Annotated in this window: 57 protein-coding genes (1 of these 57 cut by a window edge); 22 read left to right on the top strand and 35 right to left on the bottom strand. The window is 69.7% G+C overall.

Annotation, left to right across the window (positions count from 1 at the left end):
* The 9 genes from OU416_RS32655 to OU416_RS32615 all read right to left on the bottom strand — a co-directional run.
* Positions 1–31, bottom strand: partial view of a HEAT repeat domain-containing protein gene (locus tag OU416_RS32655; protein ID WP_270930916.1) — the beginning only. 374 nt of this gene lie to the left of the window's left edge; the window shows 31 of its 405 coding nt (coding positions 1–31); it begins with the start codon at positions 29–31; its stop codon lies off the left edge, out of view.
* A 230-nt stretch (positions 32–261) separates the two neighbouring features.
* On the bottom strand, positions 262–738 hold the full coding sequence (locus tag OU416_RS32650; protein WP_270930915.1) for a hypothetical protein: 477 nt from the start codon (positions 736–738) through the stop codon (positions 262–264).
* Positions 739–743: 5 nt separating this feature from the next.
* Entirely contained in the window at positions 744–4592 is a 3849-nt protein-coding gene (locus OU416_RS32645; protein ID WP_270930914.1) for a DUF6531 domain-containing protein, read from the bottom strand.
* A gap of 10 nt (positions 4593–4602) precedes the next feature.
* A complete protein-coding gene (locus tag OU416_RS32640; protein WP_270930913.1) occupies positions 4603–5304 on the bottom strand; it encodes a WXG100 family type VII secretion target in 702 nt (233 codons plus the stop codon).
* Complete coding sequence (locus OU416_RS32635; RefSeq protein ID WP_270930987.1) at positions 5301–5618, bottom strand: type VII secretion target; 318 nt, start codon at positions 5616–5618, stop codon at positions 5301–5303. Before OU416_RS32635 ends, OU416_RS32640 begins: the two co-directional genes overlap by 4 nt.
* A gap of 2 nt (positions 5619–5620) precedes the next feature.
* Positions 5621–6070, bottom strand: a complete 450-nt coding sequence (locus OU416_RS32630; protein ID WP_270930912.1) for a YbaB/EbfC family nucleoid-associated protein — start codon at positions 6068–6070, stop codon at positions 5621–5623.
* Between the two features lie 132 nt (positions 6071–6202).
* Positions 6203–7234: a hypothetical protein gene (locus OU416_RS32625; protein ID WP_270930911.1), complete on the bottom strand. Its 1032-nt coding sequence runs from the start codon at positions 7232–7234 to the stop codon at positions 6203–6205.
* 45 nt (positions 7235–7279) lie between these two features.
* On the bottom strand, positions 7280–7477 hold the full coding sequence (locus OU416_RS32620; protein ID WP_270930910.1) for a DUF397 domain-containing protein: 198 nt from the start codon (positions 7475–7477) through the stop codon (positions 7280–7282).
* Positions 7474–8325, bottom strand: coding sequence for a helix-turn-helix domain-containing protein (locus OU416_RS32615; RefSeq protein ID WP_270930909.1), 852 nt, complete (start codon positions 8323–8325; stop codon positions 7474–7476). The genes OU416_RS32620 and OU416_RS32615 overlap by 4 nt, the downstream gene beginning before the upstream one ends.
* 123 nt (positions 8326–8448) lie before the next feature.
* Here OU416_RS32615 and OU416_RS32610 point away from each other — a divergent pair, with 123 nt between their 5' ends.
* Together OU416_RS32610 and OU416_RS32605 are read left to right on the top strand one after the other, a co-directional pair.
* Positions 8449–8658, top strand: a complete 210-nt coding sequence (locus OU416_RS32610; RefSeq protein ID WP_270930908.1) for a zinc finger protein — start codon at positions 8449–8451, stop codon at positions 8656–8658.
* A 50-nt stretch (positions 8659–8708) separates the two neighbouring features.
* Positions 8709–9002: a hypothetical protein gene (locus OU416_RS32605; RefSeq protein ID WP_270930907.1), complete on the top strand. Its 294-nt coding sequence runs from the start codon at positions 8709–8711 to the stop codon at positions 9000–9002.
* Positions 9003–9232: 230 nt separating this feature from the next.
* Here the strand turns inward: OU416_RS32605 and OU416_RS32600 are convergent, their stop codons facing one another.
* The 3 genes from OU416_RS32600 to OU416_RS32590 form a co-directional block, all read right to left on the bottom strand.
* On the bottom strand, positions 9233–10792 hold the full coding sequence (locus OU416_RS32600) for an SMI1/KNR4 family protein (RefSeq protein ID WP_270930906.1): 1560 nt from the start codon (positions 10790–10792) through the stop codon (positions 9233–9235).
* A 131-nt stretch (positions 10793–10923) separates the two neighbouring features.
* Positions 10924–12045, bottom strand: a complete 1122-nt coding sequence (locus OU416_RS32595) for a hypothetical protein (RefSeq protein WP_270930905.1) — start codon at positions 12043–12045, stop codon at positions 10924–10926.
* A 3-nt stretch (positions 12046–12048) separates the two neighbouring features.
* Positions 12049–12624: an NADAR family protein gene (locus OU416_RS32590; protein WP_270930904.1), complete on the bottom strand. Its 576-nt coding sequence runs from the start codon at positions 12622–12624 to the stop codon at positions 12049–12051.
* Positions 12625–12912: 288 nt separating this feature from the next.
* Here OU416_RS32590 and OU416_RS32585 point away from each other — a divergent pair, with 288 nt between their 5' ends.
* Genes OU416_RS32585 through OU416_RS32575 form a run of 3 tightly spaced genes read left to right on the top strand, consistent with a single transcriptional unit; the run spans position 12913 to position 15126 of the window.
* Positions 12913–13320, top strand: coding sequence for a helix-turn-helix domain-containing protein (locus OU416_RS32585; protein ID WP_270930903.1), 408 nt, complete (start codon positions 12913–12915; stop codon positions 13318–13320).
* Positions 13310–13936 (top strand): M48 family metalloprotease, encoded by a 627-nt coding sequence (locus tag OU416_RS32580; protein ID WP_270930902.1) that lies wholly within the window; start codon positions 13310–13312, stop codon positions 13934–13936. The genes OU416_RS32585 and OU416_RS32580 overlap by 11 nt, the downstream gene beginning before the upstream one ends.
* Positions 13933–15126 (top strand): MAB_1171c family putative transporter, encoded by a 1194-nt coding sequence (locus tag OU416_RS32575; protein WP_270930901.1) that lies wholly within the window; start codon positions 13933–13935, stop codon positions 15124–15126. The genes OU416_RS32580 and OU416_RS32575 overlap by 4 nt, the downstream gene beginning before the upstream one ends.
* A 4-nt stretch (positions 15127–15130) precedes the next feature.
* On the opposite strand, the gene OU416_RS32570 is transcribed toward OU416_RS32575, so the two are convergent.
* The 4 genes from OU416_RS32570 to OU416_RS32555 all read right to left on the bottom strand — a co-directional run bounded on the left by OU416_RS32570 (position 15131) and on the right by OU416_RS32555 (position 17488).
* On the bottom strand, positions 15131–15610 hold the full coding sequence (locus tag OU416_RS32570) for an SgcJ/EcaC family oxidoreductase (protein ID WP_270930900.1): 480 nt from the start codon (positions 15608–15610) through the stop codon (positions 15131–15133).
* Positions 15610–15879, bottom strand: coding sequence for a hypothetical protein (locus tag OU416_RS32565; RefSeq protein WP_270930899.1), 270 nt, complete (start codon positions 15877–15879; stop codon positions 15610–15612). Before OU416_RS32565 ends, OU416_RS32570 begins: the two co-directional genes overlap by 1 nt.
* Positions 15880–16109: 230 nt before the next feature.
* Entirely contained in the window at positions 16110–16718 is a 609-nt protein-coding gene (locus tag OU416_RS32560; RefSeq protein WP_270930898.1) for a phosphatase PAP2 family protein, read from the bottom strand.
* Between the two features lie 200 nt (positions 16719–16918).
* Positions 16919–17488 (bottom strand): TetR/AcrR family transcriptional regulator, encoded by a 570-nt coding sequence (locus OU416_RS32555; protein WP_270930897.1) that lies wholly within the window; start codon positions 17486–17488, stop codon positions 16919–16921.
* A gap of 88 nt (positions 17489–17576) precedes the next feature.
* Between OU416_RS32555 and OU416_RS32550 the strand changes: the two genes are divergently transcribed.
* Positions 17577–17975 (top strand): DUF4267 domain-containing protein, encoded by a 399-nt coding sequence (locus tag OU416_RS32550; protein WP_270930896.1) that lies wholly within the window; start codon positions 17577–17579, stop codon positions 17973–17975.
* Positions 17976–17981: 6 nt separating this feature from the next.
* Here the strand turns inward: OU416_RS32550 and OU416_RS32545 are convergent, their stop codons facing one another.
* The 7 genes from OU416_RS32545 to OU416_RS32515 form a co-directional block, all read right to left on the bottom strand.
* Positions 17982–18725: a MerR family transcriptional regulator gene (locus OU416_RS32545; RefSeq protein WP_093357977.1), complete on the bottom strand. Its 744-nt coding sequence runs from the start codon at positions 18723–18725 to the stop codon at positions 17982–17984.
* Between the two features lie 54 nt (positions 18726–18779).
* Positions 18780–19166 (bottom strand): YchJ family protein, encoded by a 387-nt coding sequence (locus tag OU416_RS32540; protein WP_270930895.1) that lies wholly within the window; start codon positions 19164–19166, stop codon positions 18780–18782.
* A 72-nt stretch (positions 19167–19238) separates the two neighbouring features.
* Positions 19239–20882: a DHA2 family efflux MFS transporter permease subunit gene (locus OU416_RS32535; RefSeq protein ID WP_270930894.1), complete on the bottom strand. Its 1644-nt coding sequence runs from the start codon at positions 20880–20882 to the stop codon at positions 19239–19241.
* A 217-nt stretch (positions 20883–21099) separates the two neighbouring features.
* Entirely contained in the window at positions 21100–23001 is a 1902-nt protein-coding gene (locus tag OU416_RS32530) for a primary-amine oxidase (protein ID WP_270930893.1), read from the bottom strand.
* Positions 23002–23033: 32 nt separating this feature from the next.
* On the bottom strand, positions 23034–24467 hold the full coding sequence (locus OU416_RS32525) for an aldehyde dehydrogenase family protein (RefSeq protein ID WP_270930986.1): 1434 nt from the start codon (positions 24465–24467) through the stop codon (positions 23034–23036).
* 230 nt (positions 24468–24697) lie between these two features.
* Positions 24698–25627: an AraC-like ligand-binding domain-containing protein gene (locus OU416_RS32520; protein WP_270930892.1), complete on the bottom strand. Its 930-nt coding sequence runs from the start codon at positions 25625–25627 to the stop codon at positions 24698–24700.
* A gap of 70 nt (positions 25628–25697) precedes the next feature.
* Positions 25698–26048 carry a winged helix-turn-helix transcriptional regulator gene (locus OU416_RS32515; RefSeq protein WP_270930891.1) on the bottom strand — a complete coding sequence of 117 codons (351 nt, stop codon included), beginning with the start codon at positions 26046–26048 and terminating at the stop codon, positions 25698–25700.
* A 104-nt stretch (positions 26049–26152) separates the two neighbouring features.
* Here OU416_RS32515 and OU416_RS32510 point away from each other — a divergent pair, with 104 nt between their 5' ends.
* The 3 genes from OU416_RS32510 (at position 26153) to OU416_RS32500 (ending at position 29427) form a co-directional block, all read left to right on the top strand.
* Complete coding sequence (locus OU416_RS32510; protein ID WP_270930890.1) at positions 26153–26839, top strand: SDR family NAD(P)-dependent oxidoreductase; 687 nt, start codon at positions 26153–26155, stop codon at positions 26837–26839.
* A gap of 330 nt (positions 26840–27169) precedes the next feature.
* Entirely contained in the window at positions 27170–28744 is a 1575-nt protein-coding gene (locus tag OU416_RS32505) for a sensor histidine kinase (RefSeq protein ID WP_270930985.1), read from the top strand.
* Entirely contained in the window at positions 28741–29427 is a 687-nt protein-coding gene (locus OU416_RS32500) for a response regulator (protein ID WP_270930889.1), read from the top strand. The genes OU416_RS32505 and OU416_RS32500 overlap by 4 nt, the downstream gene beginning before the upstream one ends.
* Before the next feature lie 425 nt (positions 29428–29852).
* Here the strand turns inward: OU416_RS32500 and OU416_RS32495 are convergent, their stop codons facing one another.
* Positions 29853–30482, bottom strand: a complete 630-nt coding sequence (locus tag OU416_RS32495) for a superoxide dismutase (RefSeq protein WP_270930888.1) — start codon at positions 30480–30482, stop codon at positions 29853–29855.
* 163 nt (positions 30483–30645) lie between these two features.
* Here OU416_RS32495 and OU416_RS32490 point away from each other — a divergent pair, with 163 nt between their 5' ends.
* Complete coding sequence (locus OU416_RS32490) at positions 30646–31428, top strand: SAM-dependent methyltransferase (protein WP_270930887.1); 783 nt, start codon at positions 30646–30648, stop codon at positions 31426–31428.
* 115 nt (positions 31429–31543) lie between these two features.
* On the top strand, positions 31544–32656 hold the full coding sequence (locus tag OU416_RS32485) for an acyltransferase family protein (RefSeq protein WP_270930984.1): 1113 nt from the start codon (positions 31544–31546) through the stop codon (positions 32654–32656).
* A gap of 215 nt (positions 32657–32871) precedes the next feature.
* Here OU416_RS32485 and OU416_RS32480 read toward each other — a convergent pair whose 3' ends face one another.
* From OU416_RS32480 to OU416_RS32470, 3 genes are all read right to left on the bottom strand, one after another.
* Complete coding sequence (locus OU416_RS32480; protein ID WP_270930886.1) at positions 32872–34242, bottom strand: S28 family serine protease; 1371 nt, start codon at positions 34240–34242, stop codon at positions 32872–32874.
* Between the two features lie 212 nt (positions 34243–34454).
* Positions 34455–35312 (bottom strand): coiled-coil domain-containing protein, encoded by an 858-nt coding sequence (locus OU416_RS32475; RefSeq protein ID WP_270930885.1) that lies wholly within the window; start codon positions 35310–35312, stop codon positions 34455–34457.
* 350 nt (positions 35313–35662) lie between these two features.
* A complete protein-coding gene (locus tag OU416_RS32470; RefSeq protein WP_270930884.1) occupies positions 35663–36232 on the bottom strand; it encodes a TetR/AcrR family transcriptional regulator in 570 nt (189 codons plus the stop codon).
* Positions 36233–36709: 477 nt separating this feature from the next.
* On the opposite strand from OU416_RS32470, the gene OU416_RS32465 reads away from it, so the two are divergent.
* The 3 genes from OU416_RS32465 to OU416_RS32455 all read left to right on the top strand — a co-directional run bounded on the left by OU416_RS32465 (position 36710) and on the right by OU416_RS32455 (position 41504).
* Positions 36710–38203: an aldehyde dehydrogenase family protein gene (locus tag OU416_RS32465; RefSeq protein ID WP_270930883.1), complete on the top strand. Its 1494-nt coding sequence runs from the start codon at positions 36710–36712 to the stop codon at positions 38201–38203.
* Between the two features lie 155 nt (positions 38204–38358).
* The gene (locus tag OU416_RS32460) at positions 38359–39888 is read left to right on the top strand and encodes an APC family permease (protein WP_270930882.1); all 1530 of its coding nucleotides are present in this window, start codon (positions 38359–38361) and stop codon (positions 39886–39888) included.
* Positions 39889–39956: 68 nt separating this feature from the next.
* Positions 39957–41504, top strand: a complete 1548-nt coding sequence (locus OU416_RS32455) for a GMC family oxidoreductase (protein ID WP_270930881.1) — start codon at positions 39957–39959, stop codon at positions 41502–41504.
* 234 nt (positions 41505–41738) lie between these two features.
* Here OU416_RS32455 and OU416_RS32450 read toward each other — a convergent pair whose 3' ends face one another.
* From OU416_RS32450 to OU416_RS32440, 3 genes are all read right to left on the bottom strand, one after another.
* Positions 41739–42113, bottom strand: a complete 375-nt coding sequence (locus OU416_RS32450) for a VOC family protein (RefSeq protein ID WP_270930880.1) — start codon at positions 42111–42113, stop codon at positions 41739–41741.
* A gap of 121 nt (positions 42114–42234) precedes the next feature.
* Positions 42235–42840, bottom strand: a complete 606-nt coding sequence (locus tag OU416_RS32445; protein ID WP_270930983.1) for a TetR/AcrR family transcriptional regulator — start codon at positions 42838–42840, stop codon at positions 42235–42237.
* A 245-nt stretch (positions 42841–43085) separates the two neighbouring features.
* Positions 43086–43649 (bottom strand): helix-turn-helix domain-containing protein, encoded by a 564-nt coding sequence (locus OU416_RS32440; protein WP_270930879.1) that lies wholly within the window; start codon positions 43647–43649, stop codon positions 43086–43088.
* Between the two features lie 51 nt (positions 43650–43700).
* On the opposite strand from OU416_RS32440, the gene OU416_RS32435 reads away from it, so the two are divergent.
* Positions 43701–44873: a benzoate/H(+) symporter BenE family transporter gene (locus OU416_RS32435; RefSeq protein ID WP_270930878.1), complete on the top strand. Its 1173-nt coding sequence runs from the start codon at positions 43701–43703 to the stop codon at positions 44871–44873.
* Here the strand turns inward: OU416_RS32435 and OU416_RS32430 are convergent, their stop codons facing one another.
* The 5 genes from OU416_RS32430 to OU416_RS32410 form a co-directional block, all read right to left on the bottom strand.
* Positions 44874–45317 (bottom strand): hypothetical protein, encoded by a 444-nt coding sequence (locus tag OU416_RS32430; protein ID WP_270930877.1) that lies wholly within the window; start codon positions 45315–45317, stop codon positions 44874–44876. It lies immediately after the preceding gene.
* Positions 45314–45796 (bottom strand): hypothetical protein, encoded by a 483-nt coding sequence (locus OU416_RS32425; protein WP_270930876.1) that lies wholly within the window; start codon positions 45794–45796, stop codon positions 45314–45316. Before OU416_RS32425 ends, OU416_RS32430 begins: the two co-directional genes overlap by 4 nt.
* Positions 45797–45831: 35 nt before the next feature.
* A complete protein-coding gene (locus OU416_RS32420) occupies positions 45832–46716 on the bottom strand; it encodes a WXG100 family type VII secretion target (protein WP_270930875.1) in 885 nt (294 codons plus the stop codon).
* Positions 46713–47057: a type VII secretion target gene (locus OU416_RS32415; RefSeq protein WP_270930874.1), complete on the bottom strand. Its 345-nt coding sequence runs from the start codon at positions 47055–47057 to the stop codon at positions 46713–46715. Before OU416_RS32415 ends, OU416_RS32420 begins: the two co-directional genes overlap by 4 nt.
* Before the next feature lie 170 nt (positions 47058–47227).
* Positions 47228–47863: a cyclase gene (locus OU416_RS32410; RefSeq protein WP_270930873.1), complete on the bottom strand. Its 636-nt coding sequence runs from the start codon at positions 47861–47863 to the stop codon at positions 47228–47230.
* 370 nt (positions 47864–48233) lie between these two features.
* Here OU416_RS32410 and OU416_RS32405 point away from each other — a divergent pair, with 370 nt between their 5' ends.
* The 7 genes from OU416_RS32405 to OU416_RS32375 all read left to right on the top strand — a co-directional run bounded on the left by OU416_RS32405 (position 48234) and on the right by OU416_RS32375 (position 55318).
* Positions 48234–49112, top strand: coding sequence for a TIGR03619 family F420-dependent LLM class oxidoreductase (locus OU416_RS32405; RefSeq protein ID WP_270930872.1), 879 nt, complete (start codon positions 48234–48236; stop codon positions 49110–49112).
* Positions 49113–49329: 217 nt separating this feature from the next.
* Positions 49330–50001: an HAD family hydrolase gene (locus OU416_RS32400; RefSeq protein WP_270930871.1), complete on the top strand. Its 672-nt coding sequence runs from the start codon at positions 49330–49332 to the stop codon at positions 49999–50001.
* Entirely contained in the window at positions 49998–51023 is a 1026-nt protein-coding gene (locus tag OU416_RS32395) for a phosphotransferase family protein (RefSeq protein ID WP_270930870.1), read from the top strand. Before OU416_RS32400 ends, OU416_RS32395 begins: the two co-directional genes overlap by 4 nt.
* Positions 51024–52235 carry an acyl-CoA dehydrogenase family protein gene (locus tag OU416_RS32390; RefSeq protein ID WP_270930869.1) on the top strand — a complete coding sequence of 404 codons (1212 nt, stop codon included), beginning with the start codon at positions 51024–51026 and terminating at the stop codon, positions 52233–52235.
* A 52-nt stretch (positions 52236–52287) separates the two neighbouring features.
* Positions 52288–53043 carry a 3-oxoacyl-ACP reductase FabG gene (fabG, locus tag OU416_RS32385; RefSeq protein WP_270930868.1) on the top strand — a complete coding sequence of 252 codons (756 nt, stop codon included), beginning with the start codon at positions 52288–52290 and terminating at the stop codon, positions 53041–53043.
* Positions 53040–54224 (top strand): acyl-CoA dehydrogenase family protein, encoded by a 1185-nt coding sequence (locus OU416_RS32380; protein WP_270930867.1) that lies wholly within the window; start codon positions 53040–53042, stop codon positions 54222–54224. Before fabG ends, OU416_RS32380 begins: the two co-directional genes overlap by 4 nt.
* Complete coding sequence (locus tag OU416_RS32375; RefSeq protein WP_270930866.1) at positions 54221–55318, top strand: acyl-CoA dehydrogenase family protein; 1098 nt, start codon at positions 54221–54223, stop codon at positions 55316–55318. Before OU416_RS32380 ends, OU416_RS32375 begins: the two co-directional genes overlap by 4 nt.
* Positions 55319–55327 lie beyond the last annotated feature (9 nt).

Genomic DNA, 55327 nt, shown 5'->3' with positions numbered 1-55327 from the left:
GGACAAATTCCGCTGCGCTTTGAATCGTCATTTCACCTTCATTTCATTCCAGGGAATGAACTTGATCCGACCAAGGGGTGCCTTGACCAGCACAGCCGGTCAAGGCGCCCCCTTGCGCATACGGCTCGTACGCAGGCCACAAGTCATCCTCCTGCACAGACCCGGAGGACGGTTAATCAGGCGTTCCCGCAGCACACGACACCCCGCCGCACCAACCAGAAGGTGCAGTCGCCCCGAACCAGGGTGTAGATCGGCGATGCTTCAGCCGGCGATCAGTTCCTTCTGCATGGCGATTGAAGCCAGACACTGCCGGTTGTTGAGCTCCTCGTCGAGCGTTCCTTCTTCGAGTTCTTCGTGGTCGACAACAGCTGCGTAGCAGTAGTTCAGCACGGTGTACAGGTGCTCGGCCTCCATGCCGGTCTCCGGGATGCCGAAGCAGTTGGCGACTGCGAGGACGAGTGGAGCGACTCCGGATTCCACTCCCTCGGACACGATGGCCGTCATCTCTTCCTCAGCACCGTCAGGCAGTGCCTGACCGGTGTAATTCCCCCCGACCGCGGAGCGAGCGATCCCGAGGCATCGCCGAAGCAGCTGGCCTGCCTGGCTGTCGGGGACGGGCGGGTCGAAGGAGGTCATCGTGCTATCGATGGCTTGCACCGCGACGGCGTAACGTTGCGCAGGCGCCAGTTGGCCGATCTGAGACCGCGCCGATGCCATTTCCCTGTCCCAAAGTTCCATGGTCATCAGTCTATCAGCGTGATATTCGGATACCCGGCGATCCTTCCGCGGCAGTCCTGCCGGGCAGGACCGCACGCAGGACGTGAGGAAGCGATACGTCCGGACGTGCCGTTGTTCAGCGTCAAGTCGCCCTTGTCGTGGGCGTTGAGCATGATCTGTTCAGCGTCGGTTTGATTCGGCCCGGTGTATTTCTTTCCATTCACCCGCTCATAGCCGAGGTTATCCGCAGTCTCTCGCACAGCCGGGGATGTTCCGTTTCGATTGACCGTGTAGACATAACGCCCGTCGAACTCCCCGGTGGCCACCGTCATTCCGTTGTAGGCAATTCTTCCACCAACTTCGGTTTGCCCCACCTTGACCGCTTCGTGGATCGCCCTGGCATCGGCGAGCATTTCCGCGTCGGACTTGGTCAGACCGAGCGGGTCCGCCCACGACAACGGGTTCTCGACGTAACCGTGCTGGTTGGGACCGGCGTCCAAGCCGAGCGGGTCCGGACTCGCGTACGTCGCTGTGGACGAGTCGTAGAACCTGGTGAAGTTGTAGTGCCAGCCAGTCTCGGCGTCGTAGTACTGGCCGGGGAATCGCAACGGGCAGTCAACCGACGCATCATCGGCCTGAACACTTCGTCCCCACAGATCCGTGGTGGGGTTCGCGGCGATCTGACCATCCTGGTCGATCACCTCGGAAGGAGTCCCGACCAGATCAGTGACGATAGCGTAGAAGGCAGCGTCGAAAGCCGCCTGATCATTCGGTCGGAACTGATCGGTTTGGGCTGCTGGGCGGAACGTCCCGGGTTCGTAGTCCCAGGTGCGCGTCTTCGTCGCGCCCGGCGCATCCGGACTCTTCGTGGCCTGCTCGGCCAGGCTGGTGCCGTCCCAGAAGAAGCGCGTTTCCTCGACCGGCGTTCCATCTTCACCGAGGCGCTGCTTGGCGATCCGACGTCCGAGCGGGTCGTAGCAGTAGTGCCACTTCGTGCCGTCGGGCGTGGTGACGTCGGTTAGCCGATCATCGGCGTTCCAGACGTAGCGCCAGGTCTTTTCCTGACCGGACAGAGTGCGACGAGTCTGGCGAACCACACGACCTTGACCGTCGTGCTCGTACACAGTTCGTCCGGCTCGCCGTACGAGGGTACCGGTGAACTCGCGTTCTCCGTCGATCTCGTCGTTCGACAGCGATCCGGTGATGTTCGACGAAGTCGGGTTTCCTGCGGCGTCATAAGCGTATTGCTCACGCCAATCCGAGGCCTGCACGACAGTGACGTGGCCAGCCCGGTCGAGGCTGTAGGTCCGCTCACCCCGGAGTTGGTCGTCGATACGCAACGGGTTGCCGTCAGAGCGGTACTCGTAAGCACGCCGCTGGATGACATGGCTTCCCTCGCGGGTCGTGACCAGCGGCGACGGAGGACGCGCGGCAGCCGTGATCGTCTGGCTGGCGAGTCGCCCAGCCACGTCCCAAGACTGGCTCAGCACCGCAGCCTGTCCTAGGAATCGTGTGATCTCCCGACCGGCGGCGTCGTAGGCGAAGCGCAGCGAACCAGCGTGGTTGGAGAGGGAGACGGGCTGCCCCGCGCCGTCGTAGTCCCAGCGCGAGACCAGCCCACTCGGTGTGGTGCGTGCGGTCCGTCGTCCGGCAGCGTCGAACTCGCTGATAACCGCATGCCCGTCGATGCTGTCGGTGATCGTCCGACCGACCGGGTCTCGAACGAGGTCGACTTGCGCTTCAGGCCCCGCGGCGTGCACGAGCCGTCCGGCCCGGTCGTAGGCCAAGGTGGTGATCTGGCCATCCACCGAACGCTCGATCACTCGACCGAACACGTCCCGCTGGTACTGCACGCGTTGACCTGCACCATTGACGCGTTCGACGAGATTGCCAGTGGCATCAGGACGGTAGGAGACGCGGCGCCCGTTGAAGTCGGTTTCAGCGGTCAAACGGTCTGCGGCATCGTATTCGTAGCGCCATTGGAGGCCTTGCGGATTGGTGACCGAGACCAAGCGCAGTTCGTCGTCATAGGCGAACTCGTAGCGCCTGCCATCACGCCCCGTGCGCGAGGTGGGAAGGTGGAAGTGCGTGTAGGTGAAGGTGGTCCAGTACCCGGCAAGGGATTGGTACGCGATGGCGTTGCCCGCCGCGTCGTAGCTCCAGCGCTCGCGCGCGCCGTCCGGCGCTTCCCTCCAAGTGGGCAGCCCCTCGATGGTCCAGCCGTACCGCGTCACGCTGCCCGTTGCATCGACTGCTTCGGTGATGCGGCCGAACACATCTCGTTCATATCGCAGGAATCCGCCTGCTGGGTCGTCCATGCGCTCAACCAGTCCGAGCGCGTCGGACTGCACTCGCGTGGCGTTCCCCAGCGCATCGGTGAAGCCTGCGAGCATGCCTCGCCGGTCGTAGGCATAGGTCGTTGTTGCACCGGTGGGGTCGGTGGTGCTGGTGATGTTGCCGCGCTCGTCGTAGGCATAGCGCCACTCGGCACCATCCGGGCCGACGACTCGGACTGGTTGGCGCCGATCGTTGTAGTCGGTCGTGGCGACAGCACCATCGGACAGCACGATGCGTACGACGTTGTCATGCTCGTCGAACTCGTAGCGAGTCGTGTTGCCCAGGGCGTCCGTTCTGGTGTGCACCCTGCCGAAGCGATCCTGCTCCGAGCTCGTGATGTGTCCCAGCGGGTCGACGGTCTTGACCACGTGCTGGTGCGCGTCGTAGTGGTACTCGGTGGCGTGGCCCAGGCTGTTGGTGACCGTCGTGACCCGACGCTCGGTGTCGTAGTGCAGGCTGGTGGACAGAAATCCGTCAGGCCCGGTTCCCCGGATGGCGCGGCCAGCATCGTCGTACTCATAGCAGTACCGCCCGCCCGAGCGGTCGACCCATGCGGTGATCCGCGAAGCGACGTCGTACTCGTAGCGATGGGGAACGCCCGAGGAATCGACGATTTCGGTCAGCCGACCACCCGGGTCGTAGCCGTACCGCAGCACGGTGATCCCGGGGCTGTCGGGATCACGCGTGAGCAGCCGAAGTCCTTCAACCCGGATGCCGGATTCGGTTTCGGCGGTGTCGACAGCGACGCGATACCCACCAGCGTGCCGAACTTCCACCGGAACACCGGACTCGTCGTGCAGGTAGGTGATCCGGTGACCGTTTCGGTTCGTCATCGCCGAAATCGGCCTGACCCGACTGGGTTGCCCGTTGGTAGCAGTGAAGTGCCGAGTCCAACCTGCCTGGGGATCCTCGATCCGAATCGCACCGTCGGTGTCCCAGGTCAAGGGCCATCGTGCGCCGTTTGCCGGATACAACTGCTGCCCGGGCCAGGTGGGCTTCGGATAGCGGAGAACTTGCGCGTCGTCCCCGAAGTACCGGATTCCGTCGTCGGACACCTCCACCCGCTGGTCCAGCGTCGACGACCAACCAGGACCGAAGAGCTGCCCACCGTCGTAGCGAGACGCGTAGGCGCGCCGCAGAACCAACGGCAGCAGTCCGGGAAGTGCTAGGTCTTCAGCTGAATCGAGCACCTGCCCGGAGACGACGTCGACGGGGTCGGTATCGCCCTTCTCGGTCTTCTCGTTGCCCTCGGATTTCTGTCCCGGGCCATCCTGGTCATGAGGGTCCTGGTCGCCGTCCTTCGTGTTCCGTGAAGGCGGGTCCGCCGGCGGGTCGCTCTTCGGGGGCGTGTTGCCCGCCGGGCTGGTGGAGCTGTCGCCGTTGGAGCCGGCTCGGCCTTGTTTGGCCAGGTCTTGGGTTGCGTCTTGGGCTTTGGAGACGCTGGAGCTGGCGTCTACCTTGCTGGTCTTCTGCGACGGGGGTGCATCGGAATCCGTTTTGGTGTTCTTTCCGTTGCCTCCCTTGGGCTTCGGTGTCACGGATTCCCCCTCATCCGCTCATGAGCTTGCTCAGGTTCGTCAGGCTTTCGATCAGGCTCGTGACGTAGGTGAAGATGCGGCCGACCCACTTGACCACCGCCGCCACGATCTGGGCCGCGATCACCGGGATCGTCACCACGAAGATCGCTTCGACCGCCCACACGATCACTCGGGCCACCAGGTCGGCGATCAGGTCTCGGACGATCTCGCGGGTCATCTCCACCAGGCCGCCCGCGCCTTCGGTGGCCGAGGCCATCGCCGCCGAGATCGCGGCCAGGCCGCCGACCGCTTCGACGTTGTTGGCCATCATCGACTGGTAGGCGTCGGCCGCTGCTCCCTGCCAGTCGGGCAGGTCGCTCTCCAGGCTCGACTTGAGGTCTTCGGCCATGGAGCCGAGTTCGGTGGCCATGTTGTTCCAGGTGGCGGCGTGGGATTTGACCACGTCCGGCATGCCGGTCAGCTCGTCGAGGATCTCGCGCAGCGGCTCGAAGTACTCCATCGCCCAGCCGATGCCGTTGGACAGCAGGGCGCTGAACGGGTCGAGCACGCTCGCCGCGACTTCGAGGCCGAGGCCGACTCCGGCCAGCGCGCCGGAGACCCAGTCCTCGCTCTGGATCGCGGTGTACAGGCCCTCGATGCCGTCGGCGAGGCCGGAGCCGGTCCACGCCTTGCGGGACGACTCGACCGGGGCGACCAGCGAATCGTCGCTCACGGCATCTCACCGCCCGAGGACTGGATCGCGTCCGCGTGCTCCTGGTCGATGCTCTCGTAGTCATCAGCCGTGGCGCGCAGCGATTCGGCCGCGAGCGAGAGGTTCTCCGCGACGAAGTCGACCAGTTCGTCCTGGCGGGTGTGCCTGCCTTCGAGGACTCCGGCGATCCAGCCGCAGAGCAGCCCGTAGGCCTGGTCGTCCTGCTGGATGTGCGAGCTGGCGGACTTCACCGCGTCGAAGCGGGCCTGGATCTCCTCGACCTTGCCCGCGTGCGCGCGGATCTGCTCGGCGCTGACAACGTAGCCGTCGCCCATGGTCACCACTTCTCCATGAACGACTGCGGCTCGGTGCCGTCGTCGACGTCGGGTTCCGGTGCGGGTTCGGCGGGTTCGTCGGTGCGCAGGTGGTTGCCGACCGATTCCGAGATCGCGCGGGCCGCCGCGGATTCGGTGCCGACCGTGTCGGCGATGATCTCCTGGGAGCGGTCGGCGAGCTGGTTCTTCGCCTGGGCCAGGGTTTCCATGATGGTCCGCGAGACCACGTCGGGCGCGGTGCGCTCCATCTTGCTGGTCAGCTTGATGTCGACCAGCGCGCCCGTGGAATCGATGGTGAGCTCGACCAGGCCCTTCGGGTCGGTCGTGGTGACCCGGACCTCCTGCAGCCGGTCGCTCATCGTCTTGGTGTCGGCGGCGAGCTTCTCGATCCGGTCCTTCCACGCCGCCAGCCGTTCGCGGGCACCGTCCGGATCGAGGATGTTCCCGTCCATGCGCTCCCCCCAGAATCACGTGCGGACACGAAGCCTCGAAGCGGCAGGGTAATCAGCCCGGCGCACGCGTGGGAGGGAACGCGATCAAATGGCCCGATCGGCGGCACGGCCACCACTCATCGCACCAGTGGTTCAGCGCGTCCGACCGATCGGCCCGGGCGGGGTGCAGCCGTGACGAGCCGCGGACTGCTGCGCGAAGCGCTGCAGATCGGCCAGTTCCGCGTCGTCGAGGGGTTCTTCGTTGAAGCTCCGGTCGGTTCCCTCGAGCACTGATGCCGTGAAGAGGCCGCGGTCGAGCGGACTCGGGCAGGTGGCTGACGTCCAGATGTAGTACCCGTTCGCACCCGACGGTTCGTCGAAGCCCAAGCTGCTCGCGTAGGCCTCCTCGAAGTGCCCGTACATCGCGGTGAGCTCCAGGCCGTCGACCAGCACGCACTTCTCGCCCGGCGCCGTTGCCGCATCGGTTTCCCGAACCGCTTCGGCCGACGACATCCCGGCGCACGTCCCGGACGCCTCAGCGGCGGGCACGGTCCGGTCGGTTCCTCCCGGAACCGCGAGCTCGACGTCCCCGCCGAACTGCGCATCGCACCCGGTCCGCTCGGCAGCGGACCGCGCTGTCTCGATGGCGGCGCGGACCAGGTTGGGGCGCATGCCGGGAATGCTCTCCCCCTCCGAGCGATCGACCGTCACCGCGATTCCGTTGCCTTCGTCCCTCTCCCAGTTCCGGCAGCCCACCAGCACCGATGCGACTCGATCGGAGTTCGCGACGAGGCCGGACCACCCAGCTTCCAGCGGAACCGGGAAGGAATCCAGGTTGCCGCGAAACGAGTAGAAGGAGATGGTCTGCATGCTCTCGTCCGGAGTCTCGATGCGAACGTGCGCGTTCCCGACCTTGCAGGTCACGTCCACGCTCTGCGAACCGATCTCCTCCTGGCCGTCATGCGCCAGCTCGAAGTCGGAGCCGATCAGGCTCAGCCTGCTCGCCCCGGACAGCTCGAGGATCGGATCGACGGGAAGCATCCCGTCACAAGCCTTCCCCACCATCGCGGCCGGGTACTGCTGCCAGAACCCGTACCCGCCGGCTCCCACCAGCAGCACGACCGCCGCGATGACGAACCACTTGCGGAACCGCCGCACCCTGCCTCCACCGCCCGAGTCACTCATTCGGAGCAGCGTAAACGATCTTGCCGTCGCAACCGGCAGGTTCGGTCAAACCTCGAAGCGGCCCGCCTTGACGGCGGTGACGAATAACCGCCACTGGTCAGCGGTCGTCGTGAAGTACCCGGCACCCCGGTCCTTCGAGTCCCGCACCGCCGCGCCGCAGGTGGTGGGCGCGACCTCGACGCAGGCGCTCACCTGCTGTGAGCGGGAAGACTTACGCCAGTTCGTGGGGCTCACCGTCGTCATGTGCTCGAGCCTTGCAGTTCTTCGATGACATCCGCAATGAGCTCAGCAGAACGCCCTGAGTCCATCGCAACTTCTCGAAGCGTCGCGACAGCACTCTGATATGCAGACACTTCCTTGCTGTAGAGGAACGCACCCGAAGCGAAGTGTTCCAGGTGAACGATGGGCTGGCTCTTCGGGAACTCGTACAGGATGAACGAGCCAGCATGCGCTGGGTGCCACCGATCAGCCACCGCAGGCAGCACGAGGATGGTGACGTTCGAGAACTCGCCCATCTTCAGCAACTGCCGCAGCTGATCCGCCATGACCGCTGCGCCGCCGATCCGCTGCCAGAGCGCCACCTCAGAGATGATGGCCGTAAACTCCGGAGCATCTGACCGCGAAAGCACATCGCGCCGTCCCACTCGCATGGCAACGCGAGCTTCGAGATCTGGCCCTGGCACTTCACCCATCATCGCTCGCGCGAAGTCAGCGGTCTGCAGCAATCCCGGAACAATCCCGGTTGCGACCTCGACGATGTTGGTCGCAGTTCGTTCGAACTCGATGATCGTCGTCAGCTCACGACGAAGTCCGGTCTTCCCGGTCTCCAACCAGTTCGGATGCTCGGCCCCTCGCGCCATGTCCACCAGCTCGGCGTACCGCTCACCGTTCACGCCCAGCGTTGCCAGAATCTGCGCCACGTCTTCCGGCTTCGGTAAACGCGTACCTGATTCGTAGCGCGACACCGACACGTGGCTGACGCCGATCTGATCAGCGAGTTCCTGCTGCGTCAACCCGGCGTGACGACGGCACTCGCGAAGTTCGGCGCCGAGTGCACGAGCCTTGGGCGTGTGTTCGGATTTTCCGACCATGAAAACAATGCTAGGCCTTTGACCTGCGGAAACAACCCCCTATCGGGTAATTGATCGATCGATTCACCACCGGCAAACTTTTACCGGTAAGCGCGGTAAGTCACTTCGAGACAGGAGCCGCTGATGTATCCGTTTCACTGGGTGCCTGCTGCGGGGCAGCGGCATGCGAGCTTGGCCGACAAGCCCGTCGGGTGCGCCTATCCGACCGGGACCGTCGTCGAAACGCTGTGCCAGCAAGAGGTTTCCGCCGACAGCAGCGAGCTGGCGTGGCTCTGGGGCACCTGCGCCGAGTGCAACCAGAAGGCCCGGCAGATCGCCGGTGTCGATCCCTGAGCGCGAAAACCGCTGCCCTTCCCGCTCGACCAACCAGGAGGAACCGACCGATGTCCCCGCTCTGGACCGTAACGGCGTGCCTGCTCTCGATGTTCACCGGCATGACGCTGATGTACGCCTGCCACCGGCGCCCCCAGCACGCGGGCGCAGGCGAAGGCGCGACGAACGTCTGGCAGCTCATCGAGCACGTAGAAGCCGAAGCCCGCCGAACCGAACCCACCGGCAGACACCACCTCCGCGAACCAGACGTCCCCGAACCACCACCGCGATGGCCCGAAACCCCACCCGAAGCTCCCCCGCTGGAACTCCACCACCGCGTCCTGGAATCCCTGCGACGCCTCTAGAAGACCCGGCTCGATGCGCCCCCGACCCCGAGCATCGAGCCGCGCGGCCGGGCGGCTTCGCCCCTCCCCGACACCGCCCGGCCGCACCCCCGCTCAGCAGCCCGGTGAAGGGCACCTTTGGGCAAGTAAGTTGCTAAAAGGTGCCCTTCACCGGGCTCCGACCACGTTGGGGGGGTGAAGGGCACCTTTCGCCAACATGTTTGGTGGAAGGTGCCCTTCACCTCGTTGAGTCAGGTCGTGGTGCCGGAGGTGGTGCCGAGGGGGATCGGGGTGCCGGTGAGCCATTCTGACCAGTCGGCGGTTTCGCGGAGCGAGCACGTTGCCGTTCGTTCCACCGCCGCCAGGTTCGGGGGGCGGAGGTTCGCGCGGCGCAGGGCCGCCCATTGGGCCGCGTTGAGGATCAGGACGCGCAGCTGGGGCAGGTCCGCGATCGGTGTGGGGTCCGCGAGCTCGACCGCTGAGAGGTCCAGCCTGGTCAGGGCAGGTAGCGTGCGCAGCACCTCGATGTCGAGGCGCTCGGCGGCTCCGGCGAGCTTCAGGTCCCAGAGCGTCGGCTGGCCCGCCAGGGCTTCGAGGTCGATGCGTTCGGCTTCGATCGCCAGGGATTCCAGCGCGGGCAGGCCGTTCGAGGTCGGTGTGACCAGCTTCGCGCGGTTGATCCGCAGTTCGCGGAGGTTCCGCAGCGGGGCCAGCGCGGCCAGGTCCAGGTCGACCGCGTCGTTGACGTGGATGAGCTGCGCTTCCTCGGCCTGGTCGACGATCTCGGCGAGCTCGCGGTTGCCGAAGTCGTGGTAGACCAGCTCGGCGAATCCCGCTCCGCCGAAACCGGCGTAGGTCTGCAGGTAGTCCGACTCGTCGTCCTCGTAGTCGCCCTCGCGCAAGGCCTCGACGACACCGGTCAGCACCGCGGTCACCGATTCCGCGTAGTAGTCCGGCGGGCCGTGGACGTCGCGGCCGTACTCGAAGACCTGGCCGGATCTGCCGCGCTCGGCCGGGTCCAGGTCGACCGCGAGGTTGTTCATCGCGAAGTCGGTGGCGAAGGTGATCCACCAGTCGTTGCGCGAGAGGCGCTTGATGACCTCCGGCGGATCCGATTCGAAGACCACGGCGTCGTCGAACGGCCCGTCGTTCCAGCCCAGCGAGCCCGGCTGGTGGTACTCGACGACGTGGTCCAGCGGGTAGGGCGAGAACTTTCCGAGCAGGCCGGTCTCCGCCGCGTCGTCGCGGGTCATCCGGTAGAGCGCGCGCAGGTCTTCGGGCAGCCGGGCGCCCAGTTCGGCTTCGGCCGCGGCGATCTCCTGCTCGGAGTACCCGGGCCGCAGCGCCGGTGGCCGCCCCTTGATCTGCTCGTAGCGCTCGACGAACTCGCGGAACAGCGCGGCGATCTCGGCCAGCACCGCCGGATCGGTGGGCGCTCCGGTGCACCTCGCCGCCGCGGGCAGCGCCATCCCGGGCAACGGATGCCCGGGCAGCCGGAAGTCGTCGTCGAGCACCACGCGGGACTCCGACTCCAGCTCCGCGCTGAACGCCAGCTCGAACCGGCCGCATTCGCGCACCACCAGCTCCACGATCAGCGGGCGGCCGCGGCGCGGCACCGGGAGCAGCTCGACGAGCGCCGACTTCGCGTCGAAGAAGTCGGGATCGAGATCGACCTCGACGCCGACCGGGTGCGTGATCCGGGTCGCCCCGGCTTCCACGCGCAACCACACGACCGCGGGCCCGGTACGCCCGCCCCCGGTGCGCACGCCCAGCGCCAGCCGCCGGGCCGCCGCCTGAAGTCCCGTTGTCATGCGGGAATTCTCCACGTACCGGCCCCAACGGCCGAACCCGGCACCCCCGCCCAACTGACCTATAGCGGACACCGCTGACCGGCCCGCAGCCGAATGGTCCTTTCGCACCAAGGCAACACGACGTCGAGAAGTCAGCGCCGCGCGAACAACGCGCTGAACCACCGAGGAGTTCCTTCCGGCATGCTGCCAGCGGCGACGCGCTCCAGCTCGGTGACCGGGACGCGTTCCCGCTTGGCCCCCGCCTTGAGCGATGCGAGGCTCGCGCTCACCTGCTCCGCGGAGTGGACCCACAGGTCGCAGAGCGCGTACCCGTAGGTGGAGGTGCGGTCCGCCCGCAGGGAGCGGGCTGCGACGTCGGGGAGGTCGCGCAGCACCAGGGCCATCCGGGTGCGGGAGTGCGCGGCGATGTACGTCGGGTTGAGCACGGATCGCGGTTGCCCCGGAGCCCGGAGCTCCCGCGGCCCGCTCCACGAGGTGATCCGCGCATCGCGGACGACCAAGACCTCGGCGATCTCGTCCCAGCCGATCGCCAGCCCGCCGCGGGTGATGACACCGGTCTCGGTGACGGCCAGATCGATCGCGTCGGCGCCGCGCCGGCTCAGCAGCGGGACGGCCAGCACCGCGAGCGCGATCCCCATCGTCAGGAACATGAACGAGATCGACGGCACCAGCACCCGCGCGGTCAGCCACTCATCGGTGAAGAACCACTCCCCGAAGCCGCTGAAGTGCTCCGGTGCGTTCCAGGCCCAGGAGTCGACGAGCGGGTTGGACCACATCGACCACAGGTGGTCCAGGTAGGCGAGCAGGCAGTAGCCCAGCAAGAACGCCGAAGGCGATCCGAGCAGCAGGAACAGCCCGGTCCGCCAGAACAGGTCCGCCTGGCCGCGCGGGGAGGAGCGCAGCACCCGCTCCGGCAGCGCAGCGGGGCGCCGCCCGTCCGGGTCGGCGTGCCGGGGTCGGCGAAGCCGGTGGAAGCGGTTCGCCGGTCGCAGTCGTTCGATGATGGGGCGGTTGAAGAGGAAGAGCCCGATCCACACCGCGATGACCAGGACGAGGGCGATGAGCGGGCCGACGACGAGGACACCGGATCCGCCGTCCTCCACCATCATCGCGATGATCCACGCGCAGAGTCCCGCGAGCGCCAAGGACGCCAGCTTCGCGGCGATGGCACCGAAGGCTTCGGCGGTGTAGAACCCCGAGCGTTCGGTCAGGTAGGCCTCGATCGCGATGCGCCGCAGGGCCTCGGCTCGCATCGATCAGGCCTCGGTCGCGGAGGCTCGGCAGCCCGCCAGCTGCTCGCGGACCTCGCCGAGGGCGAAGCCGAGGAGGTTGAGGCCGCGCCACTGCTCCGGCGAGTCGGCTCGCGGGTCGTCGGCGGCCAGGCCGATGCCCCAGACCTCGTCCACCGGGCTGGCCTCCACCAGGACTCGCTTTCCCGTGCCGCGGAGGAACTCGGCCAGTTCCGGGTTCTGCGCGAACTTGGCGGCGTTGCCGGTGCGGACGATCTCGCAGCGCGCTTCCTCCCAGCGCTGCTGGTCGAAGCCGCGGACACCGCGGCCGAGCGCCTTGGCGCGCTGCGGGTGGCCGGATCGCAGGATCCGCTCCGCGCTGTCGAGGTCGTCGAACAGGATCGCCTTGCGCCACATCATGTAGTGCTCCGCGGTGGCGAAGGTGTGCCCGTCGACGACGAACGGGGCCGGCCACCACTGGCTCAGGCAGCCCTTGCCCGCGCGGCCGTCGCGCTCCGGCTGGTGGCCCCAGAAGTGCAGGAACTTGACCCGGTGCCCCTTGCGGGTCAGGTCGATCAGCTCGGCGACGTTTCGCGGGTTCATGACCGGAAGTGTCGCAAACGTCCGCATTGGACAACAGCAGGTTTTCCGGCGCGTGGCCCCCGTCACCCCGGGTGACGACCTCCGGCGCAGCTGCGGTGGCGATCACAACGGCCGTGGGAGGCTTGGGTGCCAGGCAGGACGCGGTGCGCACGCCGCGCCACGCCCTGTCTGGCACACCCCCAGCACCCCGATTCCACGATCGTGGAATCTCGACAGACGGTAATCTTAGATGCGAGAATCCGTCAATCGCCGAAACGGTCCAAGACCCGTGAAATCCCGGAGAGTGTGATGAACGACCCTGGCGCCGCCCTGGCCGAGCGGCTGGCGTGGCTGCGGGAGTCCTTCCCCAACCGCGAGACGGGCAAGCCCTACGAGGTGAAGGCGATCGCCGCGGCCACCGGCATCTCGCTCTCGCAGCTGTACAAGATCCTCTCCGGTGAGTCGCCGAACCCCGGCTGGCAGCACCTCAAGGCGCTGGCCGGCTTCTTCGGCGTCCCGCTGGACACCTTCGACGACGGCGAGCACGGCGAGCGGATCCGCACCCAGCTGGCCGCGCTGGTGGAGCTGCGCAGCCTGAAGGAGGGGGGTGTGGAGGCGGTGAGCCTGCGCGGGCTGACCCCGGCCCAAGCCGACCGCATTCGCGGCGTGGTCGAGGACCTGCGCCGCTCCAACACCTCGGGTCACGATGAAGCATGAGCCTGATCACGAGTCGTTCCGCTGCGTGCGCCTGGTGCTGGTCATGAGCCAGGATCGCGATGTGAACCCGTCCCAGCAGCGCGATCTCGCGGCCCGGTGCCAGGAGCTGGCGGCCGCCCTGCCCCTGCCGTCGCCGTGGGACCTGGAAGCGTTCATCGCCGAGCTCGCCGAGCTGCGCGGGCGGCCGATCGAGCTGCGCCGGGTGTCCGCTGTGGAGTCCGACAGCCCGTGCGGGGCGCTGATCTCGCTGGCCGACCGGGACGTGATCGGCTACCTGCCGAGCACCCCGCTGCACGAGGAGCACATCATCCTGCACGAGGTCGGGCACCTGGTGTGCGGGCACTCCGACACCAAGCTCGCCGACTCGCCGCTGGTGGCGGCGCTGGTGCCGGACCTGCCGCGGGAGCTGGTGCAGAGCGTGCTCGGCCGCTCGGCCTTCGACGCCACCACCGAGCAGGAAGCCGAGCTGGTGGCCAGCCTCTACCTGTACCGCGCGGGCCGCGCCCCGGCGCCGATCCGGCGGGTGCGCAAGCTCGACGCGAAGTCGGGCCGCACGCTGCGCGAGATCCAGGCGACCTTCGACAGCGCCCGCCGCGGCCCCGAGAAGCGCCGATGACCAGCATCGTCCTGCAGAGCGCCGGTCTCATCGCGGTGCTGGCAGCGCTGGCCAAGCTCGTCCAGTCCCGGCGTTCGCCGACGCCGAGCGTGCGCTACCTGTGCGGCGCGATCGGTTCGGTGGGCCTGTCCGCTGCGCTGGTCGCCACCACCTCGCTGACCTGGGTGGCGACCTGGGAGCCGATCCCGAACTCCGGGCGGCTGGTGGCGAACATGCTGGCCATCCTGGCGGCGGTGTGCGTGCACGGGCTGCTGGCGCACCTGGTCCACGAGCCCGCCGAAGCGCGCCGCGTGATGCGCATCCAGTTCCTGGTGGCCGCGATCGCAGCGGCCGTCATGGCGGTGCTGCTGATGTCCGCGGGCATCCCGTTCGACCCGGACTTCCTGGCCGCCTTCGCCGACCGCCCCGCCGTGGCGGCCTACCTCGTGGTGTTCTCGCTCTACATCGGCTCGGCCACGCTGGCGTTCGGCTGGTTCCTGCGCAGCTACATCTCCCAGACCAGCCGCCGCTGGCTGCGGGCCGGGCTCCGCACGATCCAGGCGGGCTGCGTGGCCTCGGCGGCCTGGGCGGCGAGCAAGATCGCCGCCGCGGCCGTGTCGGTGGCCGGGCACCAGCCCGGCATCCTGGACCCGATCGGCGGGGCCTGCGCGGCGGCGTGCGTGGCGCTGGTCGCGCTCGGCGCCACCATGCCCGTGTGGGGACCGCGGTTGTCGTTGCCGTTCGACTGGTGGCGCACCAAGCAGCAGGCCCGCCAGCTCCGTCCACTGTGGAACCGGTTGGCCGGTGAGCTCCCGCAGATCACCCTGCCCGCGGGAATGGGCGCGCCGAACGCGCAGTTCGCCCTGTACCGCCGGGTGGTGGAGATCCGCGACGCCCAGCTCGTCCTGCGCCCCTACGTCCACCCCGAGGTGAGCGCGTGGGCCCGCCGGGCAGCCGGTGAAGCGGGCCTCGACGAGCGCGCGGCGCACCAGACCGTGGAAGCGGCCTGCCTGGTGACGGCGCTGGACGCGCACGCCGCGGGCCACCGCCACCAACCGGAACCGGACGAGAGCAGCGCGCCGTACCGCGGAGTCGCCTCCGACACCCGCACCGAGGCGAGCTGGCTGATCAAGGTCAGCCGGGCGGCGGAGCTCTCCCCTATCGTCGCGAAGGTGCGCGACCGGGCCCGGGCCGACCTCCCGGCGACCTGACCCGTCAAGCGATCCGGGTGACCTGAACCGTCGTGAGGGCCCAGCCGTCGGCGTGCTTCGCGGCGATCATGGTGTTCATCGATCGCCGGTCGGCCGACAGCGCGGTGTCCCCGGCTTCCAGGATCCCGCCCGAGGTGTGCAGGACCGCCACGTCGTCGGTGACGAGCCGCAGGTCCTCGACCTGGAGCTCGATCCGCGAACCGCGCAGGAACGTCCCGAACAGCTGCGAGTGCACCCCGGCGATCTCGGTTCGCCCGCGCAGCAGCGCACCGTCGAAGGTGACGTGGGTGGCCTCGGGCGCGTAGGCAGCGCCGAACGCCTGGCCATCACCGGCGTTCCAGGCCGCGACGTAGCGGTTCATCAGGTCGAGCACAGCCGCCTCGTCGGTCCTCGTTCCAGCGCCAGGAGATTCCGCCGCACCGCACGCGGCGGTACCGAGGAGCGCGACCGCCAGCAGACCTGGGAGCAACGCCTTCCCGATCATCAGGCCCCGCCTTCCCGGACCGCGGCGGTGTACCGGCCCGCGGCCGCCGCGCCGATGACGGCGACTACGTGCCCGGCGAGAGCGACCATCCACCCGGTTCCCGCGATGACGTCGACGACGACTCCGACGACAGCTCCCCCGGCGAAACCGGCCCATGCCCCGACCAGTCCCAGGAGCAAGGCGCGGACCGGTGGTGCGTGCCGGGTGATGACGACGAGAACTGCGGTCACCAAGCCGATGGCCGTGACCGACAACAAGGGCATCAGCATGGCTTCACCATGACGTCCTGCTGCCGCACCGGGATCCGGCAGTGCCCCGAGGCCGTCCCGGACCAGGACCCTTACGCCACCCGTGCCGCGCGACGCCGCGTTCGGTGTTCCGCCTGGGAGCGCGGGTGCGGTTTCGAGTGCGATTTCGCGCGAAATCGCCACCTCGCCGTCATGCGGAACGCCGATTTCGCGCGAAATCGCCACCAACCCACCGCGCTCGGGACCAGGAGTCAGGCGAGGGCCGCGAAGAGGCCGCCGCCGACGATCGCGCCCACGATCGCGCCGATGGTGACCTGGGCCGCCGTGTGGTCGCGGAGGTGCACTCGGGACCACGAGATCGCCGCGACCACCAGCAGCAGGGCCCAGCACACCGGGTGGAAGAGCATCGCGAGGATCACCACCGCGCCCGCCGCCACCGCCGAGTGCATCGAGATCTTCCACCAGACCGTGATCCCGCCGGTGACGAACAGGGACACGATCATCGCGATGTCCAGGGCGATCAGCAGCCACGGCGCGCTCAGCAGCACCAGCAGCCCCAGGCCCACCAGGCTCATCACGATCAGCGCCACGAACGGCACGAACCGGCCCGCCCGGTCGCGCACGTGGTGGCTGTCCCAGCGCCCGGTGCGCGCGCCCCACACGATGACGCCCATCGGCAGGATGCTGCTGGTCGCCGAGACCAGCAGCCCCCAGCCCAGCGCCGGGCCGATGCTCTCGGTGGCCCGCCAGGCGACCGCGAGCGGCAGCACCACCACGATCACCCACGGTGCGAAGATCTCGGTGAGCACGCGCGCCACACGGTCCGTCGCGGTCTTCGTCTCGGGTGCTGCGTCGGTCATGGGCGATCCGCCCCTCCGCGTTCTTCAGTGGTGGTTGCGCCCGGGATCGACCTCGCGTTTCGCGGTTTCTCGTGGCTGGGTTGCATCACGGTTCCCCGAGGCGCGGTCGAGCAGGACTCCGTTGACACGAGGGGTGTCATGGGTTCGGGCTGCGGTCGGCAAGGAGTGTCACACGGCCCGTGATCGCGGCGTGCCGGCGCCTAGGCCACGCTGTCGATCAGCAGGTCCAGGCGTGCTTCGCGGTGGCTGGCGCGGAGGCGGTCGCCGCGGGCGAGGACGGCCAGGCCGTGGACCGCGCTCCAGACGACTTCTGCGTAGGTCTCCACGTCGCGGTCGCCGGCCAGCGGTTCCAGCACGGCGATGATCTCGGCGAACGCCTCCTTGAGCTCGGCGGGCGAATCGTCGGCGCCGAAGGGGATGTCCAGCGGCCGGACGAACATCGCTTCGTAGAGCGCCGGGCGGTCCTGCGCGAATCCGAGGTAGGCGTCGATCACCGCGCGCAGGGCGGCTTTGGGTGAGCGGCGGCCCGTGCGCGCCCGGCGCAGCTCGACGCCGAGCTCGGCGAAACCGTTCACCGCCACCGCCGCGAGGATGGCGTCCTTGCCGCGGAAGTGGCTGTACAGCACGGGTTGGCTGTACTCAACGCGTTCGGCCAGCCGCCGAGTCGTGACCGCGTCCCACCCTTCGGCTTCGAGGAGTTCCCGCGCCGAATCGACGATCAGCCGGTGCCGCTCGGCACGTTCCCGTTGCTTGCGCTCCTGCACGGACATGACTGGATCCTAGCACCGCTAGACAATCGAGCGGCATTATCGCTAGCGTTGCTAGTGCATCGATCAGCGCTAGACCTTGGAGTGGTTCATGACGCTGCGCAGGTTCAACACCGGATTGATCGTCGTGCTGGGACTGTTCGTGGTCTCCTTCGGACTCCGCTTCGTCGTCGACGGGGCCGGAGCGGCGGCGGGCTTCGGCATCCCCGAGTGGCCGCAGGGCAACGCCGCGGGCTACTTCATCGTCAAGGGCGTCCGCGACCTGTTCAGCGCGGCGGTGATCTTCATCCTGCTCGCCCTGGGCCAGCGCCGGGTCTTGGCCTGGATCGCGCTCGCCGCGGCGGGCGTCCCCTTCGGCGACACCGTCGCCGTCCTGACCAGCGGCGGATCCCCGGCAGCGGCCTTCGGGATCCACGCGGCCACCGGCGTCGTGGTGGTCATCGCGGCGCTCCTGCTGTTCCGCGAACGCCCGGCCGCAGCACGCGGCTGAGCGGGGTCAGGCCCGCTTGGCGTGCTCCTCGGAACCGGCGACCATCTCGATCAGGCGGTCGCCGAGGACCTCCGGGATCACCCGGGCCGCCGAGCGGGCCGCCGCCGCGTTGAGGGCCGACATCACCAGCGGGCGCAGGCGCTGGAGGACGTCGCTGTAGTACGGGACCTCCTCCTCGCTCGGGACCGGGCGGGTCAGGACGTGCCTGCGGACCATCTCCACCAGGTGGCCCGCCACGTGGTCGATGTCCTGCTGGAGCTGTTCGGCCAGGTCGAGCACCTCGCCGAGCGGCACGCCGAGGCTGACCAGCTCGGCACCGGCGTCCAGCAGCTGCGGGCTCTGGGAGACGAATCCCCGCCCGCGCCGCTCCAGCAGGCCGAGCTCCATCGCGCGCTTGACGTTGCCGGGGCTGAACTGCTTGCCGAACATCCGGCGCAGCTCGGTGGCGGTGACCGCGCGGGGTGCTTCCTCGGCCCAGGACTCGCCGACGACCTCCTCCAGGCCGAGCACGTCGCCGAGGCTGCGGCCGGACTCCCAGGCCGAGATCATCTCCTTGATCTGCGCGAACGCGTAACCGCGCTCGAGCATGTTGATGATCAGCCGCAGCCGGACCAGGTGCGCGTCGGAGTAGATCGCGGTGCGGCCCTGCCGCCGGGGCGGCGGCAGCAGTTCCCGGTCCTGGTAGACGCGCACGTTGCGCACCGTCGTCCCCGCTGCCCGAGCAAGATCGTCGATCCGGTATTCCGCCACCCGGTGAAGTCTAGTGACCCTGTTCGAACCGCGCCGAGGCCCGTTGTGCGGCGATCATTCGTGGTCGCCGTCGACGTAGAACCAGGCCCCGCCTTCCTTGACGAAGCGGCTGTTCTCGGTCAGCGCGCCCTTCTCCCCCGGCAGCCGGTAGTGCGCCCGGAACCGCACCGTGCCCGCCGAGTCGAACGGCCCGCCGCCGGTGCGCTGCAGGATCTCCAGGTGCAGCCAGCGCTGCTGGGGATCGAGCTCCACCTCGTCCGGCCGCGTCGAAGGGTGCCAGGACTCCAGCAGGTAGGCGGCATCCCCGACCGCGAAAGCGCTGAACCTGGAACGCATCAACTGCTCGGCGGTGCTCGCGCGACGCTCACCGGAGTGCAGCGGGGCGCAGCACTCGGCGAACGGTTCACCGAGCCCGCAGGGGCATCGTTTGGCAGTGCTCACCGCACCAGCTTCTCACCTCCGACGCCACCGAGTGGGCGCGGCACGAACCACCCGCACCGCGCCCACTGCCGGTCATTCCGCGGCCGCCCGCTCCGGTTCACGGGCCTTCAGCAGGGCGCAGCACAACGCAGCCAGGACGAGCACCGCGGCCGAACTAAGCAACGCCACGTCCATGGCCGTCACGAACGCGACCGCGAACGCCTCCCGGCCGGCCTCGGCGAACGCGGCGGCATCCGCTGGAAGCAGACCGTTCGGCACGGCAGGCGGGCCGAACCGGCCTGCCCGAGCGGTCGCGCTCGCCACGAACTGCTCGCGCAACCCCTCGGGCAGCTGGGCCGCGCGCACGGTGGCCTCGCTCCGCAGCGACGCGTTCAGGACGGCCGCCAGCACCGCGCCCAGGACAGCGGTGCCGAGCACGCCACCGACCTGCCGGGTGGTGCTGGAGACGCCCGACGCGGCGCCCGCGAGCGCCGGATCGACCCCGTCCATGGTGACCTGCTGCAGCGGCGCGAAGGTCGCGCCGCTGGCGATGCCGATGATCAGCAGACCCGGCAGCAGCTGCCACGCGCTCGAATCCGGCCCCGCAGTCGCCACGACGACCACCAGACCGGCTGCCAGCAGGGCCATTCCCAGCGCGAGGACCGACCGGCCGCCGAACTCGTCGGCCAGCCTCCCGGCGCAGGCCGATCCGATCGCGGTGAGGACGGCGTTGGGCAGCAGGACGAAACCCGTTTCCAGCGCCGTGAGACCCAGCACCACCTGCAGGTAGAGCACGAGCACGAAGGCGATGCCGATCATGCCGAGCTGGAAGGCGAAGCCGATCCAGTTGCCGACGGCGAAGTTCCGGCCGGTGAACAGCTCCAGCGGCATCAACGGCTCGCCCGGCCGGTTGTGCTGCCAGAGCACGAACAGCACCAGGAGCGCGACCCCTCCGACGACGACCGAGGTGATGCCGACCGGGCCGGCGATCGTTCCCCAGCCGTAGCGCGGGCCTTCGATCAGACCGAACACGACGCCGGTCAGCCCTGCGGTGGCCAGCACGACGCCGGTCAGGTCGATCCCGCGGACGCGCCCGCCCCGCAGCTCGGGAACGAACACCAGGACCAGCACCGCGGTGATCACCCCGATCGGCAGGTTGATGAAGAAGATCCACCGCCAGCCGAGGTGGGCGAGGACGAATCCCCCGGCGATCGGGCCGAGGATCGGCGCGAGGCCTGCGATCGCCCCGAACACGCCGAAGGCCTTGCCCCGCTGCTGCGGCGGGAAGATCGCGAGGATCGAGGAGATCACCTGCGGGAAGAGCAGCGCCGCGCCCAGCCCCTGGAGCACCCGCCCGGCGATGAGCTGTTCCGGGGAACCCGCGAACCCGCACAGCGCGGACGCGACGGTGAAGGTGACGATTCCGGCCAGGAACAAGCGCCGGTACCCGAAACCGTCCCCGAGCCGCCCCGTCGTGATCAGCAGCACCGAGAAGACCAGCAGGTAGGCGTCGACCACCCACAGGACCTGGTCGTACGACGCGCCGAGGCCCTCGATCAACGTCGGAACGGCGATGTTGACGACCGTTCCGTCCAGCAGCGCCATGAAGAAACCGGCGCAGAAGATGCCGAGCACCAGCCAAGGGCGCGGCGTCGGCGGGTTTTCAGCGGGAGTCGATTCCGGCGCTCCGGAGCGCAACGTGGACGGCGCAGAACGCCGACGAACTCGCTCAGCCATGTCAAGCACACCTTGCTACTACGCGGTGTGACTCCCACCTTCTCCCAGGTCATCGGACCCGAGGAAGCTGTTTGGCGAGGCTGAGCCCACGGTGAGATGTCGTGGCACATCGTAGCGCAACGCGCGCGGGGGCCGAAACGGCTGCCGCCCAAGCACTTCCCGCACGAAAGCGCGAGTGCGCAACAGCGTCGGAACGCTGTTGCGCACTCGCGGCCGGTCAGCTCTCGCAGCAGTGGGAGCCGGTGCTGGTGCTGGGCGGGACGTCGAGGGTCGGGTTCCGGTCGAAGAAGCCCACCGGTTTCAGGGTGAACCCGCAGAGGTCCACCGGCATGATCGGCCAGTCCTCGCTGCGCGGGAAGTGCGTCAGGCCGAAGGTGTGCCACAGCACGATGTCCTCGCCGTCGATGCCGCGGTCCGCCGCGGTGAACGCCGGGATGCCCGCACCGCCGTGGTTCTGGTTCACCCACTCGCCCGCCGGGTAGCGCTCCTCCTGGTCGTGCTGGGTGACCCACAGGTGCTTGGTCGCGAACGCGGCGCGCTTGGCGATCGAGGACTCCGGGTCGGACAGCAGGACCGGATACCCCTGCGGGTGCAGGGCGTAGCCGACCGGTTGGCCGAGGCGGTTGGTGCGCTCGGTGTTGACCACGTGCCAGGTCCGGCCCGCGGCCGGGTTCGCTTCGCGGCCCGCGTCGCTCTCCCGCGCCAGCCGCGTGGCGCTGCGGGTGAAGGCGTTGCCGTGCGGGTTGTCCGGGCCGATCGGCACCCGCTGCGCCTCGACCTCGTCCACCGCGTTGCGGGTGCCGTCCACCATCATGTCCAGGCGCGCGCTGAACAGGTGCTGGTGGTACGGGCCGCCGACACCGGGCGCGAGCTCGCTGGCCCAGCGCGAGCCCTCCTCCGGGTAGGCGGAGGTGAACACGATGCCGGTCGCCTTGGTCTCCAGCTGGATGGTGCCGTCCAGGTAGAGGTACCAGTAGAAGCCGTAGTCGTAGTTGCCGACCGAGACGAAGAACGACACCACCAGGCGCCGCTGCCGCCGCGTCTCGGCCGATCCGGTGAACACGTCGGTGTGCTTCCACAGCACCCCGGCGTCCTCCTCGTGCATGCACACCGCGTTGCGCAGCGTGCGCGGCGTGCCGTCCTCCTGCGCCACCACCGCGTCGAAGTAGCGGATCTCGCCGAGGCAGTCGCAGCCGAGCACGAGTTCGTTGGCCAGCTTGCCCATCGCGTACTCGCCGGCGTCGAAGTAGTTCTGCCAGAACCGGACCGGCGACGGATCGCCGTAGTTGACCACCATCTCGGCGATCGACGCTCGGTAGATCACCGGCCGCTCGCGGTCGCCGTCGCGGAAGGACAGCTGGTGCAGCACCAGGCCCTCGCGCGGGTCGAAGCCGATGCGGAACCGCCAGTTCTCCCACCGCACCTCGTGTCCGTCGACCTGGAAGCTCGGGCCCTCGGGCTGGGTGATCTCGATCGGGCGCAGGCTGTCCCGGTGCGGCCCGGCGGCGTAGTCGCCGCTCTCCTGCGGCACCGGGAACTTCCGGTCGTCGACGACCTCCAGCACCCGCTGCCCGATCACGTCGACGTAGGCCACCAGCCCGTCGATCGGGTGCGCCCAGGGCAGTTCGTCCGGGCTGTCCTGGGCGAACGCCAGCGCGCGCAGCAGCCGCTTGCCGCGCTCCTCCTCGGCGCCGAACCAGCCCGCCGACAGCGGGCACACGCGCACCTTGGAGATGTCGTCGAAGCCGCGCTCGCGGAGGGCGCGCTGCCAGGTCTCGTCGGCGCGAACGATGCGCTCGACCAGCTCGTACTCGTCGAGCATCACCGGCGGCTGGCCGTGCTCGGCGGGGTTCACCACGGCCTTGTCGACCACTTCGCCGCTGGTCAAAGACACCACGGTGGTGGTCAGCTCCCCGGTGCCGACGTCGAGCAGCACCGAACGCGCGCGGCGGTCCACCGGATCGCCGTCGCGGTGCGCGAGCACGCTCGCCTTGTCCGGTTCCACCAGCTGCACCAGGGGAAAACGGGTCGACTCGTGCAGCAGGCCCGCCTGCTGCAGGATGTCGCGGTTGCGCAGGAACTCCGCCTCGCTCAGCGGTTCCAGCGGGTGCATCGTCATCGCGTCCAACCTCTCGAACGTCGGCGAACAGCTCAACCCAGGCCCACCCAGACTCCCTTGGTCTCGGTGAATTCGTCCAGTGCGTGGGCACCCATTTCCCTCCCCCACCCGCTGGCCCCGAAACCGCCCCACGGCGCGGCCGGGTCCAGCAGCGGGAGCATGTTGACGAACACGTTGCCCGCCCGGATCGCCGCCGCGGTGCGGTGCGCGGTGGCCAGATCCCTGGTCCACACGCACGCGGCCAGGCCGTACTCGGTGTCGTTGGCCCGCGCGGGCAGCTCCTCCGGATCGTCGTAGGGCAGCACCGACAGCACCGGCCCGAATATCTCCTCGCGCGCGATCGTCATCCCATCGGTGACACCGGAGAACACGGTCGGGTGGAAGAAGTGGCCCGGCCCGTCGCCGCGCCTGCCGCCGGTGACCAGCTGCGCGCCCTCGGCCAGACCGGTTTCGACGTATCCGGCGACGTTGTCGAGGTGCTCGGCCGAGACCAGCGGGCCGAGCTGGGTGTCCGGGTCGAGCCCGGCGCCCAGCCGCAGGCCCTCCGCGGCTTCGGCGATCTTGGTGGCGAACTCGTCGACGCGCTTGCTGTCGACGTAGAAGCGGGTGTAGGCGGCGCAGACCTGGCCGGAGTTGAGCAGCGCGCCCTGCAGGTTCCCGGCGACGGCGGCGTCGATGTCGGCGTCGCGGGCGATGATGCTCGGCGCCTTGCCGCCGAGTTCGAGGCTGACGCGCTTGAGGTTGCCCGCGGCGGCCACCACGATCTTCTTGCCGACCTCGGTGGAGCCGGTGAACGACACCTTGTCCACCGCCGGGTGCTCGGCCAGCGCCCGGCCGGCGTCCGGGCCACCGGTCAGGCAGTTCACCGCGCCGGCGGGCACCCCGGCCTCCGCGCACAGCCGCGCCAGCTCCACAGTGGACAGCGGTGTCTGCTCCGCGGGCTTGAGGATCGCGGTGTTCCCGCAGGCCAAGGCTGGGGCCAGCTTCCAGGCGGCGATCATCAGCGGGAAGTTCCACGGCGTGATCAGCGCGCACACCCCGACCGGCTCGCGACGGGTGTAGTGCAGCGCGTTGGGCACCGACACCGGCGAGGTCGCGCCTTCGACCTTGGTGCACCAGCCCGCGTAGTAGCGGAACACCTCGGCGGCCATCGACACGCTGACACCGCGGGCCACGCCGATCGGCTGGCCCTGGTCGCGGGTCTCCAACCGGGCGAGCTCGTCGGCCGAGTCCTCGATGAGGTCGGCGATCCGCCACAGCAGCCGGGCCCGCTCGGCGGGCGGCATCTCGCGCCAGCCGGGATCGGCGAACGCCTCGCGCGCGCTGGCGACCGCGCGGTCGACGTCGGCCGCGCCCGCGTCGGCGCAGCGCCCCAGCAGTTCACCGGTTGCCGGGTCGTGGGTGAGCAGCTCGGCCCCGTCGGCGGCAGGCACCCAGCTGCCGCCGATGAGCAGTTGTCGGCGCACGTTCTCCTCCTGGTTGCTGGCGACGCCGACCACTCTGCTGCCGCCCGGCCCGTGCCTCTTGCCCACGCGCGAACTCCTGTTGTCCACCCGCGCACGGATCGGCGAGAGGCGCCGTTTCCGCAGGTGGCGGCCCGTGAGTGCTTTGTGGTGCTATAGCCCCCCAAAGTGCTCACGGGAGCTGAACAGGGGAAACGGAGCTGCTGATGTGCCGGGCGGCATCGGCGCGGGACTCAGCCGCCGAGGTGGGCTGAGCGGTATTCGCGCGGGGAGAGGCCGAAGGTGGCTTTGAACAGCTTGGAGAAGTGGGCCGCGTTGGGCAGGCCCCAGCGGCCCGCGATGGCGCTGACCGGCAGTTCCGCCAGTTCCGGGTCCGCCAGGTCGCGGCGGCAGCGCTCCAGCCTGCGGGCGCGGATCCAGCCGCTGACCGGGACGCCGTCGGCCGAGAACAGCTTGTGCAGGTAGCGCACCGAGATGTGGTTCTCCGCCGCGATCGTCTCCGGCCCCAGCTCGGGGTCGGAGAGGTGCTGCTCGACGAACGACCGCAGCCGCCCGAGCAGGTCACCGCGCAGCACCGCGGGCTCCACGCCCTCCTCCACCGCCGCGGACAGCACGTCCAGCACCGCGTCGCAGATCAGCAGCCCGGAACGCGATCCGGCCGCGTCCTCCCGCACGCACAGCTCCTGCACCAGCGAGCGCACCAGCCGCCCGGTGCCGCGGTGGCCGTCGAACCGCCGCGCGCGCAGGTCGGCGAGGTCGTGCGGGCGCAGCCGCAGCAGCTCCCGGGGGAACATCAGCACCACGGCGCGGAACGACTCGTCGAAGCTCAGCGAGTACGGCCGGCCGGTGTCGTAGAGCGCGAAATCGCCTGGTGCGAGCACGGTTTCGCGACCGTCCTGGCAGACCACGGCGTTGCCGCGCACCTGCAGGCTGACCTTGAGCTGCCCGGCGTCGCCGCTGCGGATCAGCTTCGAGGTGCGCGAAACCCGGTGCGGCGCGGCGGAGATCTCCGAGAGGTGCATCGCGCCGATGTGGTTCGACCGGATCCGCGCGCGGAACCGGCCCTGCCGCGTGGCGCTCGCCTGCAACGGCACGAACGCGTTCGAGATGACCTGCTGCCAGGCTTCGAAGTGGTTCGCCTGCACCGCGGCGACAGCCGACATCCAGACCTCCATTGGTCGATGCCGAGCACGCTACAAAGCCCGCCGGGAAAAGGCCACGGTTTCCACCGGGTCAGTTCGCGTCGAAGCGGTCCCGGTGGGCCGCGATCGCCACCCGGTGCTCGACCGCCCACTCCCCGAGCCCCAGCGCCGCCACCAGCAAGGACCGGCCGATCCCGGTGAGCTCGTAGGACACCTGCGGCGGCACGCTCGCGCGCACGTGGCGGCTGACCAGCCCGTCGCGCTCCAGCTTGCGCACCGTCACGGTGAGCATCCGCTGCGAGATGCCGGGCACGGCGCGCTGCAGCTCGCCGAACCGGCGCCGGCCGCCGCGGAGCTGCCCGAGGACCAGCAGGCTCCACTTGTCCCCCACCAGCGCCACGTTCTGCAGCACCTCCCGGCAGACCCCGCCCTCGTCCTCCAACGGTTACCTCCTTGTGCGCAGCGCACCGAAATGTGCCGTCTTGCAACGACTTCGGCCGGGACCCGACGATGCCCCCGGATGAACAGTAACCACTGGAGGATCTGGTGCACCGAACGCTGGTGATCGTGGGAGCAGGGCCGGGGCTCGGCATGGGAGTGGCGCGCGCTTTCGGCGAGCGCGGGTACCGGGTCGGGTTGATCGCCCGGGATGCCGGGCGCTTGGCGGCTTCGGTCCGCGAACTGGGCGGGCTCGGCATCACCGCCGCCGCCCGCCCGGCCGACGTCGCCGACCACGCCGCCCTGGCGGGCGCGCTCGACGGGCTGCGGGGCGAACTCGGCGAGATCGACGTGCTCGAGTACAGCCCGGGGCCGCAGGGCGCGCCGATCACCTCGGCCGCCGAGACCACGCCGGAGACCGCCGCCGCGCAGTTCGCGCTGAGCACGCTGGGCGGGGTCGCCGCGGTCGGCCACGTCCTGCCCGCGATGCTCCGCCGCGGCAGCGGAACGCTGCTGCTGACCACCGGTGCGTCGTCGAAGGTGCCTGCGCCGTTCCTCGGCAACGTCGGGCTCGCGATGGCAGGTCTGCGGAACTGGGCGCGGGCCCTGCACCTCGAACTGGCCCCGAAGGGCCTCCACGCGGCATCCGTCGTGATCGCCACCGGGATCACCGCCGACAACGCCGACGAGATCGGCCAGCGCTACGCCGAACTGGCCGAGCAGCCCGAGCGCGCGGAGGAGGTCATCGGCGACGTCGCCGCCTTCGAGGAGCTGGTCCGGCGTGGTGCCGGGTGAACGTGATGGCCCGGTCGCCGGGGGATGTGCGACCGGGCCACGTCACGTGCGGATGCCCGGGGGTGAGCGGGCACCGTCGACTCGCGCAGTTCCGCGGCCTGCGCCGAAGCGCCGCGGAATCACGCGGGCACCAGCGGCATCCGCCGGTGCCGGGCCACCGCGCGGGCAGCCGGAACGTGATGCACGCCATGCTGCACCCGCGCACCGGCCGTGTCGCCCTTTTGCAGCTATCGACACTTCTGTCACTTGTGTAACCGGGCCGATCCGGTGTTTGCCCCGGCAACGGACGGGTTAACGTTCCCGGACCCGGTCCTGGCGGAGGTGACCATCGTGCTGCGGGTGCAGGCGTCGCTGTCCCGGCAGCTGCTGAGCTGGCAGCTGCTGATCATCTTCGTGCTGCTCGCGTCGGTCGCGGTGTTCTCCGTGGCGCAGACCGACGTCGCGTTCCGGGCCACCGAGGGCAGGCGGATGCTCTCGGTGGCCGAGGACCTGGCCGCCACCGACGGCGTGCGGGTCAGCCTGCTCAACCCCTTCCGCCGCGACGCGCTGCCGATCTTCGCCGAGTCCGCCCGCAGCCTCTCCGGCGCCGATGCCGTGATCATCGCCGACCACCGCGGCATCGTGCTCACCTCGCCCGATCCTGCCCAGCGCGGCAAACCGCTGCCGCTCGGTGAGAGCACCGTGCTGCACGGCCGCTCCTGGGTCGGCGAGATCAGCACCGACGACGCGGACTCGCTGGTGGCGCACGTGCCGGTGATCTCCCAGGACGCGCAGATCATCGGGGTGGTCGCGGCGGGCAGCGACACCCCGGACGTGCTGCAGGGCCTGCGCGAAGCTCCCGAGAACCCGCTGGCGCTGCTGGCCTTCGCCACCGTCCTCGGCGTGGCCGGATCGGTGCTGCTGGCGCGACGGGTCAAGCGGCAGACGCTCGGGCTGGAGCCGCGCGAGATCACGCGGCTGGTCGAGCACCGCGAGGCGCTGCTGCACGGCGTGCGCGAAGGCGTGCTGGGCGTCGACGAGCAGAACCGGATCACGCTGGTCAACGACCAGGCGCGGCAGCTGCTGTCGCTGTCCGACGACTGCGTCGGCCGCGACATCGACTCGCTGGACCTCAACGACCGCGCCCGCGACGTGCTCACCGGCCGCACCGACGGCGTCGACCAGATCGTGCTGCGGCGCGGCAAGGTCGTGGTGCTCAACCGGATGCCGATCTCCTCGGTCGGCGCGGTGGTCACCATGCGCGACCGCACCGAACTCGTCGACCTGCAGCGGGAGCTGGCCGTGCACCGCGACACCACCGACACGCTGCGCGCCCAGGCGCACGAGTTCAGCAACCGGCTGCACACCATCTCCGGGCTCATCGAGCTGGGCGAGTACGACGAGGTGCAGCGCTACGTGCTGCGCATCAGCCACCGCCACGAGCAGTGGCACGCCGAGGTCACCGCGCGCATCCACGACCCGGCCACCGCCGCGCTGCTGATCGCCAAGGCCAGCCTGGCCGCCGAGCGCGGCGTCGGGCTGCGCCTGGACGAGGGCAGCTACCTGCCCGAGATCGGCGAAGAGCTCTCCGCCGACCTGGTCACGGTGCTGGGCAACCTCGTCGACAACGCGCTGGACGCGCTGGAGGGCTCAGCGGAGGCCGACCGCTGGATCGAGGTCGACCTGCGCAGCACCGACGAAGTCGTCGCCGTGGTGCGCGATTCGGGCCCCGGGGTGGCCGCCGAGATCGTCGAGGAGGTCTTCCGGCACGGCTTCACCACCAAGGCCGCGCGCGGCGGTGATCGCGGGCTGGGGCTGGCCATGACCAGGCAGATCTGTCATCGTCGCGGCGGCTCGGTGCAGGTGCACAACGCACACGGCGCGGTGTTCACCGCGCGGCTGCCGCTGGAAGGACCGCAGGTATGATCAAGGTGTTGGTGGTGGACGACGACTTCATGGTCGCCAAGGTCCACAGCGGGTACGTGGCGCGGGTGCCCGGTTTCGAGGTCGTCGCTGCCGTGCACACCGGGACCGACGCGATCCGCGCGGTGGACGAGCTGCGGCCCGACCTGGTGCTGCTCGACATCTACCTGCCCGACGTCGACGGGCTCTCGGTGCTGCGGCAGCTGCGCGCGCACCCGACCGCCGACCCCGACGTCATCATGATCACCGCGGCCCGCGACCTGGAGGCGGTGCGCGGCGCCATCCGCGGCGGCGCGCTGCACTACCTGATCAAGCCGTTCAGCTTCGAGGCGCTGCGCGACCAGCTGGAGAACTTCCGGTCGCTGCACAGCAAGCTCGGCGAACTGCCCGCCAACGCCCCCGCCGCGCAGCACGACGTCGACCGCCTCTTCGGCACCCGCACCCGCCGCACGACACCGCCGAAGGGGCTGACCAACGAGACCTCGGACATCGTCGAGCGGATCCTGCGCGAGGCGACGGCGGCGGGCGGCGACCTGTCGGCCACGGAGTGCGCGGAGGCCAGCGAGATCTCCCGGGTCAGCGCCCGCAAGTACCTGGAGCACTTCGCCGAGACCGGTCGCGCCGAAGTCCGCCTCCGCTACGGCGGAACCGGCCGCCCCGAACGCCGCTACCGCTGGTCCGGCTGACCGGCCCACGCACCACGACACCGAGCACCCGAACGACCGTCACAACGGTGCCGAGCTTCGACGATTTCGCATGAAATTGGCGACCTCCCCACCGCAGCCTCCGTCGACAACGCTGCCAATTTCATGCGAAATCGCTACCCACCCGAACCGGCCACCTACCGCTTTGAACCGAACTCAACCCCGCACCCGACCGCCCTTCCCCTCCCCGAATGCACGCGCGATCACCGCTGAACACCAGGTATCCAGCCCCAGGGGCCCGGCAAAGTCCGGACGGGCTGGTGCTGGGCGGCAGTTTTGCCGGAAACCGCCACCCCATCCCTCCCGGAATCCCCGGTCAGTTTCCGGCAAAACTGCCGCAGACCCACCCAGGACGACTTTGCCGGAGCACTGACCAGGCACCCCGGAACGAATGCGCCGGGCGGGAATCAGGCGGTGGGCAGGCGCAGGCCGTTGTAGCCCGCGCGGGCGTCGGCGAAGCGCTTGCCGACCTCGTCCCAGTTCACCACGTTCCACAACTGCTTGATGTAGTCCGCCTTCACGTTGCGGTACTGCAGGTAGTACGCGTGCTCCCAGATGTCGAACACCAGCAGCGGCGTCGTGGCGATCGACAGGTTCGAGTGGTGATCCCGCAACTGCTGCGTCACCAGCCGACGGCCCACCGGATCCCACGCCAGCACACCCCAGCCGTTGCCCTGGATCGTGCCCGACACCGCCTCCATCTGAGCCCGGAACGCGTCGAAGGAACCGAAGTCCTCATCGATCGCCGCCGCCAGCTCACCGGTCGGCTTGTCCCCACCGTTGGGCGAGAGGATCTTCCACCACACCAGGTGCAGCGAATGCCCCGCCAGGTGGAACGCCAGCGTGGTCTCCAACCCCACGATCGACGAGAAATCACCCTTGTCCCGCGCCTCGGCGATCTTCTCGACCGTGTCGTTGGCGCCCTTGACGTAGGTCGCGTGGTGCTTGCTGTGGTGCAACTCGTTGATCTCACCGGCGATCGCCGGCTCCAACGCCGCGTAGTCGTAATCCAACTCCGGCAACACGTACTGCGCCATCGAACTCATCCCTTCACCGAATCTCGCGGTTCCCCAGCAGTCTCGAACCTCCAGCGCACTCCAGGTCAATGACGCAGCGTGAGTGCTCTCGATCACTTTTCACCCTGTTCGGGACGCGGCCGGGAAACTACTCTGCGCACCAGCACGGTCACCCGGAGGAATCATGTCCGAGAACTCCCAGTTCCCGCACGACCTGGACCTGGATCGCCCCAGCGGCGCGCGGGTGCACGACTTCCTCCTGGGCGGCGGCAGCAACTTCGCCTCGGACCGCGAGCTCGCCCGCCGGGTGCTCGCGGTCGCCCCGGACGTCCGGCTGGACGCGCTGGCCAACCGCGCCTGCCTGCACCGCGTGGTGCGCACCTGCCTGGACCTGGGCGTCCGGCAGTTCCTGGACGTCGGCTGCGGCATCCCCACCATCGGCACCGCGCACCAGATCGCGCAGCAGCTGGCCCCGGACGCGCGGGTGGTCTACATCGACAGCGAGCCGCTCGCCGTCACCCAGGGCGAGCTGCTGCTGGAGGGCGTGCCCAACGCCGCGATCGTGCAGGCCGACCTGCGCGACGTCGACGCGGTGCTCGCCTCCGACCGCGCCCGCGGACTGCTGGACCCGGCCGAACCGGTGGCGGTGCTGATGTTCTCCGTCCTGCACTTCGTCCCCGAGCACCCGGCCGAGATGATCGGCCGCTACCTCGACGCCTTCGCCGCGGGTTCGCTGCTCGGGCTGACCCACTTCACCGCCGACCACGCGCCGGAGACCGTGCGCGCGGTGGCCGACCTGCTGTCCGCGACCCCGCGCAGCCGGGCCGAGCTGGGATCGCTGCTGGCGGACCTGGAGGTGCTGGATCCCGGAGTGGTGCCGACCGCGGACTGGCGACCGGATCCCGGCGATGCGGACCTGAGCACCGCGACGCCGCTGAGTTGCGCCGCGCTGGCCCGGAAACCGTGACCAATCCGACATGGACCGACCGGTGCGGACCAGTGCGCCATCTGCCCAGCGCAGAACGCGATGATCCTTCGAGATTCAGACAAACACCCCTGGTACGGTGACCCGCGTGCCCGAGATGACACCCACTGCCACCAAGCGGAGCTCGGGCCGGAGCAAGCGCAAGATCAGCTGGGACGTGGTGCGAACCGCCTGCGTCGTGCTGGTGATGCTCTACCACTCCACCTTCCTCAGCACCTACCTGCACCCGGAGATGACGCCGCGCTCGGTCGTCTTCCCGTTCCAGGTCGGGGCGAGCCTGCTGCTGGTGATCTCGGCGTACTTCGCGTGCGTGACCATCGGCCGCGGCACGCTGCTGCGCTACTGGTGGGGGCGGATGGCCCGGCTCGTTCCGCCGTTCATCGGCGCCGTCGTGGTGGTCTTCCTGGCTATGCGCTGGGCGGCCGTGGAGGGCTGGTTCTACCCGACCGGCAGCGATCTGGTGTCCAACCTGCTGATGCTGTGGAACTGGAAGCCCGCCGACTACTGGTTCATCGACGGCTCGCACTGGACGGTCCCGCTGCAGCTGATGGGCTTCACCGCCGCCGCGGCGCTGTTCGCCACCAAGTGGGGCCACGGGCGGCGGATCATCGTCGTGCTGTGGCTGGCGGTGCTGCTGCCGATCGTCCAGTGGCCGCTGCGGGTCAGCGATCCCTCGGAGCTCTACCGCACCGTCGTCGACGGCATCGGCGTGCACCGCTGGCACCTGTTCGTCGTCGGCGTGGCGATCTGGCTGTGGTCGACGCGGCGCATCTCGCTGCCGCACTTCCTCGGCATGCTGCTCGCCTGCATGGCCGGTCAGGCGCTGCACAACTACGCCGAGACCCCCGAGGGCCTGGTGGCCGACTGGGGCTCCACCATCGCGGTGTGCCTGGGCATGCTCGTGGTGGCGGTGACCGCCTACGGCCCGGACTGGAACCGGGTGGTGCCGAGCTGGCTGGCCGGCCGGATCAGCTGGTTCGCGGGCATCTCCTACGGCGTCTTCCTGGTGCACCAGACGATCGGCTACATCGTGATGCGCAAGCTCGACGACCACGGCGTCGACCCGCTCCTGCAGACCGCCGCGATGCTGATCACCGGCACGATCCTCGGCTGGGCCCTGACCCGCGTGGTCGAGCGCCCGGCCCACAAGTTCCTGATGAACACCTACGACACCCTCGCCGCCCGCCGCACCCGCGCCAAGACCGGCTGACCCGCACCGCTCAAGCCCCAGTGACGTGACCCGACCAGGTGAAGCGTGAAGGGCACCTTTCACCAACTAACTCGGCGAAAGGTGCCCTTCACCTCGATTCCCACACCCGCTCCGCACTCTCCCGCGCAACTCGTGCACCCCGATCAGGACGGAGCGAAGGGCACCTTTCGCCAACTGTGTTGGTGAAAGGTGCCCTTCACCTGGTGCCGGTCGGGTTAGCGCGGGTGGCGCTGGAGCGGCTCGGCGTCCAGAACCGCGGAGCGCGTGGCCGGGGCTTCGACCTCGGCCCAGCGGCGGAGGGTCTGCTCGGCTTCGGCGCGCTGGTCGGCGGGCAGGCCCTCGATCTTGGCTCCGTGGTTGGCGCCCGGGACCAGGTAGCTGAAGGAGTCGCGGGTGCCGGGGCCGAGCTCGAAGGGTTCGGCGCTCCAGGGGTCGCGCTCGCCGTTGACGAACATCAGCTCCGAACCGCGGCTGCGCACCCACGTGTCGACCTGGTGCATCGTGCCCGGCTTGAAGCGCATCGGGATGTCGCGCGACACCAGGTTGCGGGGCTGGCTCAGCTCGCGGTTGTGCAGCAGGTCGGCCAGCGGTTCGTCGGAGACGTGCGGCCAGCCCAGCTGGGTGCCCGCCTGGTAGTAGTACGGCGCGTAGGGCTCGATGCCCTGGTCGGTGTAGAAGCGGAACTCCGTGGTCTGGTCGAAGAACGCGTAGATCTCGTCGGTGCTCGCCGTGGTCGCGGGCACCTGGGCGCAGTCGTCCTGGCCGCGGTACTGCCAGAACGCGAAGGGCGTGTCGATCACCGTCATCTCGAAGCCGCGGTCGATGTCGCCGATGATCCGGTCGAAGGTCAGCCCCTCGCTGTCGGCGTAGGCCTGGAACTTCGCCACCAGCTCGTCGCGGCGCACCAGCGCCTCGCGCTGCACCGCAGTCAGCGCCGCGCGGCAGGCCGGGTCGGTGCCGACCCCGGCCAGGAACTCGTCGTAGCGGTCCTGGTCGTTGTCGACGTCGTTGGGCGCGACGTAGGCGACCGTGCCGTCGACGTCGTCGGGGTAGAACCGCCGGTGGTAGACCGCCGTCATGCCGCCCTTGCTGGCCCCGGTGGTGATCCACTGCTCGTCGTAGACCGCGCGCAGGGCGCTGATCACCCGGTGCTGGTCGGTGGCGGCCTGCCAGATGTCCAGGTCGCCCCAGTCCGCCGGGTCCGGGCGGGACGGGGTGAAGAAGCGGTGCTCCAGGCTCACCTGGTTGCCGTCGACCAGCCGGGTCGGCTCGGTGCGCGTGGTCTTCTCCGGCAGGCCGTAGCCCGAGGTGTAGAGCACGGTCGGCCGCGCCAGGTCGCGGTGCAGCAGGGTCAGGCGCTGCTGGAACTGCCCGGCCGCCGGGTTCCGGTGGTCGGCGGGCTGGGTGAAGGTCAGGTCGAAGAGCCGGAACCCCGCTTCGGTGGGCCGCTCGCCCACCACCGTCAGATCGGGCACCGCCTCCAGCCGGTCGCGCACGTCGTCCGCCGGTGGTGCCGCACCCACCGGTGCGCCGACCAGCAGCATGCCGCACACCGCGACCGTGGTGACCAGACCGCGCCAGTTCATTCCGCCTCCCGCTGCGCCGAATCCCAGCCGAACCTAGTGATCAGGCGCGGAGCCCGGAAGTCGTCGGCGAGTTCTCGCCGGGGGCTCCGCTGGTGAGGATCTTCGCGGTTCGAGATCGGCTCCGCTGATCGGGAGGCCGGATCCGGTGACGGGAGCGCGGGCAGCGGCGGTCTCGCGAGGACCCGCGGAGTCCTCGCGAGACCGCGGTGCCGTCAGGCGCTCGCCGCCGCGCGCACCGGCTCTTCGTGGCGCTGCTCCGGGACGTCGACGTCCCCGGCCGGGACGTGTCCATTGTGGACTACTTCGGTGACGTAGCCGTCCGAGCCCTCGGTGGCCGCGCCCGCTTCCGTCGCGGCCAGGAACGGCTCCGCGCCGGCCAGCACCTGCTGCGCGGCGCGGACCCGCTGCGCGAGGTCCTGCCGCATGCGCAGCATCGTCTCGGCGTACTCGTCCGCCCGCCGGATCCGCCGCTCCGCTTCCGCGGTGGCCTCGCGGACCCGCCGCTGCGCGGCCTCCCGGCTGGCCTGCTCGCGCTCGGCCATGATGCGCATCGCCTCTTCGCGGCGCGCCGCCATGGACACCTCGAAGTCGTGCTCGACCTGGGTGCGCCGCTCCTCGGCGTCGTTGTCGAGCTTGCGGCGGCAGTCCTCGGCCTCGCGCTTCATGGCCTGGACTTCCTCGCGGGTGCGGGCGAGCATCTCGTTGCGCTGCTGCTCGGACTGCCGCCGCCACTCGTCGGCCTCGGCGACCAGCTTCTCGTAGCGCTCGCGCAGCTCGGCCGCGGCCTGCTCGCTGCGCGCCCACTCGTGCTCCGCCGCGGCCTGCGCGGCGGCGACCACCTCGTTCGCCTCATCGTTGGCGAGCCGGACCATGCGGCGTAAGCGGTCCGTCAGCGCAGCGGCATCGACCGGAGTGCGGGCCTGCTCGTCGAGCTGCTGCTTGAGCGAGTCGACCTCGGCCCGCGCCCGCTCCAGCTGCGCGGTCAGGTCGCCGACCTGGCTGAGCGCCGAGTCGCGATCCTCGGCGAGCATCCGCACCTCGGTCTCGGTCTGCTGAATGTAGAACTTCACCTGAGATCGGCGGAACCCGTACCACACTGTGTCGAAATCCGACTTAAGCGGCACCAATTCGCGGTCTTCGTTGTGCCCCACGGTCTCACCCCACCTGAGTTGATCAAATGTGCTGGGAGCGAGCCACGCCCCGACGCGGCAAGTCCGTTGTACACCCGAAAAACGTCCGGCGATGTGCTCCACCGGGCTGAAACCGGCGGAGGCGCACGCGCGCGGCGCGGAGGTGCCACGGATCGCTGGCACCATTCTTCCCGCCCCGGGCAGCTAGATCAACAGCCCCGGATTCGGTGCAATGCAACGGACATCCGATGTTGACCGATCGGACACCCGGCGAGAAATGCCTGCTGGAATCAGCTTTCCGCGGGCCCCGGCAGCACCCTGCGGAATATCATCTCGATTTCATCTCGGCTCGGCACCGATTCCCGGACGATGCCTTGCAGCAGCAATCCGCAGAACACCACCGACAGCGCGCGGCCGGTGGCCGGGTCGACGAGCGAGGCGAACAGCTCGGCCAGCGCGCTGTCCCACTCCTGGCTCGCGCCGTGCAGCGCGGGCTTGTGCAGCGCGGCGATGTAGAGCTGGTGCTCGACGGCGGTCTGCGCGCGGGCCGGGCCGAGGTAGTGCAGCACCAGATCGGTCAGCGCGGCGACCAGGTCGCCGTCGAGCCCCGCGGCCCACTCGCGCAGGTGCGCGACGTCGTCGGCTGCCGCCTGCCGCAGCGCGCTGGCCAGCAGGTCGTCGAGGGTGGCGAAGTAGTAGGTGGTCGACCCCAGCGGAACCCCGGCCGCCGCCGCGACCGCGCGGTGGGTGAGCTTGTCCACACCGCGCTCGGCGACGACGGCGATCGCGGCGCGCGCGATGCGCTCGGGCCGGGCCGGGTCCTTGCGGCGCGCGGCGGGCGCGGGCTGCGTGGTCGACATTCGCTTCGGCGTCCCTCCCGTGTTGCCGGCGGTGGGCCGGATGACCTTGACCAGCCTGCCATGCCACCCGGCCCGCGCGATGCGGTCCAGGTCACCGAATTGGCGTTCATGCTGTTCGGAGCGCATATTTTCAACGGAGAACGACATCTTCCAACCCCGGTGATGTACAGATGTACACCACCGGTGTTAGGGTCTTCGGCGGCACTGAGAGCAATCGCACCAGGTCGTGGAATCGACCTGAAGCTGGAATGGGAACGAAGACCGCGCACGGCCGCCACCGAATGCACCGCCAGGAGGTGAAATCGCACCACGGCGTGCCGACGGCACCATTCGTCGAATTTCGCCCGGATGCGACGACGACGATTCGCGTGGCGAAGTGCCGGCTCTCGCGGCATTGTGTGACCACACCGCCACCAGAAGTGCACGGTCGTGCGGTTCCAGCACATTAAGCACAACCGACATCACGGGGAAACGAGCATGTCGCAAGCTGAGAATTCGGCGGCCACGCTGTTCATCGACGGCGAATGGGTTCCTGCCGCGGACGGCCGCACCCGCGAGATCCGCTGCCCCGCCGACGGGGAACTGGTCGCCACCGTGGCCGAGGGCGGGCGGGCCGACACCGAGCGCGCCATCGCCGCGGCCCGCCGCGCCTTCGACGAGGGCTCCTGGGCGACCAGCTCGCCGTGGGAGCGCGGTGACCTGCTGCTGCGGGTCAGCGACATCCTGGTGCGCGACAAGGCCGAGTTCGCCCGCGCCGAATCGCTGGACACCGGCAAGCGGCTGGTCGAGAGCGAATTCGACATGGACGACATCGCCGCCTGCTTCCGCTACTTCGGCAAGATCGCGGGCACCGACGCGGGCCACCTGGTCGACACCGGCTCGCGGGACTCGATCAGCCGCGTGCAGTACGAGCCGGTCGGGGTGTGCGGCATGATCACGCCCTGGAACTACCCGCTGCTGCAGGTGGCCTGGAAGGTCGCCCCGGCGATCGCGGCGGGCGACACCTTCGTGCTCAAGCCCAGCGAGCTGACCCCGAGCACCGCGATCCTGCTGATGCGCGCGCTGACCGAGGCCGGGCTGCCCGCCGGTGTCGGCAACCTGGTGCTGGGCACCGGCGCCGAGGTCGGCTCGGTGCTCTCCGAGCACCCCGACATCGACCTGGTCTCCTTCACCGGCGGCCTGCACACCGGCCGCAAGGTCTCGGCCGCGGCCGCGGCCACGGTCAAGAAGGTCGCGCTGGAGCTGGGCGGCAAGAACCCCAACGTGGTCTTCGCCGACGCCGACTTCGAGACCGCCGTGGACTACGCGCTGACCGCGGTGTTCCTGCACTCCGGCCAGGTGTGCTCGGCGGGCACCCGGCTGATCGTGCAGGACGAGCTGCACGACGCGCTGGTGGACGAGATCGTCCGCCGCGCCGAGCTGATCCGCCTCGGAGGGCCGTTCGACGCCGACGCCGAGACCGGGCCGCTGATCTCGGCCGCGCACCTGCAGAAGGTCGACGACTACGTGGCCAAGTCCGTCGCCGAGGGCGCGGTCCTGCGCACCGGCGGCCGCCGCCCCGAGGGCGAGCGCTACGCGGGCGGTCACTACTACCTGCCGACCGTGCTCGACAACGTGCAGCAGGGGTCCTACGCGGTGGTCGAGGAGTCCTTCGGCCCGGTGCTGACGGTGGAGCGCTTCACCGACGAGGACGACGCGGTGCGCATCGCCAACGACACCCACTACGGCCTGGCCGGCGGGGTGTTCACCGGCGACCCGGCCAAGGCGCAGCGGGTGGCCAACCGGCTGCGGCACGGCACCGTCTGGATCAACGACTTCCACCCCTACCTGCCGCAGGCGGAATGGGGCGGTTACAAGCAGTCCGGCATCGGCCGCGAACTCGGCCGCGCCGGACTCGGTGAATACCAGGAGGCCAAGCACGTCTTCCAGAACCTGCGGCCCGGGCCGCAGAACTGGTTCTCCGGGAAGTAAGGAGATTCGGTGCGCTGCGGCGGTGTTGATCCACCGCCGCAGCGCACCTGTGCGGCCCAAGAGGTCGCGATCGCATTTCGCGCGACGCAAGCAACCACCCGGTCCAACCCTCCCGCATCCGGCGGGCGGCGTTGATCGGGAAAGGAGTTCGGGGCATGAGCGCGCCCAATTATGATGCCGAGCTCAACGAGTTCGGTTACACCAACAAACTGAAGAGAAGTCTCGGAGGTTTCCACACCTTCGCGGCCGGGATCAGCTACATCTCGGTGCTCACCGGCACCTTCCAACTGTCCTACTTCGGCCTGTCCTTCGGGGGCCCCGCCTACTGGTGGTCCTGGCCGATCGTGTTCCTGGGGCAGTTGCTCGTGGCGTTGAGTTTCGCCGAGCTGGCATCGCGGTACCCGATCGCCGGTTCCGTCTACAACTGGGCCAAGAAGCTGGGCGGTCAGCACGTCGGCTGGCTGGCCGGGTGGATGATGCTGCTGGCCTCGATCGTGTCGATCTCGGCCACCGCACTGGCCTACCAGAACACCCTCCCGCAGATCTGGTCCGGCTTCCAGGTGATCGGCGACGGTTCCAGCAGCACCGACGCCGCGGTCAACGGCATCCTGCTGGCGCTGGTGCTGATCCTGTTCACCACGCTGGTCAACGCCTTCGGCGTGAAGCTGATGGCCCGGATCAACAGCGGTGGCGTGTTCATCGAGCTGGTCGCCGCGGTGCTGCTGATCGTCGCGCTGGCGCTGGTGGCGGTGAACCCGCCGACGGTCGTGTTCGACACCAACGGCACCGAGTCGGCCTTCGGCGGCAGCTACCTCAGCGCGTTCCTGATCGCCGGGATCGCCTCGTCGTACGTGATGTACGGCTTCGACACCGCCGCCTCGCTGGGCGAGGAGTCCATCAACCCGCACCGCAACGCGCCGAAGGCGATCCTGCGGGCGCTGATCGCCTCGTTCATCCTCGGCGGGCTGATCCTGCTGTTCGGCATGATGGCCACGCGCGACTTCTCCGCGCCGGAGCTGGCCTCCAGCGGCCTGCAGTTCGTGCTCAACGACGCGCTCGGCCCGTTCGTCGGCCGGTTGTTCCTGCTGGCCATCTTCGTGGCGATCACGGTCTGCGTGCTGGCGGTGCACACCGCGGCGATCCGCATCGCCTTCGCCATGGCCCGCGACAACGCGCTGCCCGCGGGCAAGCTGCTGGCGCGCGTCAGCCCGCGGTTCCAGACCCCGGTGATCCCCGCGGTGGTGATCGGCGTGCTCGCGGTGGCGCTGCTGGTGGTCAACATCGGGCAGCCGCAGATCTTCACCGCCATCACCAGCCTGGCGATCATCCTGATCTACATCTCCTACCTGCTGGTCACGGTGCCGATGCTGATCGCGCGGCTGCGCGGCAAGTGGAAGCCGGTCAAGGAGGAGGGCCGGTTCAGCCTGGGCAAGCTCGGGCTGCCGGTCAACGTGCTGGCGGTGCTGTGGGGCCTGGGCATGACGATCAACCTGGCCTGGCCGCGCCGCGAGGTGTACAACGCCGAGCCGCCCTACCACTGGTACCTGCAGTACAGCTCGATGCTGTTCGTCGGAGTCGCGGCGGTGGGCGGATTCGCGTACTACTGGTTCGTCCAGCGCCACAAGGTCGGCGTCCTCGCCGAGCACGCGTCCACATCGGACAACGAGACCAGCCCGGTCGCCTGAGGTCCGGCACCTCGCACGGGTGGGCGAGATGACCGGAACCTGCGGAGAAAGAAACGGAGATTCGGACAATGACAGACCAGTTCGACTACGTGGTGGTCGGCGGCGGCAGCGCGGGCGCGGCGGTCGCGGCGCGGCTCTCGGAGGACCCGGACGTCACCGTGTGCCTGCTGGAGGCCGGGCCGTCGGACGTGGGCGACAAGGCGATCCTGGAGCTCAAGCGCTGGATGGCGCTGCTGGAGTCCGGCTACGACTGGGACTACCTGATCGAACCCCAGGAGAACGGCAACTCCTTCATGCGGCACGCGCGGGCCAGGGTGCTCGGCGGCTGTTCCTCGCACAACTCCTGCATCGCGTTCTGGGCCCCGGCCGAGGACCTCGACGAGTGGGAGTCGATGGGCGCCACCGGCTGGGGCGCCAAGGACGTCTTCCCGCTGTACAAGCGGCTGGAGACCAACGACGGGCCGGGTGACCACCACGGCCGCAGCGGCCCGGTGACCATCCGCAGCGTCCCGCCGGAGGACCCGTGCGGCGCCGCGCTGCTGCGGGCCTGCGAGCAGCAGGGCATCCCGACCACGGAGTTCAACTCCGGCAAGACCGTGGTGCACGGGGCCAACTGGTTCCAGATCAACGCCCGCGAGGACGGCACCCGCTCCTCGTCCTCGGTGTCCTACCTGCACCCGAACCTGGACCGGCCGAACCTGGAGATCCGCACCCAGGCGTGGGCCAAGAAGGTGACCTTCACCGGCACCCGCGCCACCGGCGTGCAGTACCTGGACGCCGACCTGATCCACACCCGCACGGTCACCGCCAGCCGCGAGGTGGTGCTCTCCGCGGGCGCCATCGACACCCCGAAGCTGCTGATGCTCTCGGGCATCGGCCCCGGCGAGCACCTGCGCGAGTTCGGCATCGACGTGCTGGTGGACTCCCCCGGCGTCGGCTCCAGCCTCCAGGACCACCCGGAGGGCGTGATCAGCTGGGACGCCAAGCAGCCGATGGTCACCGACTCGACGCAGTGGTGGGAGATCGGCATCTTCACCACCACCGAGCCCGGGCTGGACCGGCCGGACCTGATGTTCCACTACGGTTCGGTGCCCTTCGACATGCACACCGTGCGGCAGGGCTACCCGACCTCGGAGAACAGCTTCTGCCTGACCCCGAACGTCACCCGCGCCCGCTCCACCGGCACGGTGCGGCTGCGCAGCCGCGACTTCCGGGACAAGCCGAAGGTCGACCCGCGGTACTTCACCGACCCGCACGACATCCGGGTGATGACCGAGGGCATCAAGCTGGCCCGCGAGATCGTGGCCCGGCCCGCGATGCAGGAGTGGGCGGGCGCGGAGCTGTTCCCCGGCCCGGACGTGCGCACCGACGACGAGATCGCCGACTACCTCAAGCGCACCCACAACACCGTCTACCACCCGGCGGCCTCGGTGCCGATGGGTGCCGACGACGACCCGACCAAGCCGCTGGACGCGCGGCTGCGGGTCAAGGGCGTGCAGGGCCTGCGCGTCGCGGACGCCTCGGCGATGCCGTTCCTGGTGGCGGTGAACCCGAACATCACCACCATGGCCATCGGTGAGAAGTGCTCGGACATGCTGAAGCAGGACAACAGCTGACCCGGTGCGGGGCCACCGCGCCCCGCACCTCCGAAAGATCTCACCCGATCGATGCCGAAGCCGGTGCTGTTCCCCGAAAGCAGCTTGGTGTTCGGTAGCTGCGAAGGCCCCTCCGGTCCCCCGCCCTGGAGGGGCCTTCGCCTTTTGCGCGGTATTTCCGGTTCCGCCGCGCGGGGTCGTCCGATTTCAATGGAAATCGGACGTGGAGATTTCCATTGAAATCGCGGCCCCGGATCAGGCCGGGGACATGACCTCGTAGAGGTTTCCGGTCTCGTCGCAGAAGAACAGGCCTCGGGGGCACAGCGGGTGGTCGATCCGCCCGTTGTCCGGTTCCATCGGACTGCTGCCGAAGGCGACGCCGCCTTCGCGGAGGCGGGCGAGGATCTCGTCGAAGTCCTCGGGCGTCACGTCGAACGCGAGGTGGTGCGGTTCGGCGCCCGGCACCGCCATGAACTGCAGGGTCAGGGAATCGTTGACCTCTACCGGGGCGAACTTCCCGTCGAAGCCGTCCGGCGGCAGGCGGCGCAGGCCGAGGATCCCGGCCAGGAAGTCGGCCGCCGCCGCGTTGTCCCGAGCCGGAACGATGGTGTGGTTCAGGGTGATGGTCATGCAGTCCCGCCTCTCCGCGTTTTTCAGCGGTGGTCGCGTCCGGATTGATCTTGCGTTGTGCGGTTGCACCACGGTCCCCTGAGGTGCGGTTGAGCAGGGCTCAGGTTGGCGCACAGGGGCGTCATGCCGCTTCCACCAGCGCACCGTGCAGGAAGAGGTCGACGAGCTCGGCGGGTTCCACCCCGGCGGATTCGCCGCCCATGCGCCCGCGCGTGTACAGGAATCCGATGAACATCGCGGTGAGCTTCTCCGGCGGCAGCCGCAGCGAATCCCGCTCCGGTTCGAAGAGCTCGGCCACCGCATCGCGCACCTGGCGCCCGCCATCCCGGTCCTCGGGGTTCGGCCGCTCCTTCGCGCGCTTCATCCGGAGCTTGCCCGCCATGGCGTTGCGCGCACCGCTCGGGTGCCCGGTGGCGTGCAGCGCACCGGCCAACGCGCCGATCCGCTCCAGGTGCGCGGCCAGCGCATCCGCCGCGGCGCGGAGCCGGTCGGCCAGCGGGTCGTCGAGCGAGATCGAACCGATCTCCCGCGTCACCTGATCCGGCCGGAGCGCTTCCTCCATGCACGACGAGATCAGCTCGTCCTTGTCCTCGAAAACCCGGAAGATGGTCGCCTCCCCGATCCCGGCCGCCCGCGCCACCTGCTTGGTCGTCACCGCCGCCCCGTACTCGGCCACCAGCGGAATCGCGGCAGCGATGATCATCGCCCGCCGCTCCTCCGGACTCATCCCCGGCGCCCGGCGCCGCGTCGTCTCACCCATGCCCACCACCGTACGGAGTGAGCACTCACTCCGTCAAGGACGAAGTGAGTGCTCACTCCGCTCCACGGCCGGGCTCCGCCAAGGACGACTCACCACTGATGCCTCGGCCGCACGAAGGTTTTGGCAGGTGATGGCCCGTGAGCGTTTTGTGGTGCTATAACACCACAAAACGCTCACGGGGCCTGAACAGCGGAAACACTCCCCGAGCCATCTCAGGCCGGGTCGGGGTAGCGCATCACCAGCGTCGCGAGGACGTCGTCGGCCGGAGCCTGGTAGACGTGGTCCACTCCGCCGTCGAAGCGGATGTAGTCGCCGGGACCGAGGGTCTCCGGGGCCGATTCCGGTCCGGTGACCAGGGTTCCGGAGTGCACCAGCAGCTGCTCGACCACGCGCGGGCGGTGCGCGGCGGAGACGTACTTGGAACCCGCGCGCACGCGCAGCCGGTAGATCTCCTGGCGCTGCCCGCCCGCGACCACCCGGTCCATCAGCTGCACCTCCACCACCTGCCCGGACAGCTCCGCACCGCCGGCGCGGTTGACCACCACGGCGGGCTCCGCGTCGGGCTCCGGCTCCGCGACCAGCAGCCGCCCCAGGGGAACGCCGAGGACCCCGGCCAGCGCGTAGAGGGTTTCCAGCGTGGGATTGCGGCGCCCGGCCTCCAGCTCCGACAGCGTCGCCTTGCCGATCCCCGCCCGCCGCGCGGTCTCCGACAACGACAGCTCGCGCTCGGCGCGGGCCGCGCGCAGGTTCGCCCCCACCACCTTGACCAGCTCCACCGCTTCCTCCTAGCATCGCCGTCGTTCCATATACAGAACGGACGGATTCCAGTGCAGTTGCGTCAACGACTCCCCACCGCTTCGGCGTCCACTCTGGTCGCCGGTGGCATCACCACGCTGGTCGGGGTGGTCAGTTCGGCGGCCATCGTCTTCCAGGCCGCTCGCGCGCTCGGCGCCGGGCCCGCCGAGATCGCCTCCTGGATCCTCGCCCTGGGCGTGGGCATCGGCGTCACCTCGATCGCGCTGTCGCTGCGCTACCGGGCTCCCGTCGTGCTCGCCTGGTCGACACCCGGTGCCGCGCTGCTGGCCACGAGCGGTCACGGCGTTTCGATGTCCGAGGCCGTCGGCGCGTTCCTGCTGGCCGCCGCGCTGACCGTCGTGGTGGGGCTGACCGGCTGGTTCGAGCGCGCGGTGGACCTGATCCCCGCCTCGATCGCCGCCGCCCTGCTCGGCGGGGTGCTGCTGCAGTTCGGCATCGGCGTGTTCACCACCATGCAGGACCAGTTCTGGCTCGTCGCGGCGATGCTGGCGGGCTACCTGCTCGGCAAGCGCTTGCTGCCGCGCTACGCGGTGCTCATCGCGCTGGTGGTGGGCGTCGCGCTCACCGGCGCGCAGGGTTCGCTGCGGCTCGGCGGCGTCGAGATCGCGCTGGCCGCTCCGGTGTGGGTGTGGCCGAGCTGGTCGCTGCACACCACGATCAGCATCGCGATCCCGCTGTTCGTCATCACCATGACCTCGCAGAACCTGCCCGGCGTCGTCACCCTGCGGACGCACGGCTACTCGACCCCGGTGTCACCGCTGCTGTCCTGGACCGGTGCGGTGAACGTGGTGCTCGCGCCGCTGGGCTGCTTCGGCATCAACCTGGCGGCGATCACCGCCGCGCTGTGCATGGGCCGCGACGCCCACGAGGATCCGGCGCAGCGCTACAAGGCGAGCATCGCCTCCGGCGTCTGCTACCTCCTGCTGGGCATCTTCGGCGCGACGCTGGGCAGCCTCATCGCGGCGTTCCCGCTGGCGCTGATCACCGCGCTGGCCGGGATCGGGCTGCTCGACACCATCGGCGGTTCGCTGGCCAAGGCCACCGAGGACGCCGACAGCCGCACCGCTGCGCTGATCGCGTTCCTGGTCACGGCCTCGGGACTGACGCTGTTCGGCATCGCCTCGGTGTTCTGGGGACTGCTCGCCGGCGTGGCCGCGCACCTGGTCATGCGGCGGCGGAGCTGATCAGCGCGGCGCGCCGCGGCGCCGGACGAGCAGCACCACCAGTCCCAGCAACGGCAGCACGACCGCGGTCGCCAGGCCGTACTCGAACGCCGCGGAGGAGACAAACGACCGCAGCCCGGCAGCAGTTCCCTGCCACGCGGTCACCGGCTGGTCGCAGGTGATCGAGGCGGGGCCGGAGAACCAGCGCGGCACCTCGATCTCCTCGACCTGCCGCTGCGGTTCGACCTTCCGGGCCGGCCCCGCCTCGGGAACCACCTCGCAGGTGCCGAAGCGGTTGAACTGCAGCACCACGTCACCGGTCGTCCACCGGTGCGGCTCAGCGCGGTCGACCGCGATGCCGGACACCGACCCGGCCACGATCACGCCGATTCCGGCGATGCCGAACAGCGCGCTGAGCACCACCAGCAGACAGCCCGGCAGCAGCAGCCGACGGGGCTTGGTCACCACTGGCTCGGTCGGTCCATCCAGCTGTTGTTCCCGAGGTCATCGGGATCGTCCCAGTTCGGCTCGGCGGGCCGCGGCGGCGCGTCCGAAGCGACGGGCTGCTCCGGCGCCGGTTCCCTGGCGGCGATGACTTCGTCGACGTCGTGGCCTTCGCGCAACAACGTGTGCGCTTCCTCGAACGCCGGCATGCCCGCGGAAAGTCCGCGCAGCACTCCGGGGTCGTCCGCGACCCGCCCGGCGCGGACGTCCTGCCAGGACAGCTCACCGGCGTCGATGCGCCGCTGCAGGTCCCGGAGCTCGGGCGGCGCCTGGTCGCCGCGCGCGAACTGCTCGATCTCGGCGAGGTCCTCGTCGGTGAACGCCGGGGCGTACCGGCCGATCTGGGCCGCTTCCTCGGCGACCCGCTTGCCCTCGGCCAGCGCGGCATCGAGCTGCTCGGTGAGCACGCGGAGATTCGGGTTGTCCAACGGATTCGACACTCGTTACGTCCTTTCCCGCCCTCGTCGCGACGCGGTCACTCGCCCGCTCCCCCGGCTGTGTTCGGTCCCCCGGTCCCGCCGGACCGCAACGAGCTCGCGCCCTTGCTCAAGCCGCGACCGGCCCACGCACCACCGGCACCGGCCATCGCCGCACCCACGGCGCCGGTCTTGACCGCCTTCTTGCCGTCGTCGATCTTCTGCTTGGCGTCCTGGGTCTCGTCGAGGACGTTCATGGCGTCGTTGACGTTGTTGACGTCCTTGATCTTCATCAACGCCGTCCCCATCCCCACGATGCCGTCGATCATCGACTTGACGCCCTCGATGATCTGCTGGACCTGGGTGATGATCCGCCGGATCGCGTCGACGATGTCGATGGCATTCTTGACCATCAGCACGACGGTGGCCCACGCGGGCGGGAAAGCGGCCTTGATCGCGGCGTCCATCAGCAGGCCGATCAGGATGTCCAGCAGGGACATCGCGGTGTTGCACATCATCCGGCAGGTGTCGGCGGTGTTCTGGAACCGGTCGCCGATCAGCTTGGCGACCTGCGAATCCGCCTCGATGCCGACGGTCCACACCACGCTGATGTGCTTCTCGAAGTTCTGCGCGGCCTCGCCCTCCCAGTGCGGCTCCAGCTCCTGGAGCCCGGCGTTGAGGTTGTTGCGCACGGCGTCGAGGGCCTTGGCGATGTTGCTCCAGGCGGCCGCGTTCTCGTCGATCTTCTCGAAGTCGCCGAGCAGCGGCTTGATCAACGAGTCGACGAGGTTCTCGCCGGTGACCTTCTCGTAGACCCAGTTGACGCTCTGCAGCTTCCACCCGGCCGCCTCGATGAGCTCCTTGGTGGACTGCAGCCCGGGCCGGTTCTGGGCGGCGGCGTTGAGCACCGCGGCGGGATCCTGGGTGTCGGCGTATCCGCTCACTTGCGCCCCCCGAGGCTGGTGGCCTCACCCATGATCGACTCGACCTGCTTGATCCGCTCGGAGTTGGCCTGGTCCTCCTTCTCGTAGACCTCGGCGGATTCCTTGAGGGCGTCCGACACACCGGTCAGCCGCTCGTTGGCGAACTCGAGGGTTTCTCCGTACAGCTTGCCGACCGCGATCACCACGGGCTGCAGCAGCGCGAGGACCCCGGTGAACCCGCTGGTGTCGGAGCCCTTGGTCTCGGCGTGCTCGCGGATCGTCAGGAAGTGCTGGGCGTTGCGGTCCAACATGCCCGAATAGCCCCGCAGTTGCTCGGGTTCGACCCGAAACTTCTCCGCCATCTCTCCTCCAGTTCGCCGCGAAACAGCAACTGTGACGAAGTTCCAGGCGTCGAGGTTCCCACCGCGACCGAACGCTTTTTCGCCCATTGGAACGGTTTTCGGGCGACGGCGGGCATTTCGGGCGCAGCCCGGGAGCGGCGGCGGGGCGCTGGGCCCCGCCGCCGTCGGGGTCAGCCGATCGTCGTGGTCGTCAGGACCGGGTTGGGGTTGGGGAAGCAGCGCGACGGCACGTTGGTGTCACCGATGATCGACGAGACCACCGCGGTGAAGGTCAGCCCCGGGTCGTCGTGACTGGTGCCGTGCAGCTTCGTCTCGATCGTGCCGGAGTCCCCGGCGGTGAGGTGCGCGATCACGGTGGGCAGCTCGAAGTCCGAGCCGCCCGCGAGCGGGCCGTCCAGGTGCAGCGTGGCGACGTTACCCTCCACGCTGATCGTCGGCGGGTTCGGGCCGAGGCCGGAACCGCCCTCCAGGTCGGCCGAGACGAACGTGGAGTTCGCCGGGATCGGGATCTTCAGGTCCATGCCCTCGATCCGCTTGACCGTGTAGCCGTTGACCTCGGCGGGAACGGTGTTCACCGCCGGGTCGATCACGATGTCCAGCGCACCGCCGGGGGCGACGGTCGCCGGCGCCGTGACGTCGGCGCCCTGCTGCAGGCTGAACTGCTGCTCGCCCACCGGGGACGAACCGGAGCAGTCGAAGTTGACGTCGAAAGCGGCAGCCAGGGCTTGCGGTGTGAACGCAAGCGCAGCGGCTGCGGTCAGGGCGGCAGCAGTGGCGACACGTCTGCCACGGGATTGGGACGTCATTGGCCTCACCTCGCAGAATCGGCAACGAAAAGGTGCGGGCCGCGCGGCGACCCAGATACTTACTGCCGAGTAAACTCCGCGTCAACGCGCCCGTCGTTCCCACAATTAACAGTGCGCACCGAGCGCCACACCCCGTGGGCCACCATCGCGCGCACAACCGCCGTACTGATGGATGACGTTGCGACGAACGGGTTTCCGCGAAAGCCGCAACGCGCGCTCCCGCAACCCGCGGTGATCAGCGACCTGCCATTGGTGGTAGTTGCACGCTCACCCGGGGCAACGGGGCGCTCGCTGGTCCGAACGCCGCCCGCGGTGCGCCCGTTCCGACCAGAGCTGGCACCCGAGACCCCGCACCGACACCATGATCTCCATGCGCCTTGGACTGACCCTCCCCCAGTTCGGCCCGTTCTCCGACCCGCTCCTGGTGCCGCGGCTGGCGGCCGAAGCCGAAGCGCTCGGCTTCGAAAGCCTCTGGGCGGGCGAACGCGTGCACGCCGCCGCCGACCCGATCACGCCCTACCCGGGCGGCACCATGCCCGAGCAGTTCCGCAGCGGGCTCGACCCGCTGCTGGTGCTGACGCTGGCGGCCGGCGCCACCACGCGCCCGCTGCTGGGGACCAGCACGCTCAACGCGCCGCTGCACCCGCCGATCCACCTGGCCCGCAGCCTCGCCGGGATCGACCAGCTCAGCGGCGGCAGGCTCATCGCCGGGTTCGGGCTGAGCTGGTCGCGCGACGAGTACGACGCGGTCGGGGTGCCGTGGCGGGAGCGCGGCGCGCGGCTGGACGAGACGCTGGACGTGCTCGCGGCGCTCTGGGACCCGGACCCGGTGCAGCACAGCGGAAAGTTCTGGACCATCAGCCCCGGCCACTTCCAGCCCAAGCCCGCGAAGCAGGTGCCGATCTACCTGGGCGGACTCTCCCCGGTGGCGTTCCGCCGGATCGGCCGCCGCGCGGACGGCTGGCTCGGCGTCGCGCTGCCGGTGGAAGCGCTGCGCAAGGCGATGGCCGACATCGACGACCAGGCCCGGCGAGCCGGGCGCGGACCGATCGCCACCGCCGTGCGCATCAACGTCAAGCAGGACCCCGATGCGGTCGGCCAGCTCGTGGACTACCTGCACGAGCTGGCCGGGCTCGGCGTCGCGGACGCCTTCGTCGACCTCCAGTTCAGCACCGCGACACCGGCCGAACTCCTGGACCGCGCGGCCCGCATCCGCCACGGCTTCCAGTCGTCCGGCAGTTCTGCCTGAAACTGACCGGACGGCCCGGGTGCAGCGGGGTGGCAGTTTCCGGCAAAACTGCCGTCCCCACCAGCCCGACCGGACGTTGCCGGGCCCTGCGCCACCCGGGGGAGCGCCAATTTCGTACGAAATTGACACCTCCCCCCGAGCCGTTGGTGTCGTCTTCTCGCGGGGAACCGCTCGCGGGCTCTAGCGCTACATACCGGCTAGTCGGTACGGTCCTGGTATGGGTTCCGGTGATGCGACCTGCCCGGTCCGGGCGGTGATCTTCGACTACGGCGGAGTGCTGACCACCTCCGGCCGCGCCGCCCTGCACGGCTGGATCGAGCAGGAGGGCATCCGCCCGGAGACGTTCTCCGCCGCGATCAAGGAATGGCTGTCGCGCGACGCACCGCCCGGCACCCCGATCCACCGGCTGGAGCTCGGCGAGCTCGGCGCCGAGGAGTTCGACCGCACCCTCGCGCGGCGGCTGCGCACCGTCGACGGATCACCGGTCGCGCCGGAGGGCCTGCTCCAGCGCATGTTCGCCCGGATGCGCAGCGAACCCGCCATGCTCGACCTGGTCCGCGCTCTGCGCACCGGCGGCGTCCGCACCGCGCTGCTGTCCAACAGCTGGGGCAACGACTACCCGTGGGACCTGCTCGACGGGCTGTTCGACGTCGCGGTCATCTCGGCGGAGGTGCGGCTGCGCAAGCCCGACCCGAGGATCTACCGCATGACGCTGGAGCGGCTGGAGCTGTCCGCCGGGCAGGTGGTGTTCGTCGACGACGGCGCGCCCAACGTCGACGCCGCCCGGAACCTGGGCATGCGCACCGTGCTGCACACCGATCCCGCGGAGACCCGCGCGCAGCTCTCCGCCCTGACCGACGTCATCCCGCTAGGCAAGGAGTCCCGATGACCGCCGAACCGCTGCCCGGCCTCGACCTGGACCGGCTGCGCGCCCACCTCGACGCCGAGCGGCCCGGGCTGCTCGGCGGGCCGCTGACCGGCGAACTCGTCCAAGGTGGACGGTCCAACCTGACCTACCTGGTCAGCGACGGGAGCGGGCGCTGGGTGGTGCGCAGGCCGCCCCTGGGCCACGTGCTGGCCACCGCGCACGACATGGGCCGCGAGTTCCGGGTGATGTCCGCGCTGGCCGGGACGGACGTGCCGGTGCCGCGCACCCACCTGCTCTGCCAGGACGACAGCGTGCTCGGCGCCCCGTTCTACGTCATGGAGTACGTGCCGGGCACCGTCTACCGCACGCAGCGGCTGACCGAGCAGCTGACGCCGCAGGAGCGCGTCGAGCTGTCCTGGCAGCTGGTGGACGTGCTCGCCGACCTGCACTCGATCGACCCGGAACCGGTCGGGCTGGGCGACTTCGGCCGCCCGCAGGGCTTCCTGGAACGCCAGGTGCGGCGCTGGAGCAAGCAGCTGGCCGCCTCCCGCAGCCGCGACATCGACGGCATCGAGGAGCTCGCCACCCGGCTGGCGGGCAACCTCCCCACCACCTCGCGCACCGGCATCGTGCACGGCGACTACCGGCTGGACAACGTGATCGTCGACGATCAGCGGATCACCGCCGTGCTGGACTGGGAGATGGCCACCCTCGGCGATCCGCTCACCGACCTCGGGCTGCTCGCGGTGTACTGGGAGGGCTTCAGCGGCATCGAGCACAACCCGATCGCCAAGGGCATCGGCCCGGAGCACGGCTTCCCCACCGCCCAGCAGCTGCTGGCGCGCTACGCCGAGCGCAGCGGCACCGATCTGTCCGAACTGGACTGGTACGTGGCGTTCGGCTTCTTCAAGATCGCGGTGATCCTGGAGGGCATCCACTACCGCTTCATCCACGACCAGACCGTCGGCGAGGGCTTCGACCACGTCGGCGCGCTGGTGACCCCGCTCGTCGCGCAGGGCCTCGCCACTCTCAAGGAGGACTGAATGGACTTCGGCTACGACGCACGCACCCAGGAACTGCGCGAGCAGCTCCTGGACTTCATGGACGCCCACGTCTACCCGGCCGAGCCGGTGTTCCTGCAGCAGCTCGCCGAGGCCGAGGACGAGTGGGCGGCGCACCCGCCGATCATGGACGAGCTCAAGGCCGAGGCGCGCAAGCGCGGCCTGTGGAACCTGTTCCTGCCCGGTGAGCACGGCGCCGGGCTGACCAACCTGCAGTACGCGCCGCTGGCCGAGATCATGGGCCGCGCCGGGCGGCTCGCGCCGGAGGCCACCAACTGCTCCGCGCCGGACACCGGCAACATGGAGGTGCTGGCGCAGTTCGGCACCGAGCAGCAGAAGCAGCAGTGGCTGAAACCGCTGCTGGAGGGCGAGATCCGCTCCGCGTTCTGCATGACCGAACCCGACGTCGCCTCCTCCGACGCCACCAACATCGGCACCCGCATCGAGCGCGACGGCGACCACTACGTCATCAACGGCCGCAAGTGGTTCTCCTCCGGCGCGATGAACCCGCGCTGCGCGATCCTGATCGTGATGGGCAAGACCGACCCGGACGCCGAGCGGCACCGCCAGCAGAGCCAGGTGCTGGTGCCCAGGGACACCCCGGGCGTGCGGATCGAGCGCAGCATGCACGTCTTCGGCTACAGCGACGCCGACCACGGCGGCCACGCCGAGGTGGTGTTCGACGACGTCCGCGTGCCGGTGGACAACGTCATCTCGGGCGAGGGCGAGGGCTTCGCGATCGCCCAGGCCCGCCTCGGGCCGGGCCGCATCCACCACTGCATGCGCGCCATCGGGATGGCCGAGCGGGCCCTGGAGCTGATGTGCCGCCGCACCAGCGAGCGCATCGCCTTCGGCAAGCCGCTGGCCGAGCAGGGCATCGTGCAGCACTGGATCGCCGAATCGCGGGTCAAGATCGAGCAGGCCCGGCTGCTGGTGCTCAAGACCGCGTGGCTGATGGACACCGTGGGCAACCGCGGCGCGCACACCGAGATCCAGGCGATCAAGGTGGCGGTGCCGGAGATGGCCACCTGGGTCATCGACCGCGCCATCCAGGCCCACGGCGGCGGTGGTGTCAGCCAGGACTTCCCGCTGGCCAACCTCTACGCCCACGCCCGCACCCTGCACATCGTCGACGGCCCCGACGAGGTGCACCGCCGCTCGCTGGCCCGCCGCGAGCTCAAGAAGTACCGCTGACCGCCCGCCGTCGTTGAGCACGGTGCAGACCCACAACGCACAAGGAGATTCCATGGCAGACAGTCGAGTCGCGATCGTCACCGGTGCCGCCCGCGGGATCGGCGCGGCGACCGCCAAGCGGCTGGCCGAGGACGGCTTCGCCGTCGCCGTCATCGACCTCGACGAGAAGCACTGCGCCGACACGGTTTCCGCGATCGAGGCGGCCGGTGGCAAGGCGCTGGCCGTCGGCTGCGACGTCAGCGACGCCGACCAGGTGCAGGCCGCGGTGGACCGCGTCGCCGCCGAGCTCGGCGCCCCGACCGCGCTGGTCAACAACGCAGGCGTCATCCGGGACAACATGCTGTTCAAGATGTCCGAGGACGACTGGGACGTCGTGATGGGCGTGCACCTGCGGGGCGCGTTCCTGATGAGCCGCGCGGTGCAGAAGCACATGGTCGAGGCCAAGTGGGGCCGCATCGTCAACCTCTCCAGCACCTCGGCGCTGGGCAACCGCGGCCAGGCCAACTACTCCACCGCGAAGGCCGGTCTGCAGGGCCTGACCAAGACGCTGGCCATCGAGCTGGGCAAGTACGGCGTCACCGCGAACGCCATCGCGCCCGGGTTCATCGCCACCGACATGACCAGGGCCACCGCCGAGCGGGTGGGCATGGAGTTCGAGGAGTTCACCAAGGCCGCCGCGGCGAGCATCCCGGTGGCCCGGGTGGGCCAGCCCGAGGACATCGCCAACACCGTGTCGTTCTTCCTCGACGAGCGCGCCGGATTCGTCTCCGGCCAGGTCGTCTACGTGGCCGGCGGGCCGAAGGCATGAGTGCCGACGCCACTGAGATCCGCGGCCGGGTGGCGGAGTTCCTCGCCGCGCACGATCCGCAGCGCACCGACCGGGTGGAGTTCCTGCGGGCGCGCTTCGACGCCGGGCTCGCGTGGGTGCACTTCCCCGCCGGGCTCGGCGGCCTCGGGGCCGCGCGGGAGCTCCAAGCGGTCGTCGACACCGCCTTCGCCGAGGCGGGCGCGCCGGACAACCAGCCCCAGCTCAACGTCATCGGCCTGGGCATGGCCGGGCCCACCATCCTGCGCTTCGGCACCGACGAGCAGCGCCGCCGCTTCCTGCGTCCGCTGTGGACCGGGGAGGAGACCTGGTGCCAGCTGTTCTCCGAACCGGGCGCCGGATCGGACCTGGCCGCGCTGTCCACCCGGGCGGTGCGCGATGGCGAGGAGTGGGTGGTCGACGGGCAGAAGGTGTGGACGTCGCTGGCGCACCGGGCCCGCTGGGCGATCCTGGTCGCCCGCTCCGATCCCGACCAGCCCAAGCACAAGGGCCTGAGCTACTTCATCTGCGACATGACCGCGCCGGGCGTGGAAGTGCGCCCGCTGCGGCAGATCACCGGTGAGGCCGAATTCAACGAGGTGTTCCTGACCGGGGTGCGGATCCCGGACTCGCTGCGGCTCGGCGAGGTCGGCCAGGGCTGGCAGGTCGCCATGGGCACCCTGATGAACGAGCGGGTGGCCATCGGCGGGCGCACGCCCCCGCGCGAGGGCGGCATGATCGGTGAAGCCGCCGAGGCCTGGCGCGCGAACCCGGACAAGCGCACCCACGGTCTGCACGACCGGCTGCTGCGGCTCTGGGTGGACGCCGAGGCGACGCGGCTGACCAGCATCCGGCTGCGCCAGCAGATGGCCGTCGGCGAACCGGGACCGGAGGGTTCGGCGGTGAAGGTCTCCTTCGCCGAGCAGAACCAGGCGATCACCGGTTTCGAGCTGGAGTTCCAGGGCGAGGCCGGGCTGGGCTACGACGACTGGACCTTCCGCCAGCCCGACTTCGCCTCGCTCACCAAGCGCGGGGCCGGTTTCCGGTACCTGCGGGCGAAGGGCAACTCCATCGAGGGCGGCACCACCGAGATCCTGCGCAACGTCATCGCGGAGCGGATCCTGGGGCTGCCCCAGGAGATCCGCACCGACAAGGACCGGCCGTGGAAGGAGTTGCCGCGATGAGCGCGCCGGACCTGCTCTACAGCGAGCTGGAGGAAGACCTGCGGTCCACCGTGCGGCGGCTGCTGCGCGACCGCTGCGACTGGACCGCGGTGCTGGCCCGCTGCGAGACCGACGAGCCCTACGACCTGGCGCTCTGGCGCACCCTGGCCGGCGAGCTCGGCCTGGCCGCGCTGCTGGTGCCCGAGGAGCTCGGCGGAGCCGGGGCCAGCGCCCGGGAGCTGGCGGTGGTGGCCGAGGAGATCGGTCGCGCGGTCGCCCCGGTGCCGTTCCTGGGCAACGTGCTGGCCACCGCGGCGCTGGTGGCCTGCGCGGAGCCGCCGGCCGAGCTCGCCGACGGATCGCGGATCGGCACCGTCGCGGTCGGGTTGACCACCCCGCCGCAGGCACCGTTCCCGCAGGCGGTGAAGGCCGACGGAGCGGCGCTGACCGGCGCGGTGTCAGCGGTGGTGGACCTGGAGGTCGCCGACCTCGTCGTGGTCCCGGCGACCGATGCCGACGGCCCGGCGCTGTACCTGGTGGACACCTCGGCGACCGGGGTCACCCGGACGCCGACCACGCCGCTGGACCTCACCAGGCGGTTCGGCACCCTCGACCTGGACGGCGCACCCGGCAGGCGGCTGGCCTCCGGCGCCGACGCCGAGCGCGCGCTGCGCCGAGCGCTGCTGACCGCGGCCGGGATGCTGGCCTCCGAGCAGGTCGGGCTCGCGCAGCACTGCCTGGACTCCACAGTGGACTACGCGAAGACCCGCTACCAGTTCGGCAGGCAGATCGGCTCGTTCCAGGCGGTCAAGCACCGGCTGGCCGACCTGTGGGTGGGCGTCAGCTCGGGGCGCGCGGTGGCCCGCAACGCCGCGGACGCGCTGGCCCGGGACACCGAGCCGGAGCTCGCGGTGGCCATCGCCCAGGCGCACTGCTCGGACCTGGTGGTGCTGGCCGCTGAAGAGCACCTCCAGCTGCACGGCGGCATCGGCATGACCTGGGAGCACCCGGCCCACCTCTACCTGGGCCGGGCCAAGAGCTCCCAGCTCGCCTTCGGCATCGCCGAAACCCACCGCAAGCGCATCGGCGAGCTCGCCGACCTGCCCACCCCGTAGCGGTCGTGT

The sequence above is a fragment of the Saccharopolyspora indica genome (assembly GCF_027853965.1).
Taxonomy (GTDB): Bacteria; Actinomycetota; Actinomycetes; order Mycobacteriales; family Pseudonocardiaceae; genus Saccharopolyspora; species Saccharopolyspora indica.
The sequence above is the reverse complement of the archived record's forward strand: the minus strand, read 5'-3'. Positions and strand labels throughout refer to the sequence as shown.

Excerpts from the sequence above, each read along its gene's own strand:
- OU416_RS32650 (WP_270930915.1), bottom strand. The coding sequence starts at position 738 with ATGGAACTTTGGGACAGGGAAATGGCATCGGCGCGGTCTCAGATCGGC.
- OU416_RS32635 (WP_270930987.1), bottom strand. The coding sequence starts at position 5,618 with ATGGGCGACGGCTACGTTGTCAGCGCCGAGCAGATCCGCGCGCACGCG.
- OU416_RS32630 (WP_270930912.1), bottom strand. The coding sequence starts at position 6,070 with ATGGACGGGAACATCCTCGATCCGGACGGTGCCCGCGAACGGCTGGCG.
- OU416_RS32625 (WP_270930911.1), bottom strand. The coding sequence starts at position 7,234 with ATGAGTGACTCGGGCGGTGGAGGCAGGGTGCGGCGGTTCCGCAAGTGG.
- OU416_RS32620 (WP_270930910.1), bottom strand. The coding sequence starts at position 7,477 with ATGACGACGGTGAGCCCCACGAACTGGCGTAAGTCTTCCCGCTCACAG.
- OU416_RS32615 (WP_270930909.1), bottom strand. The coding sequence starts at position 8,325 with ATGGTCGGAAAATCCGAACACACGCCCAAGGCTCGTGCACTCGGCGCC.
- OU416_RS32610 (WP_270930908.1), top strand. The coding sequence starts at position 8,449 with ATGTATCCGTTTCACTGGGTGCCTGCTGCGGGGCAGCGGCATGCGAGC.
- OU416_RS32605 (WP_270930907.1), top strand. The coding sequence starts at position 8,709 with ATGTCCCCGCTCTGGACCGTAACGGCGTGCCTGCTCTCGATGTTCACC.
- OU416_RS32600 (WP_270930906.1), bottom strand. The coding sequence starts at position 10,792 with ATGACAACGGGACTTCAGGCGGCGGCCCGGCGGCTGGCGCTGGGCGTG.
- OU416_RS32595 (WP_270930905.1), bottom strand. The coding sequence starts at position 12,045 with ATGCGAGCCGAGGCCCTGCGGCGCATCGCGATCGAGGCCTACCTGACC.
- OU416_RS32590 (WP_270930904.1), bottom strand. The coding sequence starts at position 12,624 with ATGAACCCGCGAAACGTCGCCGAGCTGATCGACCTGACCCGCAAGGGG.
- OU416_RS32585 (WP_270930903.1), top strand. The coding sequence starts at position 12,913 with ATGAACGACCCTGGCGCCGCCCTGGCCGAGCGGCTGGCGTGGCTGCGG.
- OU416_RS32580 (WP_270930902.1), top strand. The coding sequence starts at position 13,310 with ATGAAGCATGAGCCTGATCACGAGTCGTTCCGCTGCGTGCGCCTGGTG.
- OU416_RS32575 (WP_270930901.1), top strand. The coding sequence starts at position 13,933 with ATGACCAGCATCGTCCTGCAGAGCGCCGGTCTCATCGCGGTGCTGGCA.
- OU416_RS32570 (WP_270930900.1), bottom strand. The coding sequence starts at position 15,610 with ATGATCGGGAAGGCGTTGCTCCCAGGTCTGCTGGCGGTCGCGCTCCTC.
- OU416_RS32565 (WP_270930899.1), bottom strand. The coding sequence starts at position 15,879 with ATGCTGATGCCCTTGTTGTCGGTCACGGCCATCGGCTTGGTGACCGCA.
- OU416_RS32560 (WP_270930898.1), bottom strand. The coding sequence starts at position 16,718 with ATGACCGACGCAGCACCCGAGACGAAGACCGCGACGGACCGTGTGGCG.
- OU416_RS32555 (WP_270930897.1), bottom strand. The coding sequence starts at position 17,488 with ATGTCCGTGCAGGAGCGCAAGCAACGGGAACGTGCCGAGCGGCACCGG.
- OU416_RS32550 (WP_270930896.1), top strand. The coding sequence starts at position 17,577 with ATGACGCTGCGCAGGTTCAACACCGGATTGATCGTCGTGCTGGGACTG.
- OU416_RS32535 (WP_270930894.1), bottom strand. The coding sequence starts at position 20,882 with ATGGCTGAGCGAGTTCGTCGGCGTTCTGCGCCGTCCACGTTGCGCTCC.
- OU416_RS32530 (WP_270930893.1), bottom strand. The coding sequence starts at position 23,001 with ATGACGATGCACCCGCTGGAACCGCTGAGCGAGGCGGAGTTCCTGCGC.
- OU416_RS32520 (WP_270930892.1), bottom strand. The coding sequence starts at position 25,627 with ATGTCGGCTGTCGCCGCGGTGCAGGCGAACCACTTCGAAGCCTGGCAG.
- OU416_RS32500 (WP_270930889.1), top strand. The coding sequence starts at position 28,741 with ATGATCAAGGTGTTGGTGGTGGACGACGACTTCATGGTCGCCAAGGTC.
- OU416_RS32495 (WP_270930888.1), bottom strand. The coding sequence starts at position 30,482 with ATGGCGCAGTACGTGTTGCCGGAGTTGGATTACGACTACGCGGCGTTG.
- OU416_RS32490 (WP_270930887.1), top strand. The coding sequence starts at position 30,646 with ATGTCCGAGAACTCCCAGTTCCCGCACGACCTGGACCTGGATCGCCCC.
- OU416_RS32485 (WP_270930984.1), top strand. The coding sequence starts at position 31,544 with ATGACACCCACTGCCACCAAGCGGAGCTCGGGCCGGAGCAAGCGCAAG.
- OU416_RS32480 (WP_270930886.1), bottom strand. The coding sequence starts at position 34,242 with ATGAACTGGCGCGGTCTGGTCACCACGGTCGCGGTGTGCGGCATGCTG.
- OU416_RS32470 (WP_270930884.1), bottom strand. The coding sequence starts at position 36,232 with ATGTCGACCACGCAGCCCGCGCCCGCCGCGCGCCGCAAGGACCCGGCC.
- OU416_RS32465 (WP_270930883.1), top strand. The coding sequence starts at position 36,710 with ATGTCGCAAGCTGAGAATTCGGCGGCCACGCTGTTCATCGACGGCGAA.
- OU416_RS32460 (WP_270930882.1), top strand. The coding sequence starts at position 38,359 with ATGAGCGCGCCCAATTATGATGCCGAGCTCAACGAGTTCGGTTACACC.
- OU416_RS32455 (WP_270930881.1), top strand. The coding sequence starts at position 39,957 with ATGACAGACCAGTTCGACTACGTGGTGGTCGGCGGCGGCAGCGCGGGC.
- OU416_RS32450 (WP_270930880.1), bottom strand. The coding sequence starts at position 42,113 with ATGACCATCACCCTGAACCACACCATCGTTCCGGCTCGGGACAACGCG.
- OU416_RS32445 (WP_270930983.1), bottom strand. The coding sequence starts at position 42,840 with ATGAGTCCGGAGGAGCGGCGGGCGATGATCATCGCTGCCGCGATTCCG.
- OU416_RS32415 (WP_270930874.1), bottom strand. The coding sequence starts at position 47,057 with ATGGCGGAGAAGTTTCGGGTCGAACCCGAGCAACTGCGGGGCTATTCG.
- OU416_RS32410 (WP_270930873.1), bottom strand. The coding sequence starts at position 47,863 with ATGACGTCCCAATCCCGTGGCAGACGTGTCGCCACTGCTGCCGCCCTG.
- OU416_RS32405 (WP_270930872.1), top strand. The coding sequence starts at position 48,234 with ATGCGCCTTGGACTGACCCTCCCCCAGTTCGGCCCGTTCTCCGACCCG.
- OU416_RS32400 (WP_270930871.1), top strand. The coding sequence starts at position 49,330 with ATGGGTTCCGGTGATGCGACCTGCCCGGTCCGGGCGGTGATCTTCGAC.
- OU416_RS32395 (WP_270930870.1), top strand. The coding sequence starts at position 49,998 with ATGACCGCCGAACCGCTGCCCGGCCTCGACCTGGACCGGCTGCGCGCC.
- OU416_RS32390 (WP_270930869.1), top strand. The coding sequence starts at position 51,024 with ATGGACTTCGGCTACGACGCACGCACCCAGGAACTGCGCGAGCAGCTC.
- fabG (WP_270930868.1), top strand. The coding sequence starts at position 52,288 with ATGGCAGACAGTCGAGTCGCGATCGTCACCGGTGCCGCCCGCGGGATC.
- OU416_RS32380 (WP_270930867.1), top strand. The coding sequence starts at position 53,040 with ATGAGTGCCGACGCCACTGAGATCCGCGGCCGGGTGGCGGAGTTCCTC.
- OU416_RS32375 (WP_270930866.1), top strand. The coding sequence starts at position 54,221 with ATGAGCGCGCCGGACCTGCTCTACAGCGAGCTGGAGGAAGACCTGCGG.